Origin of the sequence: Protofrankia sp. Cr2 (assembly GCF_963555885.1) — a bacterium.
Classification (GTDB): Bacteria; Actinomycetota; Actinomycetes; order Frankiales; family Frankiaceae; genus Protofrankia.
In genome coordinates, this window is the sequence record NZ_CAUVXG010000024.1 from 12,518 (window position 1) to 60,831 (window position 48,314).

Consider the following 48,314-nt stretch of genomic DNA (forward strand, 5'->3'; position numbering starts at 1 on the left):
CCGCCATGCCGAGGAGTCCGGCGTGCTGCGTGATGCCCAGACCATGCGCCGTGACCTCGTCCACCTGCTGAGCTTTGCCCCGCGCCCGATCGGCGAATCGGTCGAACGGGCCACCCGGGCACTGGCCGGCGTCGGGGACGACCGCGGCCTGCGTCGTTCCCTGCTCGCCCAGCTGGCCCTGCTGTTCACCATGGCGGGGGACCTCGATGCCGCCAGGGACCACCTCAGCCGGGCTGAAGAGATCGTCTGGGACGTCCGGAGCCCCCGCGGAGACCCGCTCTACGGGGGCTTCGTCGTCGCCCGCGTCGCCCTGCTGACCGACGACCTCGACACCGCCGAGCACGAGCTGCGGCGCAGCTGCCGTCGGCTGGCCCGGATGGGCGAGCGCGCGCACCTGGCCACGCGTGCCGCGGCACTCGCCGACGTCCTGGTCAAGCTCGGACGCCTCGACGAGGCGGCCACCTACGTGTCCCGCTCCCGTGACGCCGCTGCCGGCGACCAGGTCCCCGCCCAGGCCGGCTGGTGCGGGGTACACGCGAAGGTACTGGCGATGCGTGGCCGTGAACGCGAGGTCGAGGCCGTCCGGTTCGCCGAGGCCGCATGCGACCTGGCCGGGCGAACCGACGACTGGGACGGACAGGCGCAGGCGTGGCTGGCCTACGCCGAGGTGCTCCACCGAACCGGCCAGGTCGACGCGGCCGGACCGAAGATCGATGCAGCCATCGCGTGCTACGAGAAGAAAGGCAACATCACCGGAGCCGCCCAGGCCCGCCGACTCTTCGAAGAGCTCTCCGTCCCGGCGTGATCCGGGGACCCGCAGCGCTACGGCGAGCGGACCCTACGGCGAGCGGAGCAGACCGGTGGCACGGGCCTCTTCCTGGAGGTAGTAGAGCTCCTCCGCCCACAGCCGGAAACGCTCCATGGCGTCGAGCTCACGGGCCAGCGCGTGGGCGAGGCGGGGGACTGCGAGGCGCTCGAGGGGGCCACGCAGCCATGGGCGGTCAGCGGCCTCCTCCTCGCTGGCCCGCTCATAGGCCGCCCGATACAGGACGATCTCGGCCTGCGAAATCTCGATCTGCTCGGCCAGCATCCGCATCCGCGCCCGCAGTTGAGCCTCGGTCGGGATGGCGCGCCGGCCGGGCCACGGACCTCGGTAGGGACCACGCAGCGGTGGGCCACCTGCCGTGCCACCTGCCGTGCCACCTGATCGGGCACCGCCGGAGCCCGCCGGTTGTGTGACGGCAGGCCTCGACATACCAGACATGGTGACAGGAGGCCAAGAGCGCCCGGCAATAGGGGCGTGGATCAAGGAGCGGGGCTGTGGTGCGTGCATCGCGAGGCGGCGGAGGGAGGCACCGGAGGTTGTGGGTGTCGACCGACGACAACGCGGCGGCACTCACCCCCCACGGACGAAGCCGTCGCCAGGACGTGAATTTCGCGCGACCGCGGGTAACAGGACTTCAGGTAACACAGAGAGATCACAAAGAGACTTTCCGTGTTTTCGGGCGAGGCTCGGAGGACGCGATGGCCGGATCCATAGCGATCGTGCTGGGATTCCCACTGGTACTCATGATCGGCATGTTGGCTATGCATCAGGTGGAACAAATGATCGATAAGGTACGCCGGCCTCGGCTCCGGCTGGTCCCGGATCTCGACGACGAGCCCCATGGTGACGTCAACGGTGGCGGACCGCCTGCGACCCGACTGCTACGTCTGATCGTGTCGCGTCAGTCCACGAGCGCCCGGCCATAGGGGCGAGTAGCCGGCCGGTCGGCCACCGGGGCGAGTAGCCGGCCGGTCGGCTTCAACGAGTGGAACCACCGGTGGTGGCGGACGCGGTCGCGCCCGACCATCGTGACCCAGCGTCGACCTGCAGGCGACCGGTCAGGCCGGTCGAACGCAGCAACGCCATGAACGCCGGGGACGCCCCGCGAACCCGCAGGCTCGAGTGAACGCCTCGCAGCAGCAACTCGGCCCGCAGCAGGGCCGCCATCCCGGCGATGTCGATCGCCCGTAGCCCAGCGACGTCCACGGTCACGTCCGTGCCGCCGCGTCCCAGTAGTTCATGGATCTCCTGGCGAAACCGCAGCCGGCCGCGGGTGTCGAGCTCGCCGTCAAGCACGATGACCACATCGCACCCGGAATGGGTCACCGACATCCGCAGACAACCAGCCTCGACCTGCATGTTTCCGCCCCCCGCTACTCCTGCCGACGCTCGTCGTGCCGCGCCGCCGACCCCTGGCCCCGCCCCCCGGCCGGTTGACACCGGGGCGACACCTCCTGGCTTGCGTTGTCCTGGCGATCCGGCGGGTCTCCCGGACCGGAATCGCCAACAGCGTGGTCTCTCCCCGAGTCACGAGATACGTACACCCGATGCAGCGATACTACCGAAGGTAACCAAGATTCCGACTTCCGTTGACGCAAAGTCACATCGGATTCAGGAATCATCATATAAACGAACTATATGGATATATCGACCAGACGTACCCTGGGGCCTGACCGGCGGCGCCCTGGGGCCTAACCGGCAGCGCGGAACCGGCGGATGAGATGGTTGGTCGAGCTGTCGTGAGTCAGCTCCACCGGCCCGTCGGCCGACAGTTCCGGGATGATCCGCTCCGCGAGTACCTTGCCGAGCTCCACGCCCCACTGGTCGAAGCTGTTGATGTTCCAGATCGCACCCTGAGTGAAGACCTTGTGCTCGTACAGGGCAACCAGCTGGCCGAGCCGGAAGGGAGTCAACCGGTCGGTGAGAATCGTGTTGGTGGGACGGTTACCCGGGAATGTCCGATGCGGAATGATTTGGGGGTCCACCTGGTCGGCGGCGAGCTGCTCGGCGGTCCGACCGAAGGCCAACGCTTCGGTCTGGGCGAAGAAGTTCGCCATCAGCAGGACGTGGTGGTCCGCACCACCTTGGCGCACGTCGTGGTTCGCCGTGACGAAACCGATGAAGTCGGCGGGAACCAATGCGGTTCCCTGGTGGATGAGCTGGAAGTAGGCATGCTGGCCGTTGGTACCGGGAGTACCCCACACAACCGGGCCGGTGGGGACGGGAACCGCTCGCCCGGCTCGATCCACCGACTTGCCGTTGCTCTCCATGTCCAACTGCTGAAGATAGGCGGGAAAGCGGCCGAGATAATGACTGTAGGGCAACACGGCATGGGTCTGCGCACCGAAGAAATCTCGATACCACAGGCCGAGCAGACCGAGCAGCACCGGCAGGTTCCGATCGAACGGAGCGGTGCGGAAATGGACGTCCATCGCGTGGAATCCGGCGAGCATGTCCCGGAAGTTCACCGGCCCGATCGCCAGCATCAGGGACAGGCCGATCGCCGAATCAAGCGAATAGCGCCCGCCCACCCAGTCCCAGAACTCGAACATGTTCGCGCTGTCGATACCGAACTCGGTCACCTTCTCCGTGTTCGTCGAGACCGCCACGAAATGAAATGGAACCGCGTCCGGACCGAGCGCGTCGACCACCCAGGCCCGCGCGGTGCGGGCGTTGGCAAGCGTCTCCAGGGTCGTGAAGGTCTTGGACGACACGACGAACAGCGTCTCGGCCGGGTCGAGATCGGCGGTCGCCTCCCAGATGTCGGTACCGTCGACATTCGAAACGAAACGAAACTGTATCGACCGGTCGGAGTAGTCCATCAATGCCTCGTATGCCATGGCCGGCCCGAGATCCGAACCTCCGATCCCGATGTTGACGACGGTCCGGATATGTTTTCCGGTAGTCCCGGTCCAGACGCCGGAGCGGACCTTGTCCGCGAACACCGACATTCGCTCGAGCACGTCGTGAACCTGGGGAACGACATTCACGCCGTCCACTTCGACGACGGCGTCCGCGGGCGCGCGCAGAGCGACATGGAGCACGGCGCGGCGCTCGGTCGTGTTGATCCGCTGCCCCGTGAACATCGCCTCGATCTGGGCGCGCAGTCGCACCCGCTCGGCAAGGGCCGTCAACAATTCCACCGTTCGGTGGGTGACCCTGTTCTTGGAATAGTCGAGGTAGAGGCCGTCGGCTTCCACAGCGAATGTCTCGCCCCGGTCCGGGTCGTCGGCGAACAGGCTGCGCAGATGGACGTCGGCGAGCTCGGCGAAGTGCTTGTCGAGCGCTGCCCATTCGGGCGTTCCCATGATGGGGGACGCGTGCTGGACAGCATCAATGGACGGCTCGATAGGCGACATGATCTTTCAGGACCTCCCAGTCCGATGGCCGCGGGCGCGTCGGCGACACACTCACGATCCTGCATGCCCCACGCCAGGTCCACGTCACCACATCACCGACCAGGTCACCGCGCGCGTCACCGGGTGAGTCACCGGGCGCGGCACCGGGCGGGCGGCGCCGCGCGGCACCGAATGACCGCCATCCTCGACACACAGTGACATAACAGAACGTGCTTATACGGATCCGGAAAGTCATCAATCCCGAATCATTATGATGTGTGTCACTGATCTGTCAGAGTCGCCCGGGACCACCGGGAGAGAGCCAGGCAGTCACGGTCGTACACTCACGATTGATTTGTGGCTGGAGGGCCAAAGGGCGCGCGACGATCGTCAGATCGCGCACCCGGAGGCCGTTGATTTGTGGCTGGAGGGCCAAAGGGCGCGCGACGATCGTCAGATCGCGCACCCGGAGGCCGCAGTCTCTGGAGCACAGAAAGATGATGTCGGTCGTCGGCCCGGCCACCGACGGGCGCGGATGCGGTGAATGTCATCCATACGGTGGCGAACGGAATCTGACCTTTGTTGATCGATCGCTCGCTGGTGCAGGCCGCGCTCCCCGGCTACCAGGTTGACGGTGAACTGGGCCGCGGTGGCTACGGGCTTGTGCTCGGCGGCCGCCATCGCTTGATGGGCCGGAATGTCGCGATCAAAATCCTGCTCGACACCACCGACGACGCGAACCTGCGCAGTCGCTTCCTTGCCGAGGCGCGGGTACTGGCCGAACTCGACCATCCGCATATCGTGCGTATCCACGACTACGTCGAGCATCAGGGCACCTGCCTGTTGGTCATGGAGCTGCTTCCCGGCGGCACACTGCGTCAGCGGTCGGCGGTCGGCCCGATGTCGCCCGAGGCCGTCTGCGCGTTAGGCCTCGCCGCGGCGGCCGCCCTGGATGCCGCGCACGCCCACAACGTGCTGCACCGCGACATCAAGCCCGACAACATGATGTTCGCCTCGGACGGGCTTCTCAAAGTCACCGACTTCGGCGTGGCGAAGATTTTCGAAGGCACCGAGACGACGGCGAGCGGTGTTCTCGGGACGCCTCGATACATGGCCCCCGAGCAGATCACCGGAGGTCGCCTGTACACCTCCACCGATCTCTACGCGCTCGGCGGGGTGCTCTACGAGCTACTGGCCCGTCGACCACTTTTCGGTCGGACCCTGTCCGTGGGCGCGCTGGTCAATCATCACCTCAACGTGACGCCACCGCCACTGGACGGCATATCCGCCGCCATCGGCGCGATAATCATGCAGACGCTGGCCAAGGACCCGACCGCCCGGTTCCCGAACGCGACCCAGTTCGCGCTCGAACTCGCCCAAGCCGCCGCGCACACGTTCAGCCCGAACTGGCTCGCCGAGTCCGGCATCAAGGTCCGCCTCGACGACGAGATACGGCACGCGGCGCAGCGGCCGCCGGTCCGGTCGAGCCCGCACCCGCCGGGCGGCCGGGTACCGGGCGCTCAGGAAACGGGCGGCCACGGAGCGGGCGGCCAGGACCCGTGGCCGGGCCGGTCCGGTCCCCGGCCGCCGCAGACGTCTGCGCCCGGCGATCCGCGCGGACAGCGCGTGCACGGCGACCCCTGGGTACCGCCGGCGGCGGTCACGCCGCCGACCCGGCTCGCCCCAGGCCAGTTCCCCGCGCCCCAGCCGGCTCCCGCGGCGGCCCGCCAGCCACAGCCACAGCCGGCGCAGGCCGGCTCCGGATGGTGGCAGGCGAATCCGTTCGTCCCACCGGCCGGTCGGAGTCCCTGGCCGCCTGGACAGCCTGATTCGCCCGGGCCGTCCGGGCCGTCAGGACCACAGCCGGCATCCGCCTACCCGCCGGCGTGGAAGCCATACCCTGCGCAATCGCCGCGGCCGTCCCGCCGGACCTGGCTCGTCGTGGGCGTCTCCTGCGCCGTGGTCCTCGCGTTGATCACCGGTGTCGCACTGATCACCGCCAGAAACCACCGCACCGATCCAGCCGCGCTGTCCGCGACGTACTCCCCCGGCGTGGCCTATGCCGGCCCGACGCTGACCGTGGCGGGGCTGGACGCCTATGACGTCACCATCGACAAGGCAGGCGCGCTCTACATCACCGACTGGACGAGCCACCAGGTCCACAAGATCAGCAAAGACGGGACCGTGGTCACCGTCGCAGGCACCGGGACCAGTGGCTCCACCCCGGACGGCGGACCCGCGAACCAGGCACAGTTACACAGCCCGGCCGTGACGCTCCTGGACGCAGCGGGGAACATCTACATCAGCGACTCGGGTGAGAACCACATCCGAAAGATCGATAAAAATGGGATCATCAGAACAATCGCGGGCACCGGGACGGCCGGTTTCGCCGGGGACGGCGGCCTGGCCACGTCGGCCCAGCTGAACGAACCGAACGGACTGGCCCTGGCCGCCGACGGCACCCTGTACGTCGCCGACTACAGCAACCAACGCATCCGGCGGATCAGCCCCGACGGCGTGATCACAACAGTGGCCGGCAACGGGACCAAAGGCTTCGCCGGGGACGGCGGCCCGGCCACAGCGGCCGAGTTCAACAACCCGAACGGGCTGGCGATCGCCGCCGACGGGACGCTGTACGTGGCGGATCTCGGCAACGAGCGCGTCCGGAAGATCGACCCGAACGGGACGATCAGCACCGTGGCCGGCAACGGCCGCTACGGCTACTCCGGGGACGGCGGCCCGGCGACCGCGGCGGAACTGCGCATCCCCAGCGTCGCGGTCGGCCCCGACGGCGTCCTCTACATCGCCGATTACGGCAACCAGCGCATCCGACGGGTCGGCGCCGACGGTGTGATCGTGACCGTGGCCGGCAACGGGACCGAAGGCTACGCAGGCGACGGCGGCCCGGCCACCCGGGCCCAGCTGTCCAGCCCGACCGGCACCGCCGTCGACGGCGCGGGCAACCTCTACATCGCCGACGACAAGAACGACCGGGTCCGCAGGGTCGACTCCAGAGGTGTCATCACGACCGTCGCCAGGGCCGGATAGCTCCCGAGAATCGAACAGAACAGGCGAAAGTACGACATGGCAGTCGATCAGAAGCGGGTTGCGACCGCGTTACCGGACTACGACGTCGGTGACGAACTCGGCCGTGGAGGCTTCGGCGCCGTGCTCGCCGGCCGCCACCGGCTGATCCGCCGGGATGTCGCGATCAAAGTCCTGCACGAGCACACAAGCGGGCTCGAGGACATCCGGGAACGCTTCGTGGCGGAGGCCCGGGTCCTGGCCGGACTCGACCATCCCCACGTCGTCCGCGTCTACGACTACGTGGAACGCGACGGCCTGTGCCTGCTGGTGATGGAGAAGCTGACCGGAGGCAGCCTGCGCCAACGGTTCGCATCCGGGTTGAGCCAACCAGCGGCCTGCGCCATCGGGTTGGCCGCCGCCACCGCTCTTGCCGCGGCGCACGCGAAAGGCGTGCTGCACCGGGATGTCAAGCCGGACAACCTGTTGTTCACCGACACCGGCCTGCTCAAAGTGACCGACTTCGGCATCGCCAAGATCCTCGAAGCCACGGCAACCACCACCACCGGGCTTGTCGGCACGCCCCGTTACATGGCGCCCGAACAGATCGCGGGCGACCGCCTCAGCCCCGCAACAGACCTGTACGCACTCGGTCTGGTTATCTACGAGCTCCTCGCGGGGCGGCCGCCGTTCGAGAAGTCCCTGACGGTCCCGGCGATCCTGCACCACCACCTCAACGTGCCGCCGGCACCGCTCGTCGAGGCACCGGCGGCGATCGCCGCCGTGATCGGGCGTGCCCTGGCGAAGAACCCCCTGGCGCGGCAGGCATCCGCGCAGGCGTTCGCCGTCGACCTCGCCGTGGCCGCGGCGGGAGCCTTCGGCCCGGGGTGGCTCGCCGCCGCCGAGGTGCCGACAACGCTGCCCGACGTCATCACCGCTGCGGCCCGCGACGGCGTGTCCGCGAACACCACCAACGCCGGCCCGTACACCGTCAGGACGGCGGCCGATCCGGTGCCGGTGCCGGTGCCGAATGCAGTGCTGACGACGAGGCTCGACGCAGGGCCGAATCCGACGCGGCATCCGACGCGGCGACAGCCCGGCCTACGCCGGCTGCTCGGAGTACGGCGCAACCGGATCGTGGCCGCCGCACTCGCCGCGGCGCTGGTAGCCACCGGTGCCGGGCTCGCGCTCGCGCTCACCGGTTCCGGCCCCGGGCCGGGCACCGCCGCATACGCGGGCGACGCCCTGGCCTACGAACTGCCGCTGGTATCGGGCTTCGCGATCGACCGGAACGGGAACATCATCGTCACGAACGCGACCCTCGGCCGGGTCGTCACCATCGACCCGGCCGGGCACGCCACCTGGCTGGCGGGGTCACCGACACAGTCCACGGTGACGACACCGGCAAGCAGAGCGCCGTCGACAACCGCGCCGCCCAACGGCACAGAGACGGCCGGCGTGACCCTGGCTCAGAAAGAGGTGATCGATCGTCCTGTCGCCGTGGCGGTCGACCCGGGCGGTTCGGTCTACGTCGTCTCCGCTGCCTCTGACGGTCAGGTTTTCAAAATCGGACGTGACGGCGCCATCACGGTGGTCGCGGGCACCGGTCCGAAGAAGGAAGGATTCACCGGTAACAGCAGGGGGAACGCGACCAGCGCGGAACTGTCCTCCCCGCAGGGTGTCGCGATCGACAAGAACGGCGACATCCTCATCACCGAGGGCACCCGCGTGCGTCGAGTCACAGCCGACGGCAAGATCGACACAATTGCCGGGACGGGCGGCCCCACCGGCAAGAGCGGAAGCTCCGGCGACGGTGGCCCGGCCATCCAGGCCCTGCTGACCCAGCCGACGGACATCGCCGTCGCCGGGGACGGCAGCATCTACATCCTCGACGCCGGCACTGGCACTGGCACTGGCACCGGCACAGTCAGGAAGATCGACCCAAGAGGGATCATCACCCGCGTCGCGGGTAGGGCACCGCAGACGGGAAACTCAGCGCCGTCCACGCCGCCGTCCACGCCGCCGTCCACGGCATCGGCCGCACCTTCGCCGCCGGCGATCGGCAGCATCGGCGACGGTTCCCCGGCCACGGATGTCGCGCTCGGCGGGCCTGCCGGGATCGCGCTGGCACCCAACGGCGACCTCTACATCGCCGACTACGGGACCAACGCCATCCGCCTGGTGAGTGCAGCCACCGGCCGCATCAGCACCGTCGCCGGGGCACGTGCCGCGACGGTCCTCGGCGACGGGGGCGACGCCCGCGAAGCCCGGGTCTACGGCCCGACCGGTGTGGCCGTAGACGGTACCGGCGCGGTCTACGTCACGCAGTACGACGGTCTGGTCCGACGAATCGCTACCGATGGATCTATTTCCACCGTACTGAAGCCAAACCGATGAAACAGCTGAATCGGTCATCGACGTCACCCGGCGGTCCGGACAGAATGCACCATCGGTAGCCACCTGGTTACTCAAACGAGTTGTCAGCGTGTCGGATCACCGTGAGTAGCGACAGGCTCCGGTCATCGTGGACGGCGCCTGTCCACCCCGTCTTCCCGCGAGGTCTGGCATGAAGAAACTCGCACCGATGTGCGCAATCGCATTTGTGATCTTCTACGTTGCGAACACACCCGCCGACGCGGCCGGTCTGGTCCAGTCGGCGGTCAGTCTGCTCGGAAGCATCGCGGACGGAATCTCACACTTCGTCACCGCTGTCGCATGAGGACGCCCGCGCACTCACGGACCGGCGAGCGGACGCGTCACCGCGACGATCGACGTCCAGTCCGACAGGTCCGATTCGACGACGCCCCAGCGGGCACCCTTCGCAGCGATCACCCGCCCGTCACCGACGTACATCCCGACGTGGCCGGGGGCCGCGGGCGTACCGTCCGCACCCGGGATGAACAGCAGGTCGCCGGGCTGCGGATCCACCCCTGCGACGATAGGCCCGGCCCGCATCTGGTCAACGGTGACCCGCGGCAGCGACACCCCGATCCGGGCGTAGGCCGCCTGGACCAGAGACGAACAGTCCCAGGCGTCCGGCCCGGTCGCACCCCACACATATGCCTTGCCGAGCTGGGAACGCATGAACGCCACCACCGGTGCGACGGCCGCGGCGGACACCGGGGCGCCGGTCGCGACGGAATCGCCGTAGACCTGGGCCCGCGCAAGGATGGTCCGCACGTAGTTGCGGGTCTCCGGATACGGCGGGAGGCCCGCGTAGGCCAGTACGGCGCCGGGCCCCGCGTTGTAGGCCGCGAGCATGTTCTCCTGCGCATCACCGGGAACCGACGCCACGGACGCGGCCACCGCGCAGTCGTAACGGGCCGCGGCCGGGATGGCATCGGCCGGATTCCACACATCCCCGTGGCCGTGCAGTGCCCACGTCCCGGGCATGAACTGGGCGATACCCATCGCACCGACGCCGGACTGGGCGCTCGGGTTGAAGCCGGACTCCTGGTGCAGCTGGGCGGCCAGCACAGCCGGGGTGACCTCACTGCAGCCGGCGTTGGCCGCCGCATCGATGATCATTGGCAGATACTCGGGTGGGATACCGTCCCCATTGGTGATGACCCGGCTCCGGCCGGAGCCGTTGGTGCCGATGAAGGGCCCGGCGATGATCACAACTACCGCCATGACCACGAAGACGAACGCGATGATGGTGCCCATGAGGCCCACACCGGTCCACAGCAGCCACTGCCGCCGATACACGCGACCCGCTCCCGAAGCCATGGTTTACCGGCCCGGCGCATCGCCGTAGGAGTTCGCGAGAGCCGCCGCAGCCACGAGCCAGGTGCCGTCGGTCTGGCGCAGCAGTGTGAGGAGCGGGTTGGACACCGTCTCCACCCGGTCGCCGGTGTGGTCGCTCACTGTCGTGCGCCGCACGTTGAGCAGCAGCACCACCCGACCGGTCGCCTTGGTGTCTATACCGCCCAGCGGGGATGTCGCCAGGACGACGACGGTGGACCGGGTGCCGGCCGCCTGCAGCTCGAGCCATGCCCTGGTCGGTCCCTGCGCGGAGTCGTCGCCGAGGCCCTGCCCACTGAGCTGGGCGAAGAAGTCCGGGGTCATGCAGTCGCGGGCACGCGGGAGGCCGGCGTTCGGCCCGCTGTCGACCCGCGCGTCAAAGGATTGCCAGCGCACGAAGCAGTCCGCGGCGACACTTGCAGGATCATGGGTGTCCAGCGGAGTGGAGGCCGGCGGTGAAGCGGTGGCGAGGGGAGGGCCGGGCGGCACGTTCGCGGCCGGCGGCGGCCCGGTCGTGGGCGGGCCTGCGCTCGCCCGAGCCGCGACGTCGCGGATCGCCGAGCAGGCGGGCCCGCCACCCCCCAGCAGCAGCAGCGCGATCACGATCACGATCATCCTGGACGCCCGCCGGGATGGCGGCGACTCGACGGACGAGCCAGGAGAGATCACTCCCTGCCGTCCAGCCAGTCCCGGACCCGGCCGCGGCGGACGCGCCACTGGTGCCCCACCTTGCGGGCCGGGATCTCCCGTTCGGACAGGAGCTTGAGCACCGTGCTCTCCGAGAGCCGCAACCACGCGACAAGCTCGTCGACCGTCAGTACGTCATCGTCCGCTGGATCTCTGCCTACCGCGAACGCCGCCACCGGGACGCCTTCCTGTGCCACGCGACGACCCCCTTCCCGAGCACATCGTCGCTGGCGCCGGAAGTTACACCCACGCAAGGCACCGTGACGAGCCCCGAAGGGGCCTTGTCATACTTGAACTGCTCGTGTTACATCGATCCGTTCAAAGCTCGAACCAACTAACCACAAGTAACGGCAATGGGCATCAACCAGCCGGAGACTACCACGGAGGTCGACAGCGCGTGACCGATGTATCGCAGGAACCGTACGGTGAGGACGGCGACGCACGTCCCGTCTCACTGATCGGTGCCCGCATACCCGCGCCGACCCCACGTCCGGCCTCGACAACCCGTGGCGCGGCCCCCACCGACCCGATCCCGACGCCCAGGTCGGCTGCCGGCAGCGGCCCCGGAACCGGCAGCGGCAGCGGTGCGGACCCGGCGGGGGGAGGACGGGCGGGCGGTCGCCTGCGCCGCCGGTTGCGCGGTGGCCCGAACGATGAGGACCGCGCCGCGGTCGACGACCCCCGCCAGGCCGAGACGTTCCTCCTGCATGACACGGCAGGCCTGCCGGCCACCGACAACCCCACGCCCGTGCTCCCCGATCAGGCCGCAGCAGTCGAACAGACCACAGCAGGCGAACAGGTTGCGGCAGTCGAACAGGTTGCGGCGCCGGAACCGGACCCGTCACCCCCACCGGCCGGCGACTCACACCCGGCCGGCGGTGGCCCGCCGGATTCCACCGACGGCCGGCCCAGCGTCGTGCGCCTGGATGGCAGAAGGCGCCGCAATCATGCTTCGTCCGCGGCTGCGCCGGCAGCGCGGACACAGCAGGTCGGACCGGCACAGCCCGTCGAGCCAGCACAGCCCGTTGAGCCGGCCGAGTCAGTACAGCCCGTTGAGTCCGCGGAGTCCGCGCGTCTACCCGCGGTGGTGCCCCGACACCCGAGCAGCCAGGAGCTGTGGCCCTGGCAGGAACCGTGGGATGACGTCGCAGCCTTGGAGCCGTGGGAGGAGATTCCCATTCGGGAATCGCTCGCCGACCGGGCCTCCGCACCGCTACGAGGCTCCTGGCGGGTGGCGGTCACTGCGCTGACCGGCGGTTCGGGGCGCACCACCGTGACGGCGATGATCGGCCTGACGCTCGCAGCTGTCCGCGCTGAACCCATAGTCGCTGTCGACCTCTCCGGTGATCTGGAACGCACCGCGGACACGACCGACGACGGCCTGGACACCGCGTTCGGAATCCCGCTTGCGGAGCGCGTCGGCGCATGCCCGTCAGCGACCGTCAGCGACCTCGTCGCGGACGCGATCTCCTATCGGGCCCGCCGGGGTGGAGCGGCACGACCGGTCGGTGAACTCCGCTGGCTGATCAATGGTGGCACCGACGACGCATACCCGAGCGGGGACAGCGCGGGTCTGGACGTCCTGCCCGCCTGCAGACCGAGCGAACCCGCTGTGGCGGCAGCCCCCCCAGCTGACCGGACACGGGCTGCCGCGCCTGCTCCGGCCGGTCAGACCGCAACGCACCCACCCGCGCTGGTGCCGGCCGGGGTACCCGGCCCGCTCACCCCCCAGGTACTCGCCTCGGCCTTCAGCACGCTGGAGCCGGTCTACCCGCTGGTGCTCGTCGACGCCCCGCTCGACTGGACGTCGCCGCTGGCGTCGCTCACGCTCGGCGGAGCCGGCGTCATCGTTCTGGTCGTGCCGGCACTCCCCGGCGATCTCGCCGAGGCGGCAGCCGCGTTGCGCGGCTCAGACGGTCCTCGGACGCGCCACGGCGGCCCGGCACCAACAGTGATCGTCGCCGCACTGTCGGTGCGGCGCGGCCGGTGGTCGCCTCAGACCCGGTCTGCTGCGGCCAAGCTGGCTCGGCGGGTGGACGCGATGGTTCGTATCCCCTATGACACGCGGCTGGATGACACTGTTACCGAGGCGCTGCGTACCCGTCCGGGAAACAGCGCCAAGCAAGGAGACAACGCTGGTCGAGGGCAGTGCAACGCCGTTCCGATTCCGTTCTCCCGACTGCGGTGGCGCAGCCGGCGGGCGTTTCTCCGACTGGCCGCAACCGTCGTTGACGCGTGCCGTGACCCGGATGACATCAGCGTGGACAACAATGAGACCGACGACACAGCTGCCGTGCACAGCCACGCTATACATGATCGCAGCTCAGTTCCGGGCGTATCATCCGACGATCTGCGCGCCGACCTGAACCCAGGAAGGGAACAGCAATGATCGTCCATACCGCGACCGCGCAGGTAACGGTCGTCCTCGCCCAGGTCCAGGTCAAGCCCGACGACTCCAAAGCGCCTGGGATCAACGCGCTCAAGGACCTCGTCAACGGCCTCGCCGCGTATGCCGTGATCGCAGCCGTCGCAGCCGTGCTTCTCGGCGGCATCGCCTGGGCACTCGGCGAGCGGATGGGCCTCGACCGCGCCTCGACGATCGGCAAGAGCGGTGTGCTCGCCGGCTTCGGGCTCGCCTTCCTCGTCGGCGCCGCGGCGGCCGTCGTCAACTTCTTCCTCGCGACCGGAGCGACCGCGTCGTCCGGCACCCCGGACCAGCCCAAGGCGTTGGACAGACCGGCTGTCGTCCGGACCCTCGACCCCGGGGACCACGACCAGACGCCCCCGCCGTGGCCGTTCTGACCCGTTCCTGCCATCCCGACCGGCCGATATTGGGATGATGGGTCGGCTGTCGTTGCCGAGCAGGCACGTCCAAGGCTGTCACACCGAGGGAGGGGACGTTGGTCAACGAGCCTGACTGGGCTCCGCGCAGTCTTGTCGCCCTCCTGGCGGTAACCGGCGTAGCAATGCTCGCCATCGGTATCCTCATCGGCCGCTACCTGCTTCCCGCGTCGAGCGCACCCGTTGCCCGGGCACCAGTCGAGCCGGTGGGAAGCGCCCAGCCGGATGCGGAGGCGTCCACCGCCGTCGTGCCAAGGCCCAGCGACGGCAGTACCAGCCGGCCCGGGACGAGCCCGCCTCAGACACCCGCCACCGCGACACCGGCCGGACGCCCACTGCCGGGTATGCCGACCCGCACCAACGAGTTCGGGATTCCGGTCGGCTACCCCCACACCGAAGCCGGCGCCATAAGCGCCTGCGGCAATTACGTCGCCGCCTACTCCTTCGCTCGTAATCGGGAACCGTCGCGCATACATGCAGTATTGACATCAATATCCGAAACGACAGTGGTAAGCAAGCTCGCAAATCGCATTATTGAAGTTGACAAAAAGAATTCAACCAGCTATGGTGCAACGTCGATTAACGATCCGAAAATCAGCTTCAACTCTCGTATTCTCGGATTCGAAGTTCAGCAGAAAACACTCGACACTGTAACCGTTTCAATTTGGTCTTCAGCCAGTTTTGGGGCTTACGAAAATACTGACGTAAATCTCCTTCCCCAAGCACGCTGGGGAACCGATATATGCGCAGTAACCTGGTTCAACAATGACTGGAAAATCACAGATGCTAACGATGGTCCAGGCGGTCCCGTCATAACCGAAAGGGCTGCCGAGGGATACCAGCGGTTCACATACGTGGGAGGCCCTGGATCATGAGTTCCCAGGTCGATGGCGTTAATGTAATTGCAATCAGTTTTGATCCGTTCACTCCTCTCAAAGATACCGTTTCAGACGGGACCGGGGGCTTTCTGGACTCGGTGGGTACAGCGTTCGCGAACATGGCAGCTGACCTGTCGGCATCCGTGTTCAGCTTCGCGGCGCAGAAGACCGCGATCGACCTGAACCAGGACTACGTCGTCAGGAACTACAACATCGTCTTCGGTGTGGCGATCCTGGTGGTCACCGGCCTGTTCATCTGTGCCTGTATTGTCGGCGCCGTGCGCGGGGACCCGCACATTCTCGGCCGCGCTCTCGCATCCACCGGCACCGCGATCATCGGCTCCTTCGTCGTGCTGGCTCTCCTGCAGATGCTGCTTTCCGCCAGCGACGGCATCTCCGAATCGTTCGGCGACGGCGCGCCGCTGGGCGCAAGCCTGGTGGCCCAGCTTCGAGCTCTCCCCCAACAGGGCAACTTCGCTCTCGACATGGTCCTGTCGCTGCTCGTCGCGCTGTTCTCGTTCGCGCTCTTCCTGGTTCTCTATATCCGCAAAGTAGCCATCATCGTGGTTGCGGTGTTCATCCCGCTGTATCTGGCCGGGCAGCCGGCGATGTCGACCCGCAACTGGATGAAGCGAGCTGTGGAAATCCTCGCCGCGCTCGTCTTCGCCAAGCCCGTCATCTATGCGATCTTCACCCTGGGCTCGAGCATTGCCAGCGACGCGACCGGATCAGCCATGGACCAGACACTGACGATTCTCAGCGGCATTGTGATTATGGCCGCCGCGGTCTTCTCACCGCTCGCCCTTCTCTATGTGATCGGGATGGCCGACGTTCAGATCATGCAGGCGATCGGCTCGGCGAGTAAGCGCGGCGCGGCAACGTTCGGCCACGGCGCGGGCGCGCTGCTCGGCTCGTCGTCGCGGGAGACCTTCCGGGGTATCGGCGGCCGGCTGCAGAGCCGACAACGGAGCGGGTCGGGGGTAGACGCGGGCCGGCCCGTCACCGGCGATCTCGCCCCGGTCAGCGCCGGTGGCACGGCCAGGGCGGGCAACCGCCGCGGGTCCTCAACCGGCCCGGCGACACGGGTCGGCACACCGACCGCCCGTGCCCGCCAGACCAGCGGTGCTCAGGCCGTCGGTGCTCAAGCCGCCGGTGGCCAGCCGGCCCAGACCGCGGCACGGGCCACCGGCGGTGGCTCCGCGCCGCGCGGCGGCACCTCCGCGCGCGTCCCCCGAGCGTCGATTCCCCGCGCCGTGCCACCCAAGGCCGCGGCATCGCCCAAAGTGACCACCCCGACGCCGCCGATTCACCCCACCCGTACCGGAAGAAGCTGAGTCGGGCGTGGTCGCCGAACGCACATACCGTTTCGGGCCGCTGGAACGCGGCGGGATCCTGCTGGGCATGCGCTGGCCGCAGCTCGGGCTGATGGTCGGGGTGATGCTGTGCATCCTCGGAGCGTTGCGGTCCCCGGTCATACTGGCTCCCGGGTGGCTCGCGCTGGCGGGCGCCCTGGGGTTCATCGCGTTCGTCCGTGTCGACGACCGTAACCTCGATCAGTGGGTGCCGATCCTTGTCGGTTTCACGATGCAGAAGGTGATGGGCGAGACGGTGTTCCGCGGGGCGTTGTTCCGGACCGGCGACGACGCCGACCACCTCTCCAAGACCGCGCTGCCAGGGCCGCTGTCATCCCTGGTGATGCTGTCGGTGCCGGTTGGCAACAGCCGTTACGTGGCGATCGTGAAGGACGTCAAACGAGGGACGTTCACCGCCGTCCTGCAGGTGCAGGGCAGCCAGTTCGCGTTGCTCGAGTCCGGAGACCAGCAGGCCAGGGTGGATGCCTGGGGCGAGCTGCTGGCCGGGCTGACCATCGGCGGCGGCCGGCTGTCACGGATCCAGTGGCTGGAGCGCACCCTGCCGGACTCCGGTGACCAGCTGCAACGGCACTGGCGGGTGCGAGGGAACCATGACAGCTCCTGGGCGGCGCAGGCGTACCAGGAAGTCATCGACGCCGCCGGTCCGGTGGCACGGCGGCACGAGACCTTTCTGTCCTTCCAACTGCGGACCCGTGACGTGCGCCGGGCGATCCAACGCGCCGGCGGTGGTGATCACGCGGCCTGCACGGTGCTGCTCGGCGAGCTGCGGACCATGGAGGCCGCGCTGGCCAGAGCATCGATCAACACTGTCGGCTGGCTGCCGCCGCGAGCCCTGGCCGCGGTGATCCGCACCACCTACGATCCGTATTCGATCGAGATGATCGACGCTCGCGGCGGTGCCGCGTCCGACCGGGCGGGTGGGCTCGCGGGCCTGCCGTCGGGTATCGATCCGGCGATCGCGGGCCCGGTCCGCGCGGTCGCCGCCTGGGACCACTACCGGACCGACTCCGGGTTCCACACCACATACTGGATCAACGGTTGGCCGCGGGTCCCGTCCCCGGCGGCATTCCTCGCGCCGCTGCTCATGGAGACGACCTGCCGGCGAACTGTGTCCCTCGTCGTCGAGCCGATGCCTGGCCGCAAGGCCGAGAAGACGGTCAACCGCCGCCGGATGGCGCACCTCGGGGAGCAGCAGATGCGGGACAAGGTCGGCAAGGTAACGACTCAACGTGACATGGCCGAGGCGTCCGAGGTGGAGCGCCGCGAGCAGGAACTCATCGCCGGGTTCGGTGCGTTCCGCTTCCACGGGTTCGTGACCGTTTCCGCGGACGACTTGGACGGTCTGGCTGAGGCATGTGGCGAGGCCGAGACCCTGGCGTCGCGCAGCCGCCTGGAGATGGTCCGGCTGGTCGGCGAGCAGGACCAGGGGTTCAGCGTTGCCGCGCTGCCGCTGGCCGTGGGGGTGTCATGACGGTCGACCGATCGCAGGGAGCCAGAACGGACCGGGAGACGCGCCGCGAGCGGAGGGAGCCGCAACGGGGCGAACGTGAGGCGGCGCGGGCCGAGCGGGCCGCCGCCGGAGCCGAACGCGCGGCGATCCGGCGGGCACGGACGGCGCTGCGCCGGGGTGAGCAACCGCCGCGCCTGGTCGGACCGCACGCCGGCCGGATCTTCCACAAGCTACGGCTGCCGTCCCACATGGAGACGACCGCGCAGATCGCCGGCATCTACCCGTTCGTTGTGGACGCCGGTCTCAGCGCCCCGGGCATGTACATCGGGCGCCATGTCTGGTCGGGCGACTCCTTCGTCTTCGACGTGTTCGAGCTCTACCGCCAGCAGGTCATCGAGAACCCGAACTTCGCGGTGTTCGGTTCGGTCGGCTCGCGCAAGTCCTCCCTGCTCAAAACCTTGATCTCGCGGGGAGCCGCGTTCGGTTACCAGGCTGCGGTCCCCTGCGACCCCAAGGGCGAATACACCCGGCTGGCACGCCGGCTCGGCTGCGAGCCGACCTACATCGGCCCGGGGCTGTCCACCCGGCTCAACCCGTTGGACGCCCCGCCCCGGCCGGCCGGGATGACCGACGCCGACTGGGCGCGGGAGCTCAAGCGGGCACGTTCGGCACTGCTCTCCTCGCTGATCGAGACCGCGAAGGGCGTGCCGCTCACCCCGTCCGAGCACACCGCCGTGGATCTCGCCCTCGACGTCGTGACCCGGCAAATCACCGGTGCGTCCACCGAACGGCAGGCTGTTCCGCTGTTGCCGCACGTCCTGGACGCGATGACGAACCCGACCGACGCCGACTGCTCGGGCCTGCCGGTGACCGCCACCGAGCTGCGGGACTCCTCCCGGGATGCGACGTTGACGCTGCGCCGGCTCACCCACGGCGCACTCGGCGGGCTCTTCGACGGCCCGACCACATCCCCGCTGGACTTCGATCGGCCGATCGCCGTGCTCAACCTCGAGCGGGTCCAGGGTTCCGACGAGATGATCGCTCTGATCATGACATGCGCACAGGCATGGATGGAAGCGGCGCTGATGCGCCAAGACGGCGTTCAACGCTATGTCGTCTATGACGAGTGCTGGCGGCTGATGCGCTTCGCAGGCCTGGTCCGACGGCTGTCCGCGCAGCAGAAGCTCGCCCGCCAGTGGGGCTGTGCGAACGCGATCGTCGCGCACCGGATCTCGGACCTGCTCTCGGCATCCCCGGATTCGGTCGAGGTGGCCAAGGGCCTGCTCGCCGAAACAGCGATCCGCATCCTGTACAAGCAGGCGTCCGATCAGATCCCGGACACCCAGCGGGCGTTGGACCTCACCGACGTCGCCTCGGACATGCTGCCGAGGCTTGATCCAGGATTCGCACTGTGGCTGATCGGCAACCGTGCGTTCTACGTCGAGCACGTCGTCGGCGATCTGGAGATCCCGGTGGTCCTCAACGGCTCGAAGATGCACGGCGAGATCGACAACGTCAATCTCTTTCCCGAGGATGTCGACCCGGAGCTGCTGGCCGACTATGACCACCCGGACCTGGTCGACGATGACGACCAGGACGTCGACCCCGCATATACCGGTGACGGTCCGGAAGCAGACCAGCGTGCCCAGTACCTGGATGAGCACCAAGTCAGCGGCTACGGCCCGCCGCACCGGTACGGACCGGACGGGTTCACCGTCGACACCCCGTCTTCAGATGAGGACGGATTCACCCCAGGGGGCGTCATGGACACCTTCCCCTATGGGCCGCTTTCCCGGGAGATCTAGCCGGCCAAAGGCCGTGCGAACATGGTTCTCTTCGCACGGCCGGAGGCCCAAAAACCGGACACAAAGCCAAAGGCCGTGCGAACATGGTTCTCTTCGCACGGCCGGAGGCCCAAAAACCGGGCACAAGGCCAAAGGCCGTGCGACCAGATTCTTAACGCGGGGAGTTCTGCTCGCCGGGATCTGTTGACCAGGGTTGTTGCTGCTGTTGCCAGCCTGCCTGCGGGGTCTGCCAGCCGCCTGGGGGAAGCTGCTGCTGTTGCTGCGCGGGCGGGTATGCGTTCGGATCCTGCCAGCCGCCCTGCGGCGGGTACCCGGCCGGTGGGTATCCACCCGGCGGGATGTACCCGGCCTGATTGACGTTCACCTGTACCGGAGTGCCGCTATTGCTCACTGCGAGGGCGATGGCGACAACCCATCCCACGAGGGTCCAGCCGAGGAAAAGATTGATCACAAGTACGGACGCGACCTGCCGCTTGCGTACCACAGCGATAATTGTCGGAATGAAATAAAACGCGGTACTACCAATGATCAGGAGCAGTATCGCGATTCCAGCGACGGCGCCGGAACCACCGTCAGCAGCAGCGACGTCCATGGTTTCCCCTGTGTTCATGATCGTAAAAGTTAACCCGTATGTTTTGGGTCACTGTAGCAGCGTTCGGTCAAAAAAGCACCGATACTCGTGCACACACAGACACAGACACCGCTACCCGCCATCGGGCTCCCACGGTTTCGCCAGGATGATCATTTCGGGTTGATCGACGGCATCTCCCGCCGCCAGACTCGGCGGAACAACCTGCGCGTCGATGGTCGGTGGCACCCTTTGTTGCTGCGGCGCCGGCGGTACGGCCTGGCGAGGGGTGGATGCGACCCTCGGTAGGAGAATGATGCCGGGGTTGCAGTCACCAAGGGCGGCTCGACGATCACCCAGTGATGAGTCGACCAGAACGAACGCGGTCGGTGGGAGCCGCTGGATCTGTGTGGGCTCGACGCTGAACTCGTAGACCCGCTGCATGACTGCACCGTCCTGGCGGGAATCGGTGGTCGACAGACTTTCAGTATTCTGCCAGAACTCCGACAGTGCGACCGTGACCGACCGGTTCCAGCTGCTCGGCCGTCCACCCTTCCCTCGTGAACCACTTCTGCCCTCGGTTTCGGAGACGGTGACACTCCCTCCCTCGCTGGTTGAGGTCCCAGTGGTGAGGCTGCTGCCGACCTGCCGAGTCACCTGCGAGATGACGAACGTGTGCCCGCGGCCGACGAACTCTGCGGCGGTCTCGGCTTCCTTCGCGTTTCCGAGCTGCATGATGAGCGTAGCGCTGTCGCCGGCACCGATGAGGCGCTCGGTGCCGTCCGCGAGATGTTCGAAAAGGTTGACGAGGCGAATACCGGCATTGGCCGCATGTCTGGCCATGTTTTCCAGCGCCGGCAGTCCCATCCGGTCCCCGCCCGCGACTACCAGGAGGTCCCCGGAGGCATCGCCACGATGGCGCCGGAGCTGATGCAGGACTACGTGGAACAACACCCGGTCGGCGAGTTCCTTACGAACGGTAGAAGTATCACTACTCGAAGTGGCAATGACCCGGAGCCCGTGCACCGGCCACCACGGCTGCGGTGTGGCGACCGCCGCCGTCTCCTCCCGGCCGGCGAGCCGCTCCAGACACGCCCGCAGGTAGTGGATTTCATTCTGAATCCGCTCGCCTCCGCCCAGCGCGTCCATCCGGCTGGCGATGGCGGCCTCTTCTTCGGGTGACAGGACATCGCTACCGTCCGCGTGGTCGCGACCCTGCAGCACTCGCAGGCCCGCGGCGAGACGGGTGAACGTCAGCGGCCGTTCCAGCCGGGTGGCGACGGTCGCGAGAATCTCAGCGTCAAGCACCCGAAGTGTCGGATCATCACCACCCCGGCGGGCAGTGTCAACGGCATCCGCGAGGAGCTCCGCGACATCCTCTTGATCGATATCATGCAGAAGCCCAAGCCTGCCGATATCGCCAGGAAGATCGACCCCGGTAACCGGACAATCGGCTACGGCGGCGAGCTGGGCGATCCCGCCTCCGATCCCACGCTCGCTGAAGTCGAGCAGGAGGATGCCGCCGCCGGCCGACAGAACCGAGGCCCCGACGGTCGCCAGCAGACTCGCCCATCCGTCCCGGGTGCCACCGAAGACGTCGATCCGGCTCGCGGTCGGCCGAGGCGCGAGCGGGTGGAACAGCGGCGCCGCCTCCCGCCGGGCGTGATCGGCCGCCTCATGGCTTTCCACCGCCGCCCGCCAACCGGCGGTAGCCGACTGGTACCTTTCCCACTCGGCATCACGATGAGCCTGCCAACCGGCCCTTTCCCGGGCGATTTTCTGCTTGAGGCGGACGATCTGGAAAACAAGAAATCCGATCCACGCACCGGCGACTGTAACATAAAAAATGTTGTCTGTATCTGGGTTTCGAACGAAAAAATACCACAAACTCCACAATAGGAGAAAACCAGGAATAATAAGGTTCTTAGGAAGTTTACGCATGCGGTTCGCGAGATCGTCTTCATAACTTCTGGTATCCGGCGGCGATGGCTCATTCCAGACCGGCGGCCGGTCATGGAGAGGATGCAGATTCACGCCGGGGTCGACGTACTCCCAACCCCACCGTTCCTCCGGGACGAACAGTCGTCGGGCGAGTTCAGAACCGGGCATCTGGCTTCACGGGTTACGGCCCCACCCTTCGATGACTACGATCGCGACATCCATATTGACCTTGTTCTGTCAAGGTCATGATGGTAGTCAAGGTACCACCCAAAAGATCATCTATAGGCTGGTGGGCGGGTCGCGACGGCGGCTGCGACGGCTGCGGTCACGCCGAGCAGGATGCAGCACACGCCCGCGGCCGTGACCGGCACATGGCGGCTCAAGGTGGCCGCCGAGAGCCAGGCGCCGAGGCCGAAGACGGCCCCGAGGGCAGCCGCCGCGACCATCGCGGACCGCGGGTGGTCACCGCTGCGCAGCAGTCGACGGGTCGATTCCAGGTAGGCGAGCGCGAACAGTGCTGCCAGCACCCCGCCTGCACCCATGGCGCTCGCCAGGGGTGTCTGCTGCGGCTCGATCGTCACATCCTGGACGCTCGTCCCTCCGTTCGGCCGGTTGAGCGTCACCTGCCCGCGGACGGCCCCTCCCGCCAGCCAGCGGGTGAGCGGTGGAGCGGTGACCGGCACCTGCCAGAGCTTCCCGGCCGATACCAAGACCGGCTCGCCGGTGGCGGTGCCCAGCGGGATGCCGGCCACCGACAGTTTCAGGCTCACCCTCAGCGTTCCGGACTCCACCGCCGTGCCGCGGATGTCCACCGGCTCGGCCAGGTCGATCCGCGCGGCCGCCGGCGGCGTCGTTCCGGCAACCGTGACGCCGGCGGCGGCGGGATCCGTGCCGACCGCTGGCCGCGACGACGGCCACAGCACCGCGACCAGGACAACCAGCGCGGCCGCTACCCCGGCGACCCCGGCCAGCCGGCGAGGGGGAAGCCCGGCCGGGTCCGCGTGATGACCCCGTTCACGGGCGGGTCCACGTCCACGTCCGGGTCCGGGTCCTGTGCCCCGACCTGCCAGTTCGGGTACGGGCACGAGGGACGCGTAGTCCAGGTCGCCGATACCCGGTGACGGCTGCTCGTCCAGCCGACTCGGAATGATCGTTACCAGTCGTGTGGACAGCGCGGACTCGTCGCGCCGCACCGACCCGGAAGCCGACGACGACACCAGGGCCGCCCGAACCGCCGGGGAGATGTCACGCACCGGCAGACCTGTCCGTTCCAGCCAGCCGGGGCCGAAAGCCCTGGACGCGGCCGCGACGCCTTCGGCCAGGCGTTCGGCCGTGGCCGGTCTGCGGTCGGGGTCACGGGCCAATCCGCCAAGGAGCAGCCGCGCCAGCGCGTCCGGTACCCCGGCCCCCGGCGGTGGCGGATCGGCGGCCGCCTGTCTGCCCCGGAACTGCTGGAACCCACCGTCGGTGGGGTAGGGCAGCCTGCCGGCGAGCAGGTGGTACAGCATCGCCGCAGCCGAGTAGACGTCCGTGCGCACATCCAGATGATCACCACGAGCCTGCTCCGGCGACATGTACCCGGGCGTACCGGCAATCACGAACCGGCCGTCCCGAGAGGCCAGCGTGGTCTCCCCGCCGATCACCCGGGCCAGCCCGAAATCAGTCACCTTCACCACGCCACGGCCGTCGAACATGGCGTTGCCAGGTTTTATGTCACGGTGCAGCAGTCCGTGGTCGTGAGCGGCCTGGACCGCGGAGAGAACAGCCAGCATAGCCGCGCAGGACTGTTCCATGGTGAGGCCGGTGCGGCGGAAACGTTGCGAGAGTGTCCCACCGGAAAGATACTCCAGCACGAGGGCACAGACCTGTTCCGGTACGCCCAGCTCGCCGGCGGCTACTTCTTCGTCGGCGTATTCGTGCACCGTGACGATATGGGGGTGGTTCAGTCGGGCCAGTGCGCGTCCTTCTTCGCCGAACCGGAAGCGCATCTGGGGATCAACCGCTATCCGGTTCGGTAGATGCTTGACGGCGACATCCCGGTCGAGACGCGGATCCCGCGCCGCATACACGACGCCGAATCCACCACGACCGAGTTCAGCCCCGAATGTGTACCGCGGCAGAGCGGCTACCAATGCCTGCGGAGGCAGCGCGAGATCGGCGGTCACGAAGGCTCACCATAATGCACACCCGGCTCGTGATCCCAGACTCGATCGGTAGTCCGGGAACGATCGTCAGGGAACCACTGGTCCGGGTCGGCCGGCCCGGTCGGGGATGCCGGTGAGGTCGGCGATTCCGGGAAGATCGGGAAGCGAGCCGGCGAGGGAGTGAGATAGCCCAGCAGGAACCCGATTCCAGCGGCGCCCGCGATGAAACTCAGGTCGGACGAGGCCGACGGCGGGGTGATCCGCAGCGCCGACAGGCTCACGACCGCCACGAAGCCGATCCCGCATCCCGCCGGAGCGAACCGCACGGCCCGCCGCCAGCGGTCCCGCGGGAGGCGATGGCGTGCGAGCGCGAGCAGCGCCGTGGCCCACAGGAAGATCGTCGCCAACAGCAGGCCCAGTCCGAACATGCCGTAGGTCGAAACCAGGGAACCGTGGACGTCTGCGATACCGCTGGCCGAAGCCACGACTGCGCGCGTCGTGTCCCGCAGGGCGACCTCCATCGACAACAGCCCGATTGCCTGTCCGCGCAGCTCAGCCATGTCGACGTCGACTTCCCAGGTAACCGAGGCGCCCGCGGGAACATCCATCTTGACGGCGGTGTCGAAGACGAAGAAAGTGAGCCCCAGCGTCGACCCGCTTACCCGGATTGACCGTATCTGTGCCAACTCATTCCGATTGTTACGAACTGCGACGACGACATGGGTGGGTTGGCCGGGGTCGAGCACGATTCGCCGCCCGGAAACCGATACGTTGTTGACGGCGGCATCCAGCACGACAGCCCCGGCACCGGCTGCGCTGTTGGCCGCACCGCGGGTATCCACCGCACGGGCTGGGCCCGTTAACGGAACTACTACGAATACCGCCGCGATCATCAGGACGGCGAACGGTACCGCAACACGCCGCGTCATCTTCACGACAATGGCCACGGTCGCCCCCTGGTAATCCACTGTTTGTAGTGCCGCTGATGTTACTGTCACATCTCACGAACGAGACGGCAGTCTGACGCACTGTCCGGTGCGCGACAGACCGTCACTCTTTTCGCGGGGCGGGGGCGCCATGCGATTTTCGGCGATAGCCACTGAGCGACGTCTTCGACACGGCAGGATGGCACTCGCCTTCGTCCTTCCCGGTCTGCTCCTGCTGGGCATCCTGGGGACGCAGGCCGGGGACGCGACGACACCGGTCCGCACGTCCGCTGTTGCGGCGACGATGTACGGTGCGCTCGGCTCCACGTTCGGCAATGTTGTGATTACTCCAAGAGCTGATACCCCGGAAAGCACTCCCAGTCCCTGTCCGACCTGGACGTCAGACGGCTGCCTGTGCCCGGACGGTTCCGTGGTCCCGGGTGGACAGGATTGCCCTCCGCAACCATGTCCCGAAGGACAAACCCGGGACGCCAAGGGCACGTGCCAGCCGACAGCCGTCACCTGCTGGGACGAATCAACCGCACCCACCCAGGAACAGTGCCCACCCAAACCGGTCACCTGCTCGGACGGATCAACTGCCCCGGCAAAGGACCAGTGCCCGCCACAGCCGTGCCCCAGCGGACAGACCCGGGACGCGAACGGCACCTGCCACCCGATAATCGTCACCTGCTCGGACGGATCAACCGCCCCGGCAAAGGACCAGTGCCCGCCACAGCCGTGCCCCAGCGGACAGACCCGGGACGCGAACGGCACCTGCCACCCGATAATCGTCACCTGCTCGGACGGATCAACCGCACCATCCACCAACAAATGCCCCCCGCAACGGGTGACCTGTGCCGACCGTACTACGGTGTCCGCCGGGCAGCCGTGTCCGACGCCGACGCCCGGTGCCACCTGCCCGGGCGGAGCCCTGCCGGACAGCGCGGGCCGCTGTCCGCAACTGTCGGTGCCCTGCCCTGGCGGCCTGCTCGTGCCCGCCGGACAGCGCTGCCCACAGCCGCCGACGCCCTGCCCGACGAAGTCGGTACGAACCGCGTCGGGCAGGTGCACACCGACCACTCCGGGATCGACGCCCACGCCTACCCCACGCAGCCCGATACCCGGCGAGCTGCTGCTGGACCATCCGATTCTCTCCGCCGGGGACACGCTGATCGCCACCGGCGCGGGATGCGGGTCGGGCGCACCGGTTGTCATCACGTCGGACGATAACAAGATCATCGGACAGACGACGGCGGACAGCCGTGGTCGTTTTTCCACGGTCGTACAGTTCGCGACCTACCGGGCCGGGCACCGCACGATCACCGCGAGTTGCGGGGCGGTTCTGCGGTCCGGCGTGGACATGGTGCTGACCAGCTCGAACGGGGGTACGTCCAACACGTTCGTGCTGCTGCTTTTCTTCCTGCTGGCAGGTTCCCTGGTCATCCGCCGCCAGATCGGTGACGGCAGTCGGTTGCCGATGGCGCGAAAGCACGAAAGACGGGAACGACGGCGCGGGTAAGGGATGGCGGTGGCCGTGTACCACCGCTACCCACGCCGCCGCTCCCGCATCAGCCCCGACACCGGAAGGCCGCATTGAGGGCCGACCACGGCGCGATCATGGTTCTTCCGCGCCGCCGGAGGCCCACGTCCCCAGGGCACTCATGGGGACCGGGCACCATCGGTGTCGGTTCACCCGGCGGCCGGGACACCGTCAGCCGGCCGCCGGGGAGCTGGGAACATAGCTCAAGGTGTTCAAATGGTTTCAGCCGCCGTTCAGGCCCCTGCGGTAAGCCAGGCGCGTGTCACGGACCGGCGTGACAGCTGCCCCAGCGACTGCTCCGGCAGGCTGAGATCGTCGGAATCAGCCCGCTCGTCACAGAGCACCGACGTGTTCTGGATCCTTCCCCAGATGATACTCCGACATTCGTCGGTTCCCACGACGAGCGACGTCCTGGTATGCGGGTCGAACACTTCGACGTGTCCGTCGAAGCCGGGAGCGAGAATCCTGTAATGACTCCACAGATGTGCCGTGTAGGTGTCGGCGAACTTTCCCAGAAGTTCTCCGTCGGCGTCCAGCACAAGTATTCTCTTACCCATTTCCACACCCTTCGACCGCGCTTCACAAATAGGGGGTGACTGGCCTGAACCAAAGCCTACGGCGCGCCCGCTATCCCGTCTATTCCCAATTTCTCTTCATTGCCGTGAATGATATTTCGGCGACATCGGAAGGAATTCTCACGGCACTGGAAAGGCGACCGTTTCAGCTGTGCTTCAGCGGTTGCACCCAGCACCCGCGAACGCATTGACGCCGCAACTGTCCACGTGGGATGTGGTCCGGCAGCGGTATCCCGGCTCAGGCCCAACACGCCGCCGTGGGTATACCGTCCCCGCCGGGAACAGGGCCATGGCCCGCTCAACATCCAAAAGTCTGTCCGGTCGCCGACGATATCAGGGGATCATCGGTCCGCTGGGCAGCCACGCGGCGCACGGCTTTGCGGTGACCGACACCCCGTCCAAGAAAGATCCAGAAGAGATTCCACGAGCGACATCAGCGCCGCACGTCAACGCCGCAGCAGACCCCGCAACCGGGACATGGTCGGCCAGGTCGGTTCCGGGCCGTTCACCGGATAGGCCGGAAACACCCGCTCGACGGCGTCCACCAGCACGGCGACGTCCAGCGGCCGCAGCAGGACACCAGCCGTGAGAATGTAATCAGCGACCCCCGTCGCCGGCAGCAACACCACATCGTCGAGCACCGCGAGCCCGTGCGGCGGCGCGGCGCGCGCAAACGCGATCACCGGCGCCACGGAGACCTGCAAACCCGCCGGCAGCTCGGCGGCCAGCTGATCGGTGATTTCTTCACCCATCCAGGCGACCAGTTCGAGCCTGGGATGCAACGGCACCTTGCCCGCCCAGAGCCCGGCCCGGTTCTGCCGCAGTGGCCCGCGATGCGCGTCCGTCTCGACCACCCACGCACCGGACGGTCCGATGACCAGATGGTCGATGTTGCTTGCGGAACCGGGAAGAGCACGATCGTGCAGGACGGTGTACCCGGCACGGGCGAGGCGCTCGAGCGCGCGTGCGGCATGCCGTTCGGCTTCGGCGTCCTCCCGCCACGACTCGATTTCCGGTGGAGATCGAAAGAAGCGGCTTGCCGCGACAACGAGCACGACGATGACAGAACCGAAGGCCAGCTGCAGTATCAGCGATGTGGACAGGCTCAACAGAACGCCGAACACGCTGACCCCGGTCGCGGCTACGCCGGCGACGACGCCGGTGACCACGGTCGCTCGGGTTACCCTGTCCTTACGTTCGACCACGTAGAGCTGCTGGCAGCGCCGATACTCCGCCATCGCCGACCGACCTGGCCACTGTCCCTGTGACACCCGATGTTGCTGCGACACCCGAGCCATCATCACCTTCCGGCCGACCACTCTCCGGCTGACCAGGTCGCGGCCGAACCGGCCCGCATGGCGCACAATCCCTCACCTCCGCCGTGGACAGGCCGGCCACCCGCCGGGCGGCCACCGCGATAGCGAGTCGGCGACGCGGCGACCACCATCCCATACAAATCACACCGGCCGACCCACGTCCCGGATATCTCCACCGGGCTCCCACGCGAACCGCGACTCCGATACAGACCGTTGCTAGAAGGCCGACCATGTGTCACACGGGCCAGGACATACGGCGCAGGAAACACCAGGGACCCAAAACTTCGGGCCGCCGCTGCCACATCGGGGTACGACGTAACGGCACCCCACGATCCGCACGGCACCTGCACCCCACGATCCCGCACCGACCCGCACCGACCCGCGGCCAGCGACGCTGGCCGGTCCGGACCTGGAGGGTTCATGACACGGACACGGACACAGTCAGGTAAGCCGAAAGACGACCACTGTGGCACCGATGACGAGATCCGGTCAGCAGCAGACGTCCATCGCTACGCACACCTGACCTGCCTGACGGAGCAACCGCGGGGAACCGTCGGCGTCGAGACCGAGTGGTTCGTCGTCGACACGGAATCGGTGTCCCGCCCGGTGGCCCCCACCCGGACGATGGCGGCCCTCACCGGTGTCGTTTCCGGCAGCCCACCCGATCTGCGCGACGGCCCGTCCGCCGGGGCGACCGGCAGCCCACCCGATCTGCGCGACGGCCCGTCCGCCGGGGCGACCGGCAGCCCAGGGCATGCGACCCTGCCAGGCGGAACCCGGATCACCTTCGAACCCGGTGGCCAGCTTGAGCTGTCGGCACCGCCGCTGCCGCTTTCGGATGCGCTGGCGCGGACGGCCGCCGACCTCGCCGGGGTCCGTTCCATGCTCGCGGATGCCGGCCTCGCGCTTGTCGGGATGGGCACGGACCCGCTGCGACCACCGCGCCGCCATCTCACCGCGTCCCGCTACGAAGCCATGGAGCGTTACTTCCGGGCCGGTGGCGGGTCAGCGGGGGTGACGATGATGTGCTCGACCGCATCCATCCAAGTCAACCTGAATGCGGGTACCACGGCACAGTGGGCCGGACGCTTCGAGTTGGCCCATGCCCTGGGCCCCGCTCTCGTGGCGATGTTCGCGGCCTCCCCGGTGCTGGCAGGGACTGCCACCGGCTTTTGTTCGACCCGGCAGGCGGTGTGGGCGGAGATCGATCCGACCCGGACCCGGCCGGTGGCGACCGCTGGCCGGTCCGACCCGGCAACCGCATGGGCGGACTATCTGCTGGCCGCGAGGATCATGCTGGTTCGGGATCCGCATGGCGGGTTCCGCCAACCCCCGACCACGATGACGTTCGGCGACTGGGTGGCGGGCGAGGGTCCGCTGCCGCGGCCACCGACCACCACGGACCTGAGTTACCACGCGACCACCGTGTTTCCACCGGTGCGCCCGCGTGGCTGGTTGGAGCTGCGCTACCTCGACGCGGTCCCGGCCGGGAACTGGCCGATGGTGGTCGCGGTGACCACCGCGCTGCTCGACGACCCACGTGCCGCTGACATCGCGGCCGATGCGTGCGTGCCCGTCGCCGACGAGTGGGTCACCGCGGCCCTCGTGGGGCTGAGCGACACCGCCCTGCACCAGGCCGCCAGGGTGTGCGCGGGCGCGGCCCGAGACGCTCTGGGCCGGATGGACGCTGACGCCTCCCTGCTCGCGGCCGTCGACGCGTATTTCGACAGCTATGTCGAGCCGGGCCGCTGCCCCGCCGATGATCTCACCGACCGGCTGGCCGACGTCGGGCCGGAGGGCCTCCTGCGTGCCGAGATCGACGCGGTCGGCGGGGACGGCGGGGACGGCGGAGGTGGCGCGAGGGGCCGATATCGGAGCGTGACAGCACAGGTGTCCGCTCCCGACAGCGCCGGTGTGGTCGCGCTGTGACGGCGAGCGACGGCGCGCAACCGGGCGACATCGGCCGGGCGCTCGCGGACAGCCGGGCGCGGAGTCTGGCCTACACCGACCTTGACGACGCCGACCTGCGGCGACAGCATTCACCGCTGATGTCGCCGCTGGTCTGGGACCTCGCCCACGTCGGTAACTACGAGGAGCTGTGGCTGCTGCGAGCGGCCGCGGGCAGGGCGCCGCTGCGGCCGGACATCGACCAGCTCTACGACGCGTTCCGCCATCCCCGGGCGGACCGGCCCGCCCTACCCCTGCTCAGCCCGGCGCAGACCCGCTCCTACCTGGCCGAGGTCCGCGGCCATGTCCTGGACGCCCTGGAGCGGCTCACCCCGGACGCACTGCACACGCCGCCGCGGCCACCGGCCGGATCGCCGACCGGGCCAACCGGGCCGACCGGGCTGCTGGCGGACGGCTTCGTCTACGGACTGGTGCTCCAGCACGAGCACCAGCACGACGAGACGATGCTGGCCACCCACCAGCTCCGGTCGGGTCCCGCAGTCATCGGCGACACCGGTGAGGCCCGTGTCCCACCGGCCGGGCGGCGGCAACCCGCGACAGAGGTGCTGGTGCCGGCCGGTGAGTTCACGATGGGCACCGATGGCGACACACCAGGCCACGCCTGGGCCTACGACAACGAGCGACCCGCGCACCGCGTGTACGTCCCGGCGTTCTTCATCGACACGTTGCCGGTGTCCAACGCGGCGCAGGTGGCCTTCATCGAGGCCGGTGGCTATGACGACGAACGCCTGTGGTCGCCGTCGGGCTGGGCGTGGCGATGCGAGGCCGGCCTGCGGGCACCGCAGTTCTGGCGCCGCGAGGCGGGAAGCTGGGTACGGCGCCGTTTCGGCCGCGACGAACCTGTCCCGATGGACGAGCCCGTGCAGCATGTCTGCTGGTACGAGGCACAGGCGCACGCCCGCTGGGCCCGGCGGCGGCTGCCCACAGAGGCCGAGTGGGAGAAGGCGTGCGCGCACGATCCCGTCACCGGGCGTTCGCGACGTTTTCCCTGGGGGGACAGCGACCCGACGCCGGAGCGGGCCAACCTTGACCATGTCACGTCCCGTCCGGGCTCACGTGGGGCGTACCCAGCCGGAGCCAGTGCGTACGGCGTCGAACAGATGATCGGTGACGTGTGGGAGTGGACAGCCAGCGACTTCTCGGGTTATCCGGGTTTTCGTGCATTCCCGTACCGCGAGTACAGCGAGGTGTTCTTTGCGGGCACCTCCCCGAACGTCTACAAGGTGCTGCGCGGCGGGTCCTGGGCCACGCACCACAGCGCCGTCCGATCGACCTTCCGCAACTGGGACCATCCGATCCGCCGTCAGATCTTTGCCGGCTTCCGGCTCGCGCGCGACGCCGAGATGGGAGGCTGAGGCTGGTGTGTCGTCATATGGCCTGGCTCGGGACGCCGCGGACGCTGTCCGCACTCCTGCATGATCCGCCGCACAGTCTGCTGCGCCAAGCGTGGATGCCACGACGGATGCTGCACGGCCGGATCAACGCGGACGGCTTCGGCGTCGGCTGGTACGTCCCCGCGCTGCGGACCGAGCCGGCGCGCTACCGGCGGGCGGTCCCGATCTGGACGGATGCCTCGTTCGCCTCACTCGCCGGCGCGGTCCAGTCCGGTTGCGTGCTGGGAGCAGTGCGCAACGCCACTGTCGGCATGCCGATCGAGGAGACGGCGACCGCGCCCTACGCGTACGGCCGGTATCTGCTCAGCCACAACGGACGGGTGGACGTCGACGTGGTGATGCGCATGCTCGATTGCCACCGGGGCGCCCCGGTTCCCGACTCGCGCTGCGACTCGGCTCTGTTGGCCGCCGTGGTCTGGCAGCGGTTGAGCGCAGGCGCGAGCCTCGCCGACGCCGTGGCGGACGTGGTCGTCGCCGCGGGTCGGACCGACGGTGCGGCCCGACTGAACCTGCTGGCAACCGACGGCAGCCGGATCGTCGCCACGACCTGGGGTGAAACCCTCTCATACCGGGTATCCACCGATGGTGACGCCATCGGAGTGCACGTAGCCAGTGAGCCCAGCGATGAGTCGGACGGATGGATTGACCTTGATGATCATAAATTGCTGACCGCCGACACACGTGATGTAACCATTAGTAGTTTGATCTAGAATTCGGTTACTCTCGGTCGCATAAGCGCTCCCGGAGGTTGCAGCCATGACAGCGTCCAGTACCGATCTCACCGATGTGGGCTCCGCGATCGATGACGATTCCCGGGTCGGTCCCGGCACCGGTATGGGGACCGACCCGCGGATCGTCGTCGATCGGCACCTGAGCGCAGCCGACCGCGCCGCGGCACTCGCGACCGACGTCAGGGCGGGGCTCACGGCGGATCCGAAGGAACTGCCACCCAAGTGGTTCTACGACGCCACGGGAAGCATGCTCTTCGACGCCATCACCCGATTGCCCGAGTACTACCCGACCCGGACCGAACGGGCCATCCTGACCAGCTGCGTCCATGAGATCGCCGCGATGTCACAGGCGGACACCCTCATCGAGCTCGGCTCCGGAACGTCGGCGAAAACCCGCCTGCTGCTCGACGCGCTGCGCAACAGCGGCCACCTGCGCAGGTTCGTGCCCTTCGACGTGGACGAGACCGTGCTCTCCCGGGCGGCCACCGCCATCCGCAGCGAGTACCCCGGGGTGACCATCCACGCGCTCGTGGGTGATTTCGAGTGCCACCTCGACCTGCTGCCCGGTGCCGACCGGCTGCCCGGTGCCAGCCGTCGCCTGGTCGCCTTTCTCGGCGGGACGATCGGCAACCTCGCCCCGGCCCGACGGCACGAGTTCCTGACCAGCCTGCGCGCCCAGCTCCACGAGGGCGACGCGCTGCTTCTCGGCACCGACCTGGTCAAGGATCCCGACCGGCTGGTCGCCGCCTATGACGACAGCGCCGGTGTCACGGCGGCGTTCAACCGCAATGTCCTGTCGGTCATCAACCACGAGCTCGGCGCGGACTTCGACCCGCGTGGGTTCGCGCATGTGGCCTGTTGGGATGCGGAGAACTCCTGGATCGAGATGCGGCTGCGGTCCGTGCGCGGCCAGCAGGTCCGGATCAGCGCGCTCGACCTGTCGGTGTCCTTCGCCGCGGACGAGCAGATGCGTACCGAGATCAGCGCCAAGTTCACCAGGGACGGGCTCACCGCCGAGTTCGCGGCCGCGGGTCTGGCCATGGTCCGCTGGTGGACCGACCCGGGCGACGACTTCGCACTCTCGCTCTGCGTCCCGGCCTGACCGGTGCAAGGGCGCGCGGTCATAGCTCTATCTGCGCGCCCTGCACCCGCCGGCCCCGGTTCCCTATGGAGCGACCAGCGAGACGTCGCGAACCGCGCCGGTCGATGCGGAGGTCGCCATCGCCGCGTAGGCCCGCAGCGCGGCCGACACCGGACGCACTCGGTCCGCCGGCCGAAAGCCGCCGGACGCGGCCAGTGCGGCTTCGCGCGCGGCCAGCTCCGCCGCGTCCACCATCAGGTCCAGCCGGCGGGACGGAATGTCGATCTCGATGATGTCGCCGTCCCGAACCAACGCGATCGCACCGCCGTGCGCGGCCTCGGGTGACACGTGCCCGATGGACAACCCCGCGGACCCGCCGGAGAACCGCCCATCGGTGACCAGCGCACACGCAGGCCCGAGCCCACGCGCCTTCAGGAACGTGGTCGGGTACAGCATCTCCTGCATGCCCGGACCGCCCCGCGGGCCCTCGTAGCGGATGACCAGCACATCACCCGGGTGGACCCGCCCGGACAGGATCGCGTCCACCGCGTCGTCCTGGCTTTCCAGTACCAGCGCGGGGCCGCGGAAGGTCAGCCGCCCGGCCTCCACGCCGGCGGTCTTGAGCACGGCGCCGTCCGGGGCGAGCGTTCCGCGCAGCACCGCGAGGCCACCGTCCGCCGAGTAGGCGTGCGCGACGTCGCGGATGCAACCCGATGCCGCATCGGTGTCCAGTGACTCCCACCGGTTGACCGAGGAGAAGGGCTCGATCGTGCGCACTCCGCCCGGTGCCGCGTGGAAGAGTTCCACCGCTTGTCCAGCCGCGTCCGGCCGGCGGACATCCCAGTGGGAGAGGAACTCCGCAAGGCTTGCCGAGTGGACGGTGTGGACGCCGCGGTGCAGCAGTCCGGCCCGGTCAAGCTCCCCGAGGATGGCCGGAATGCCGCCGGCCCGGTGGACGTCCTCCATGTGGTAGTCCGAGCTCGGCGCCACCTTGCACAGGCACGGCACCGTCCGGGAGATCTCGTCGATGTCGTCGAGGGTGATGTCGACGCCGGCCTCGACCGCGGCGGCCAGCAGATGCAGGACGGTGTTGGTCGAACCACCCATGGCCACGTCCACGGCGAAGGCGTTGGCGAACGCCGCCCGGGTCGCGATCGACCGCGGCAGCACCGCGTCGTCGTCCTTGTCGTACCAGCGCTTCGCGAGGTCCACAACGGTCCGTCCGGCCTGGACGAACAGGTCGCGACGAGCGGCGGAGGTGGCGAGAGTGGACCCGTTGCCGGGCAGCGCGAGCCCGAGCGCCTCGGTCAGGCAGTTCATCGAGTTGGCGGTGAACATGCCCGAGCACGACCCGCAGGTCGGGCAGGCCGAGCGTTCCACCGCGTCCAGTTCGGCGTCGTCGACCGCGGTGTCCACCGATGCCGCGATTGCGGAGATGAGGTCCAGACCGGACCGGACGACGCCACCGGACACGACAGCCTGACCGGACTCCATCGCGCCGCCGGACACGAACACGGTCGGGATGTTCAGCCGCAAGGCCGCCAGCAGCATCCCTGGCGTGATCTTGTCGCAGTTCGAGATGCAGACGAGCGCATCGGCACAGTGGGCGTTGACCATGTACTCGACACTGTCCGCGATGATCTCCCGGGACGGCAGCGAGTAGAGCATTCCGCCGTGGCCCATCGCGATGCCGTCGTCCACCGCGATCGTGTGGAACTCCCGCCCCACTCCGCCGGCCTCCGCGATCGCGTCCGACACGATGCGGCCGAGGTCACGCAGGTGCACATGGCCGGGGACGAACTCGGTGAAGCTGTTCGCGATGGCCACGATCGGCTTGCCGAAGTCGCTGTCCGTCATGCCGGTGGCACGCCATAGGGCTCGCGCGCCGGCCATGTTACGACCGTGGGTGGTAGTACGGGAACGCAAAGCAGGCATCGGGCAGTCCTCATGGCGATCGATCGACGCGGACGTGGACCGCGCCTGGGTCGGGCACGCTCACAGAGACCTGCCCGTTCACGCCCAGCGTAACGCCCGCCCAAACAGTGTCCGCGCACCAGGACCGGCCGTCAGGACCGGCCACCAACACCGGCCACCAGCACCGGCCGCTGGGACCGACCGTCGCGGGTGTCCCTACCGGCCACCGCGGCGGCGCAACCACTCCCGCCGGACCAGCCACACGACAGCGAAGGAGATGACAGTGCCCAGCAGCGGAACCACCTCATGGCTGCGGGCGCCGGTCACGAAGTGGACCTGGCCGTCGGGCTCCACGGTTTTGGTACTCGTCTGCGTCCCCAGCACGAGGAGGAACAGACTCAGGACGGCGATGACCGCATATCCGGTACAGAACAGGGTGTAGACGCCGACGCGGCGGCGGGGCACGGCCCCGCGGGACAGGATGGTGGGGACCATCCACCCCAGGAACCCGAAGAAGGTCGCGAACAGCGGCGCGAAGAAGAAATAGTTGACGAAGGTGCTCACGGCAGGTCGGTCACGTGCTCCACGGTGGGCGGCTGGGCGAAGAAGGTGCCCAGCGCCGCGCGCCAGCGGACGAAGCGGTCGGACTCCCGGAAGTTCACCAGGTGCGCGTCGAGGTTCTCCCACTCGACCAGCAGGACGAACCTCGACGGTGACTCCACCCCGCGGGTCATCCGCACCGATCGGAAACCAGGGCAGGTGGTGACCTCACCGACGACCGAGCGGTAGGCGTCGACGAACCCCTGCTCCTGGCCGGGTGTGATGTCGAAGCGCGCGATCTCCAGCACGGGCAGGCCGCGCGAGCCGTCAGCGGGAGCGGGGCCAGGGGCCGGGGCGGTCATGGGCACAAGTCTGGCACGTCCGGTCGACAGCCCACGTTCGGTCGACAGCCGCCGACACCTACACCGGACGCTGTATGGGGGTACCATACAGCCATGGCTCCGAACCGTTCGTTTCGTACGGTTGATGACGCGGCGGCCATCGCGGCGGCCATGATAAGTAACAAATACCCACTACTGAGCGTCTGGCGGCACGCTGTGCTCCAGCTGCTCGACGATTACACCAGCGTTCTGCGGCACAGCGGAACTGAAGCCGCCGCAGCCATATGGGCGGCACCTCCCCGCCCCAGCGGCGATCAGCGGGTGGACGGCGCGTTGGCCGCTCTGGCCGAGCATCTTGCTCGGCGTGATGCCTGGCGGCCACCCGGGTGGGTCCATGATCCCCGGCGCGAGGCCGAACCGTGGTGGTTCGTCACAGCGTTGCGGGGAATGCAGCCTCGTGCGCTCGTCGAGTCGCCGTTGTCCTTCCGGAAACGGGGAGTGTTCATCACGGACGGAGCGCTTGATCGGGCATGAGCGTCGGACTGGGCCGCGACGAAATCATCACCCTGCTGGACGAACTGAATGACGAGCTTCGCCGCCGTGACGTCCATGCCGACGTCTTCCTGGTCGGAGGCGCAGCACTCGCGCTCGCCTACGACGTGGGCCGGTCAACCCGGGACCTCGACGCCGTCTTCGTCCCGACAAACGTTGTCCGCCAGGCCGCAGAGGCCGTCGCCCAGCGGCGGGACCTGGCGAAGGACTGGCTGAACGACGCGGTGAAGGGCTTCCTGCCAGGACCCGACCCGGACGTCAGGCGGTACTACGACGGCGGCGCTCTTACGGTCGATGTCGCATCACCACGTTACCTGCTTGCCATGAAACTCCTCGCGTCCCGAGTCGAGACCGATGCCGACGACATCGCATTCCTCTACCGGCAGGTGGGCTTCACCACCGTCGACCAAGGGCTCGACCTGCTGGAGAACATGTACCGGGGACGGCCGGTGGACCAGAAGGTCCAGTACCTCCTCACCGAGATCGTCGAAACACTCGCCGACGAACGCTCGACCGGTCAGGAATCGCAATCCCACATCGCCGCCGCGTTGGCCACGGCTCGGCAGCACGCGACAGACACCGAAGCGGCGCGCCAGCGGATGCTTACAAGTGCCCGCGCCCGCCGTGCGGCCATTCTGGATGCGCACCGTGCCGGCATGTCCATCCGACAGATCGCCGCAGAGCTTGGCTGCAGCCCAGCCGTCGTTCAGGATGCGGTCCGCACCGCGCGGGTCGAGGCGAGCGATCGGACCTCCGGGACTGCCACTCCATAGTCAGAGCGCCCGGCAATAGGGGTATCGATCAAGAAATAGGGCTGGATCGCCCGGGAGCCTTGACCTGGGTCAGCTGGCCATGTCGACGAAACGAGAGTAGTGGCCCTGGAAGGCGACGGTGACGGTGCCGGTCGGGCCGTTACGGTGTTTGGCGACGATCAGGTCGGCCTCGCCGGCACGAGCTGACTCCTTCTCCACCGCATCCTCCCGGTACAGCAGGATCACCGCGTCCGCATCCTGCTCGAGCGATCCTGATTCGCGAAGGTCGGAGATCTGTGGGCGCTTGTCCGCACGCTGTTCCGAGGCACGGTTCAGCTGGGAGATCGCCACCACCGGGACATCCAGCTCCTTGGCGAGCAGTTTCAGTGAACGCGATATCTCGCTGACCTCCTGCTGGCGGCTTTCCGTCCGTTTCGGCGACGACATGAGCTGCAGGTAATCGAGAACAATCATCCGGAGGTCGTTGCGCTGTTTGAGCCGCCGGGCCTTCGCCCGAATCTCCATCATGGTCAGGTGCGGGCTGTCGTCGATGAACAGGGGAGCGTCCGCGACCTCGCCCATCCGGCGGGCAAGACGGGCCCAGTCGTCGTCGGTGAGCCGCCCGGTGCGGATGCTCTGCAGGGACACCCGGGCCTCCGCCGACAACAGCCGCATGGTGATCTCCATTCGGCTCATCTCCAGCGAGAAGATCACCGATGTCATCCCGTTACGGATGGACGCAGCCCGAGCAAGATCCAAACCGAGCGTGCTTTTGCCGACGGCGGGCCTGGCCGCAATGATCCACAACTGGCCGCCGTGCAGCCCGTTGGTCAGCTCGTCCAGATCATTGAAGCCGGTGGGGACCCCGGTCAGTGACCCGTTGTGCCCCTGGATGGCTTCGATCTCCTCCAGGGCGGGGTTGAGCAACTCGCCGAGCGGGGCGTAGTCCTCACTCGAGCGACGGTCGGTGACCTCGTAGACGGCCGCCTGGGCACGGTCGACGACCTCGTCCACGTCCTGCGCGGGGCCGAAGGCGAGCTGGACGATGCGGGTACCGGCCTCCGCCAGGCGGCGCAGGACGGCCTTCTCCGCCACGATGCGGGCGTAGTAGCCGGCGTTCGCCGCCGTCGGCACGCTTGAGATGAGGGTGTGCAGGTACGCCGGCCCGCCCACCCGCTCGAGCAGCTCCCGTCTGCCGAGCTCAGCGGCGACACTGATGACGTCAGCCGGTTCCCCACGGCCGTACAGGTCGCCGATGACGCCGTAGACAGTGCCGTGCGCGGGACGGTAGAAGTCGACCGCGGCGAGTACCTCCACCACGTCGGCGATCGCGTCCTTCGACAGCAGCATGCCGCCCAGCGCACTCTGCTCAGCCGCAAGATCATGTGGCGGGGTGCGGTCGAACTCGACCGGCCCGCCTGAACCACCCCGGGCGCGGTCAATGTCGGTCAGTGTCATGACCACCCCCTGTAGCGCCGCTTGTGGCAACCGCTTGTCGTGACCGCTTGTCGTGACCGCAGTTTCGACACACACCCGACTATCGAACATATGTTCGACCATCAGGTCGACGTTGTCAATGTCCGACCGAGCACCCCCACCCGGGCGGCCGTCCCCTCCCGATCAGCCGTCCCCTACCAACGGCGCCGACTGTACGGCGAGGTGACCTGAAGTCTCAAAAAGTTATCCACAGATACTGTGGATAACTGCTGTGGATAAGACCGAACGCCCTGGGGACAGCATCAGGACAAGTCTCTCGAAGCTGTGGATAGCCGATCGGAAGATGCATCGTCCACGCCGATTTCGCGGTGTGGCAGGCACCGCAGCCATCCACCGCCTGTGGACAAAAGAAATCCGTGGATCCGGTCACCGCTGCCCCCGTACAGCCAGCGACTCACGCTGTGCGCGGATCCGGATGTGGGCGAAAAAACGAAGAGTGACCGCGGCGTCGCATCAACCTGCCGGTCCATCGACCGGCAGGCAACACCGCGGTCACCCATACCGCCATACGGCCCCATACCGCCGGAGTGTTCAGACCTTCCCAGGTGGAACCACTCCGGCGGACATTCTTACGTGGCCGTCCTCACGTGGCCGTCCTCAGGCGGAGACCACGTCCAGGCTGACGGTCGCGACGACGTCGGTGTGCAGGTGCACCGAGACCGTGTGGGCACCCAGTGACTTGATCGGCTTCGGTAGTTCCACCCGCCTGCGGTCCAGATCGGGACCGCCGGCCGCGGCGACCGCCGCCACCACGTCCGCCGCTGTCACGGAGCCGAACAGCCGACCTTCCTTACCCGCCCGGCTCACCAGCTGGACGGACAGCCTGGAAAGCTGGCCGGCGATCTCCTTTGCATGCCCGAGGTCTCGGACCGCCCGAGCCGACCGTGCCCGGCGGATCTGGGCGATCTGCTTCTCGGCACCCCGGGTCGCCACGATCGCGTACCGACGCGGGATGAGGTAGTTGCGGCCATACCCGCCGGCGACCTCGACCGTGTCACCGGGGCTACCGAGGCCGGGTACCTCCTGAGTGAGGATCAGCTTCATCGCCAGTCTCCTCAGCGAGCCGTCGAAGTGTAAGGCAGCAGCGCCATCTCGCGGCTGTTCTTCACCGCGATCGCCACATCACGCTGATGCTGACTGCAGTTTCCGGTGACCCGCCGGGCGCGGATCTTACCGCGATCGGAGATGAACTTCCGCAGCAGCGAGGTGTCCTTGTAGTCGATGTAGTCGCTCTTGTCCTTGCAGAACGCGCAAACCTTCTTCTTCGGTTTGCGCACGGCCGCCTTGGCCATCGTGCACTCCTATATGTCTGTGGGTTCGACCGCAGGCCCGTTCAATTCGCGCATCCGCAGGCCACGCGGGCCGCTGGTGGTCCGCTGGTGGTCCGCTGGCGGACCACTAGAACGGGGGTTCCTCGGAGTAGGCGCCGGCCGGCGCGGACCACGGGTCCTCGACGGCACCGCCGCCGTATCCCGATCCGCCGCCGGCGGGAGCGGGAGCGGGAGCACCGTAGCCGCCAGCCCCGCCGGCAGGACCCCCGGGCGCAGGCGGCCCGCCGTACCCACCGGGCGCAGCCCCGGCACTCGGTCCGCCATAACCGCCGCCGCCGCCGGCGCCACGAGCCGCCTTGACGACCTTCGCGGTGGCGTACTTCAGTGACGGGCCGATCTCCTCGACGTCCAGCTCGACCGAGATGCGCTCGTTACCCTCGCGGTCGGTCCACTTCCGCTGCTTGAGCCGACCTTGCACGATGACCCGGGCGCCCTTCTGGAGCGATTCGGCAACGTGCTCCGCGGCCTGCCGCCAGATGGAACAACGCAGGAACAGCGCGTCCCCGTCCTTCCACTCGTTGGTGGTCCGGTCGAGGGTCCGCGGCGTCGAGGCCACGGTGAAGCTGGCAACCGCGGCACCGTTGGGGGTGAACCGAAGCTCGGGGTCGTTCGTCAGGTTTCCGACCACCGTGATGACTGTTTCGCCGGCCATGAAGCCGCTCCCTTCAGGCCGCGATCTTGCGTCGGGGCTTCTTCTTCTCGGGAAGCCGGATCACCTTGGTACGGATCACCGATTCATTGAGGACGAGCTGGCGGTCGAGTTCGGCGACCACATCCGGCTCGGAATGCAGGTCGATGACGGCATAGATACCCTCGACGCTCTTGCGGATCTCGTAGGCGAGCCGGCGGCGGCCCCAGACTTCGACCTTCTCGACAACGCCGCCGCTGGCGCGGACACCGGTCAGATACTGGTCAAGGGACGGCGCGACCGTGCGCTCTTCAAGATCCGGTTCGAGGATGACCATCAGTTCGTAATGCCGTGGCAAGGGTGAACCCACCTCCTGTGGACTCGGGCGGCCACGGAGGATTCCGTGGCAGGAGGGACAGTGCCGCGTGTCAGAGCGCCCGCACGCGCACCGCGCGCGGGCCAACGAACGGCAACCTGGCAAACACTACTCGATCCACGTCAACCAGCTGGCCCGCGACCCGGGGCGTCCGAACCCGTGGCGGCCGAACCGGTGGCTCAGTCGACCCACTGGCCCTGGGTGAAGGCGACGACAAAGGCGGCCATGACGGGCGCGCAGAGCCAGACGTAAGCCGGCCGCACCCAGGGACACCGGGTCGCTACCCGGGCGAGCAGCAGGTACATCGGAAAGGCGACCAGAATTGTCCGAATCCCCGAGGCGTAGTAGTTCGAGCTGCTCATCAGCAGCGTCGCAGCGCCGACGAAGGCAGCCTCACCCAAACGCGCCGACCACACCAGCGCCACGGTCAGCACGACGCCGATGACCACGGCTGCCATCTCACCACGCCAGAACCAGGTCCACGCCGAGGACTGCGATGCGTCGAAGGCTCCGTGCCAGGTCGCCCGCCATCCCACCCACGGCCAGTCGATCTCCCGGTGCCAGCCGACCCGCATCGCCTCGGCGTAGGAGTCCCACCGGCCGGTACGGACCCGTAGGTAGGTGACGAAGGCGAGCACGGGCAACGGGGGCAGCGCGAGCGCGAGTCCCGGCGTCGCGAACACCGGTAGCCCCGCGCGCCGCCGGCTGACGACATACTGCACCGCCAGCGCGAAGCAGAAGGGGATTCCGGTGACCCTGGTCGAGGCTGCACCGGCGCCGAGCAGGCCGGCGAGCCACCAGTGCTGGCGGCGTGCGGCAAGCCAGGATGTGGTGGCGAAACCGAGAAAGATCGCCTCCGAGTATCCCGCGCAGAGGAATACCGCATAGGGGAACAGCAGCAGCGCGAGGACCGCGAAGTCCGCGGCACGGCGGTCCTGGTCACCCGGACCAGCCCAGAGTCCGATACCGCCGGCGGCCCGTCCGGTCCCGCCGGAAGCCCGTCCGGTCCCGGCGGACACCGGTCCGGTCCCGGCGGACACCGGTCCGATGGAAGCCACCACCGGTCCGGTCGAGGTTGACGCTCCTGCGACCGCAGTGTCATCGATTTGCAGCTGCCAGATGGCCGCCACCGCCACGGCCCCCGCGACGAACGAGACGGCCATCCCCGCAACCGTCCAGTCACCGATGAACAGGTGAGCGACACGCATCGCGATCGGGTACCCCGGAAAGTCCACCTCGGTGTGGTCGGCGTACATCGGGGACTCGTATCCGTACCGCGCGACCTTGGTGAACAGTCCGACGTCCCAGCGGTTCCACAGCGTCGACACGCCCGGCAGATCAGCACTCGGTTGACCGGACAGTGCCCGGGATGTGGCCAATGACAACACGATGACCGTGACCCGGCTGACGAACCAGATCGGCAGGGTCGCCCGGACTGCTCGCGGAATCCTGTTCAGCCACGTCCGGACGGTGCCGGGCGCACCGGTGCCGGGCACACCGGACCCGAGCAGCGCGACCGGGCCGGACTCCGGTTCGGCTCGACCGGTCCGGTCGGGACGGGGATCTTCCGATGGCACGGTCATGGACCAGCCCCGACAGCTGCCGCCCACCCGCCCGGATCGGCCTGCGTGCAGTCCCGGTCCGTCGCGGTCGCGGTGTCCGCCGTGGCGCGCACGGCCCGGCGACTGCGCCGGTCCGCCGCCCCGTCGAGCACGCCACCAGCCGGATCGTCCGCTCCGGTGCGGCGGACGACGTCCAGTTCGGGCCGCAGGATCTCGCGAATGACCAGCGAGGCGAACACACACAAGGTGAGGTCGCGGATGACGACGGCGCTCACGAACCAGCCACGGTCGATTCCGGACGCTCCGTTGGTGTCGTTGTAGACGAAGTGCAGGAACCGGGTCAACAGCACATATGCCTCAGTCGCCTGCCAGGCCAGGAACGCCGGCCACCGTGGCCGGGCCAACGCGGCGAGCGGTACCAGCCACAGCGTGTACTGCGGCGAGAAGACCTTGTTCGTCACCAGGAACACGGCGATCGTGAGGAACAACAGCTGGGGCAGGCGCGGACGCCGGGGCGCGAACCATGCCAGCGCGGCTATGCCGAGAAGAAGTATCCCCAGTACGACCATCGAGATGATGTTGAGTTTGCCGGTGGGGATGCCGTGCTCGCGGACATCGGTCAGTACCACGGGGACGGCGACTGCGACCAGCAGCCACCCGGTGCATGCCACCAGCACGATCGCCCATCGCCAGGCCGGCCAGCGCGATGTCGCCGCGATTGCCGCGGCGGCCAGCGCGATCCCGACCACCGCCATGGTGACCAGGTGGACGGTGCCGAACATGCGGGTCGAAAAGGAGCTGGCCAGCCAGGTCGTGGCGAAGGCCAGGGAGTCCCAGTCCGGACCGCGCTCGGAGTTGAGGTCGACGAAGCGCAGCATCGCGTTCGTCCCGTCGCCCCAGTGGCCCCCGAGCTTGCCGAACCAGTCGCCACCGGCCCACAGCGTCGTCCAGATGCTGTCGCCGACCCGTTCATCCCCCTTGAAGTACCCGGCGACCAGCCAGAGGGGTACCCAGACCGCCACGGCGGTCACCACTGTCGCCACGAGCGTGCGGATGAAGGGCCGGATCCTGCCCGCACGCAGGGTGAGCACGGCCAGCGGCAGCAGGAACAGCAGCGGGTAGAACTTCGTCGCCGCGCCGAGCCCGATCAGGATGCCGGCGAGCGTGGGCGCTCGGCGTGACCAGGCGAGCAGGCCGCCAGCGGCGAATGCCACCGCCAGGATGTCCCAGTTGGTCATGAGATGGAGCACCAGAACGGGCGCGAGCGCGACCAGCGCGGCGTCGAAGGCTCTGGCCCGGCCCGCGGTCAGGGCCGTGGCGAACACCGCGACACAGGCCGCCACCAGGAACAACAGAGCCGTGACGTCATAGAAGGTGGCTGTTCGATGGTCGATGGTGTAGCTGGCCACAACCTGCCGGCCGTCGTCGTCGCGGTACACCGGCTGCGACGGCGAGGCGAATCCGGCGACGGAGGACGCGAGCGCCATGGCCGCGCCGATCAGCGGCGGGTACTCGGTGGGGTAGTCGAGGAAGGGCCGCTTGCCGTTGGCCAGGCCCTCCTGGCCGTACAGGGCGACCACGTCGGAGTAGCACATGCGCGTGTACTGGTACTCGTGCGACCAGTTGCGGGTGTCGCGGCACGGTGCCTTCTGGGCGTAGGCCAGCAGGCAGATCAGGACGGTGAAGGCCATCAGGACCCGCAGCGGCGTCCACCAGCTCCGGTTGACACCGATGCGGGCGTGTGCCCCGGGCGGACCACCGATGAGCATGCTCGCACCGGCAACCACCGGGTCCTCGCCCGACGGGCTCACCCGGCGCACAGGTGCCGTGAAACCGGGCACCTCAGGGTCCGTCCCAGGATGTGTCTCCCGGTAGCCATCAGCCATGGGGCATTCTCACCTGACCAGCATGGGGCACCGGAACAGCACGCCTTCCACACGGGGTGCGTCTCGCGCTGACACGGGGTGCGTCTCGCGCTGACACGTCATGGGCTCACGGGGTAGGCCCGGCCTGGAACGGAAGAAGGTTACCATTGCCATTACCGTTAGTAGGCGATGGTCTGGGTTTCGGTGTCGCCGTCGGTACCACTTGTCCGGGTGGGGTGGTCGTGCCGGCGGTGGGTGAGCTTTCCGGAGTCGGTCGCGACTGCGTGGGCATCGGCAGCACTACTGACGGCACCGGCGCGGGCAGCGCCGGGACGCTCGGCTCGGGGGTCGGCGACGGTGACGCGTTCGTAACCGTCCCGACGTACTTCGGCGCGGCAAAGGGCTGCGGCGCCACCCCGGTCAGGGCGCCGTCCATGAATGCCTTCCAGACCTTGGCGGGATAACCGCCGCCGTAGACACCGCTCATGGCCCCGGGGATACCGGTCAGCGCGGTGTTCTTGTTCACGCCACCGTCCCCCCGGAACATGTTAACGCAGGCCGCCATCTGTGGGACATAACCGCAGAACCAGGCGGTCCGGAAATTGTCGGTGGTACCGGTCTTGCCAGCCGCCGGACGGCCGTCGGCCAACTGCGCGGCCTTGCCGGTACCGTCCTTGATGACCGACTGCAGGGCATAGGTCACGTCCGCGGTCACGCTCGCCGACAGGGCGTTCGTCGATCTCGTCGGACCCTCGTAGATGACCTTTCCTTTGCCATCGACGACCCGGTCGACGAGGTGCGGGGTGGTCGCCTTGCCCCCGTTCGCGAAGGCGCTGTAGACCGCGACCATGTTCTTGGCGCTGATGCCGTCCCGGCCCAGGGTCACCCCCGCGTCGTCGGTGAGCGCGACGTCCTTGGAGACGCCGAGGGCGCGCGCTGTGGAGAGCACGTTGTCGATCCCGGCGGTGATACCCAGCGGCACGAACACGGTGTTGATGGACTCCGCGGTCGCCTTGATCAAGTTTGGATAGCCGAAGTTGCCGTGTTCCTCGTCGTTGTGAACGACGTACGTTCCAGTGCCGTCGGCGGCCTTTCCGGGAATCTTCAGCACGTCCGGGGCTTCATAGGTCGAGTTCAGACTCGCGCCGTGCGTCAGGGCGGTCGCCAGTGTGATCGGCTTGAAGGTCGACCCGGGCGGCACCTCGGCCTCGGAGACGTTGTCCTGCCAGAAGGTCTGGCCGTTCGCACCCTTGCCGTAGATCGAACCGCCGTACCAGGCGAGTACCCGCCCGGTGCCCGGTTCGACCGCGACCAGCCCCGTTCGCAGGTCGGGCACGGCCGCATAGGGCTTCTGGAGCACGTTGGTGACGGCCAGGTAGGCAGCCGTCTGGCGGCCCTGGTCAATGCTGGTCTGGATGCGCAGACCCTGGAGGTTGATCTGCTGCTCGGTGATACCGGCGGCGATCAGTTCACCCTTGACCTGATCACGAATGTAGGCGGCCTGTGGCGATGACACCGCCAGGCCGTTGGACTTGTCCCATTCCTTGGTCACCGGTGGCTTCGCGTCGGGACCGGCGCGGGACGCGCCCAACCATCCCTTAGCGACCATCGTGTCGACCACTTCGTGCCAGCGGCGCTCGGCGGCGACCGGGGTCGCCCGCGGGTCGAGCGCGTTCGGGGAGCGGATAAGCCCGGCGATGACCGCGCCCTCCTCGGCCGTGAGCTCCTTGGCGGGTTTGCCGAAGTAGGTCTTGGCCGCGGCCTCGATGCCGTAGCATCCACGGCCGAAGTAGATCGTGTTCAGGTAGAATTCCAGCACATCATCCTTGGAGTACTGCTGATCAATCTTGATCGCCATGGCGATCTCTTTGAACTTCCGGGAGAAGGTCCGCTCCTGGCTCAGATAGGCGTTCTTGGCGTACTGCTGAGTGATGGTGGAACCGCCCTGGGCGATCTCGCCACCACGGAGGTTCACCCAGACCGCTCGGACGATTCCCTTCGGGGAAATGCCGGGCTCGCTGTAGAAGTTCTTGTTCTCGGCGGCCAGCACCGCGTGCTGGGCGTCCACCGACACCTGGGACAGGGGGACGTTCGTCCGGTTGACCGTTCCGATCTTAGCGATCTCAGTCCGGCCGTCGGCGTAGGTGACCACCGACGTCTGTTCGGCGGCGTTCACCGTCGGCGGCAGCGGCACCTTTGTGAAGGCCAGGACGACCGCCACCAGGGCTGCGACCATCAGCACACTGAACAACAGCCCGAGCATGACCAGCCGGCGCAACCACCGTGGACGGTTTCGCCAGAACATCGGACCGTGCTTCCCCTGACCCTTCCGGACCGTCGACGCGGCCGCGCGGCGGCCCGCATGGCGGCCCGAGGGGTCGCCTACCTGATCGGGGGCGTCACCCGCAGCCTCGGCGGGCACGTCATCGGGACGAGGGCGGCGCACGTAGGTGGTGGAGTCGCCGGTGCGCTCGCGGACTCCGATGCGTTCCATCGCGGCGCGGTCCGTCGTGTCGTACAGGTTGTCGACCGTCCCATCCACCGCTCCGACCCGTCCGTCGGGACCACGAGCGGGTGCGCCCGAACCACCGGTACGGGGATGGTCCCGGCGGACCGGCGCACGCCGCACGTGCGTACGTGCGTTGTCATCGTCGCGCGGGTGCACGTCCCGATCGTAGGGTGGCCTCACTGACAGTCCCGTCCGTTGCGGCAGGGGGTACGGACCCCGCATGGTCGGTGGCTGCCGGGAGACGCTACGCCGCCCCACCTTGGCGCATCCACACCGCCTCCGGCAAAACCGGGGCTA

At 68.0% G+C, this 48,314-nt stretch carries 40 protein-coding genes and 1 pseudogene; 18 read left to right on the forward strand and 23 right to left on the reverse strand.

From position 1 onward, the window contains the following. Positions 1–805 (forward strand): annotated as a pseudogene (locus U9978_RS13000) (guanylate cyclase); the annotation flags it as partial. A gap of 33 nt (positions 806–838) precedes the next feature. Here U9978_RS13000 and U9978_RS13005 read toward each other — a convergent pair. Further along, positions 839–1,255 carry a hypothetical protein gene (locus U9978_RS13005; protein ID WP_322761360.1) on the reverse strand — a complete coding sequence of 139 codons (417 nt, stop codon included), beginning with the start codon at positions 1,253–1,255 and terminating at the stop codon, positions 839–841. Positions 1,256–1,524: 269 nt separating this feature from the next. Here U9978_RS13005 and U9978_RS13010 point away from each other — a divergent pair, with 269 nt between their 5' ends. Beyond that, on the forward strand, positions 1,525–1,752 hold the full coding sequence (locus tag U9978_RS13010; protein ID WP_322761361.1) for a hypothetical protein: 228 nt from the start codon (positions 1,525–1,527) through the stop codon (positions 1,750–1,752). Positions 1,753–1,804: 52 nt separating this feature from the next. Here U9978_RS13010 and U9978_RS13015 read toward each other — a convergent pair whose 3' ends face one another. Both U9978_RS13015 and pgi read right to left on the reverse strand, forming a co-directional pair. After that, positions 1,805–2,185, reverse strand: coding sequence for an STAS domain-containing protein (locus U9978_RS13015; protein WP_322761362.1), 381 nt, complete (start codon positions 2,183–2,185; stop codon positions 1,805–1,807). A 332-nt stretch (positions 2,186–2,517) separates the two neighbouring features. Beyond that, positions 2,518–4,185 (reverse strand): glucose-6-phosphate isomerase, encoded by a 1,668-nt coding sequence (gene pgi / locus U9978_RS13020; protein ID WP_322761363.1) that lies wholly within the window; start codon positions 4,183–4,185, stop codon positions 2,518–2,520. A 558-nt stretch (positions 4,186–4,743) separates the two neighbouring features. On the opposite strand from pgi, the gene U9978_RS13025 reads away from it, so the two are divergent. The 3 genes from U9978_RS13025 (at position 4,744) to U9978_RS13035 (ending at position 9,907) form a co-directional block, all read left to right on the forward strand. Further along, a complete protein-coding gene (locus U9978_RS13025) occupies positions 4,744–7,212 on the forward strand; it encodes a protein kinase domain-containing protein (protein ID WP_322761364.1) in 2,469 nt (822 codons plus the stop codon). Between the two features lie 36 nt (positions 7,213–7,248). Further along, positions 7,249–9,585 carry a serine/threonine-protein kinase gene (locus U9978_RS13030; protein ID WP_322761365.1) on the forward strand — a complete coding sequence of 779 codons (2,337 nt, stop codon included), beginning with the start codon at positions 7,249–7,251 and terminating at the stop codon, positions 9,583–9,585. A gap of 169 nt (positions 9,586–9,754) precedes the next feature. Beyond that, positions 9,755–9,907 (forward strand): hypothetical protein, encoded by a 153-nt coding sequence (locus U9978_RS13035; protein WP_322761366.1) that lies wholly within the window; start codon positions 9,755–9,757, stop codon positions 9,905–9,907. 14 nt (positions 9,908–9,921) lie between these two features. On the opposite strand, the gene U9978_RS13040 is transcribed toward U9978_RS13035, so the two are convergent. Genes U9978_RS13040 through U9978_RS13050 form a run of 3 tightly spaced genes read right to left on the reverse strand, consistent with a single transcriptional unit; the run spans position 9,922 to position 11,816 of the window. Beyond that, a complete protein-coding gene (locus U9978_RS13040; RefSeq protein WP_322761367.1) occupies positions 9,922–10,917 on the reverse strand; it encodes a bifunctional lytic transglycosylase/C40 family peptidase in 996 nt (331 codons plus the stop codon). A 3-nt stretch (positions 10,918–10,920) separates the two neighbouring features. Continuing rightward, entirely contained in the window at positions 10,921–11,547 is a 627-nt protein-coding gene (locus U9978_RS13045) for a hypothetical protein (protein WP_322761368.1), read from the reverse strand. A 50-nt stretch (positions 11,548–11,597) separates the two neighbouring features. Further along, the gene (locus U9978_RS13050) at positions 11,598–11,816 is read right to left on the reverse strand and encodes a helix-turn-helix domain-containing protein (RefSeq protein WP_322761369.1); all 219 of its coding nucleotides are present in this window, start codon (positions 11,814–11,816) and stop codon (positions 11,598–11,600) included. A 200-nt stretch (positions 11,817–12,016) separates the two neighbouring features. Between U9978_RS13050 and U9978_RS13055 the strand changes: the two genes are divergently transcribed. From U9978_RS13055 to U9978_RS13080, 6 genes are all read left to right on the forward strand, one after another. Beyond that, complete coding sequence (locus U9978_RS13055; protein WP_322761370.1) at positions 12,017–14,008, forward strand: hypothetical protein; 1,992 nt, start codon at positions 12,017–12,019, stop codon at positions 14,006–14,008. Next, positions 14,005–14,421, forward strand: a complete 417-nt coding sequence (locus U9978_RS13060; RefSeq protein WP_322761371.1) for a DUF6112 family protein — start codon at positions 14,005–14,007, stop codon at positions 14,419–14,421. The genes U9978_RS13055 and U9978_RS13060 overlap by 4 nt, the downstream gene beginning before the upstream one ends. A gap of 98 nt (positions 14,422–14,519) precedes the next feature. Continuing rightward, complete coding sequence (locus U9978_RS13065; protein WP_322761372.1) at positions 14,520–15,335, forward strand: hypothetical protein; 816 nt, start codon at positions 14,520–14,522, stop codon at positions 15,333–15,335. 122 nt (positions 15,336–15,457) lie between these two features. Continuing rightward, positions 15,458–16,672 (forward strand): hypothetical protein, encoded by a 1,215-nt coding sequence (locus U9978_RS13070; RefSeq protein WP_322761373.1) that lies wholly within the window; start codon positions 15,458–15,460, stop codon positions 16,670–16,672. Positions 16,673–16,679: 7 nt separating this feature from the next. Beyond that, positions 16,680–18,182 carry an SCO6880 family protein gene (locus U9978_RS13075; protein WP_322761374.1) on the forward strand — a complete coding sequence of 501 codons (1,503 nt, stop codon included), beginning with the start codon at positions 16,680–16,682 and terminating at the stop codon, positions 18,180–18,182. Then, a complete protein-coding gene (locus tag U9978_RS13080; protein ID WP_416210952.1) occupies positions 18,065–19,966 on the forward strand; it encodes a conjugal transfer protein TraC in 1,902 nt (633 codons plus the stop codon). The genes U9978_RS13075 and U9978_RS13080 overlap by 118 nt, the downstream gene beginning before the upstream one ends. Before the next feature lie 151 nt (positions 19,967–20,117). Here the strand turns inward: U9978_RS13080 and U9978_RS13085 are convergent, their stop codons facing one another. The 4 genes from U9978_RS13085 to U9978_RS13100 all read right to left on the reverse strand — a co-directional run bounded on the left by U9978_RS13085 (position 20,118) and on the right by U9978_RS13100 (position 25,548). Then, a complete protein-coding gene (locus U9978_RS13085) occupies positions 20,118–20,576 on the reverse strand; it encodes a superinfection immunity protein (RefSeq protein WP_322761376.1) in 459 nt (152 codons plus the stop codon). A gap of 93 nt (positions 20,577–20,669) precedes the next feature. After that, the gene (locus U9978_RS13090) at positions 20,670–22,643 is read right to left on the reverse strand and encodes a hypothetical protein (protein WP_322761377.1); all 1,974 of its coding nucleotides are present in this window, start codon (positions 22,641–22,643) and stop codon (positions 20,670–20,672) included. Positions 22,644–22,750: 107 nt separating this feature from the next. Further along, a complete protein-coding gene (locus tag U9978_RS13095; RefSeq protein WP_322761378.1) occupies positions 22,751–24,640 on the reverse strand; it encodes a serine/threonine-protein kinase in 1,890 nt (629 codons plus the stop codon). Next, positions 24,637–25,548, reverse strand: a complete 912-nt coding sequence (locus U9978_RS13100; protein ID WP_322761379.1) for a hypothetical protein — start codon at positions 25,546–25,548, stop codon at positions 24,637–24,639. Before U9978_RS13100 ends, U9978_RS13095 begins: the two co-directional genes overlap by 4 nt. 868 nt (positions 25,549–26,416) lie before the next feature. Here U9978_RS13100 and U9978_RS13105 point away from each other — a divergent pair. Then, complete coding sequence (locus U9978_RS13105; protein WP_322761380.1) at positions 26,417–27,064, forward strand: hypothetical protein; 648 nt, start codon at positions 26,417–26,419, stop codon at positions 27,062–27,064. A gap of 254 nt (positions 27,065–27,318) precedes the next feature. Here U9978_RS13105 and U9978_RS13110 read toward each other — a convergent pair whose 3' ends face one another. Together U9978_RS13110 and U9978_RS13115 are read right to left on the reverse strand one after the other, a co-directional pair. Then, positions 27,319–27,642: a hypothetical protein gene (locus U9978_RS13110; protein ID WP_322761381.1), complete on the reverse strand. Its 324-nt coding sequence runs from the start codon at positions 27,640–27,642 to the stop codon at positions 27,319–27,321. A 464-nt stretch (positions 27,643–28,106) separates the two neighbouring features. Continuing rightward, positions 28,107–28,898 (reverse strand): nuclease-related domain-containing protein, encoded by a 792-nt coding sequence (locus tag U9978_RS13115; protein ID WP_322761382.1) that lies wholly within the window; start codon positions 28,896–28,898, stop codon positions 28,107–28,109. A gap of 498 nt (positions 28,899–29,396) precedes the next feature. On the opposite strand from U9978_RS13115, the gene egtA reads away from it, so the two are divergent. From egtA to egtD, 4 genes are read left to right on the forward strand one after another with little or no spacing between them, the layout of a single operon-like run. Next, positions 29,397–30,905 carry an ergothioneine biosynthesis glutamate--cysteine ligase EgtA gene (gene egtA, locus U9978_RS13120; protein WP_322761383.1) on the forward strand — a complete coding sequence of 503 codons (1,509 nt, stop codon included), beginning with the start codon at positions 29,397–29,399 and terminating at the stop codon, positions 30,903–30,905. After that, positions 30,902–32,299 carry an ergothioneine biosynthesis protein EgtB gene (egtB, locus tag U9978_RS13125; protein WP_322761384.1) on the forward strand — a complete coding sequence of 466 codons (1,398 nt, stop codon included), beginning with the start codon at positions 30,902–30,904 and terminating at the stop codon, positions 32,297–32,299. The genes egtA and egtB overlap by 4 nt, the downstream gene beginning before the upstream one ends. 5 nt (positions 32,300–32,304) lie before the next feature. After that, positions 32,305–33,048 (forward strand): ergothioneine biosynthesis protein EgtC, encoded by a 744-nt coding sequence (egtC, locus tag U9978_RS13130; protein ID WP_322761385.1) that lies wholly within the window; start codon positions 32,305–32,307, stop codon positions 33,046–33,048. 46 nt (positions 33,049–33,094) lie between these two features. Next, positions 33,095–34,171 (forward strand): L-histidine N(alpha)-methyltransferase, encoded by a 1,077-nt coding sequence (gene egtD / locus U9978_RS13135; protein ID WP_416210953.1) that lies wholly within the window; start codon positions 33,095–33,097, stop codon positions 34,169–34,171. 63 nt (positions 34,172–34,234) lie between these two features. On the opposite strand, the gene ilvD is transcribed toward egtD, so the two are convergent. The 3 genes from ilvD to U9978_RS13150 form a co-directional block, all read right to left on the reverse strand. Beyond that, positions 34,235–36,085 (reverse strand): dihydroxy-acid dehydratase, encoded by a 1,851-nt coding sequence (ilvD, locus tag U9978_RS13140; RefSeq protein ID WP_322761386.1) that lies wholly within the window; start codon positions 36,083–36,085, stop codon positions 34,235–34,237. Positions 36,086–36,280: 195 nt separating this feature from the next. Further along, on the reverse strand, positions 36,281–36,628 hold the full coding sequence (locus tag U9978_RS13145; RefSeq protein WP_322761387.1) for a hypothetical protein: 348 nt from the start codon (positions 36,626–36,628) through the stop codon (positions 36,281–36,283). Beyond that, positions 36,625–36,966, reverse strand: coding sequence for an antibiotic biosynthesis monooxygenase (locus U9978_RS13150; protein WP_322761410.1), 342 nt, complete (start codon positions 36,964–36,966; stop codon positions 36,625–36,627). Before U9978_RS13150 ends, U9978_RS13145 begins: the two co-directional genes overlap by 4 nt. Positions 36,967–37,059: 93 nt before the next feature. Here U9978_RS13150 and U9978_RS13155 point away from each other — a divergent pair, with 93 nt between their 5' ends. Continuing rightward, positions 37,060–37,479: a hypothetical protein gene (locus U9978_RS13155; protein WP_322761388.1), complete on the forward strand. Its 420-nt coding sequence runs from the start codon at positions 37,060–37,062 to the stop codon at positions 37,477–37,479. After that, positions 37,476–38,270 carry a helix-turn-helix domain-containing protein gene (locus tag U9978_RS13160; RefSeq protein ID WP_322761389.1) on the forward strand — a complete coding sequence of 265 codons (795 nt, stop codon included), beginning with the start codon at positions 37,476–37,478 and terminating at the stop codon, positions 38,268–38,270. Before U9978_RS13155 ends, U9978_RS13160 begins: the two co-directional genes overlap by 4 nt. Before the next feature lie 69 nt (positions 38,271–38,339). Here U9978_RS13160 and dnaB read toward each other — a convergent pair whose 3' ends face one another. The 8 genes from dnaB to U9978_RS13200 all read right to left on the reverse strand — a co-directional run bounded on the left by dnaB (position 38,340) and on the right by U9978_RS13200 (position 48,197). Further along, positions 38,340–39,707 carry a replicative DNA helicase gene (gene dnaB, locus U9978_RS13165; RefSeq protein WP_322761390.1) on the reverse strand — a complete coding sequence of 456 codons (1,368 nt, stop codon included), beginning with the start codon at positions 39,705–39,707 and terminating at the stop codon, positions 38,340–38,342. A gap of 636 nt (positions 39,708–40,343) precedes the next feature. Next, positions 40,344–40,790: a 50S ribosomal protein L9 gene (rplI, locus tag U9978_RS13170; RefSeq protein WP_322761391.1), complete on the reverse strand. Its 447-nt coding sequence runs from the start codon at positions 40,788–40,790 to the stop codon at positions 40,344–40,346. A gap of 11 nt (positions 40,791–40,801) precedes the next feature. Further along, on the reverse strand, positions 40,802–41,038 hold the full coding sequence (gene rpsR / locus U9978_RS13175) for a 30S ribosomal protein S18 (RefSeq protein ID WP_131749434.1): 237 nt from the start codon (positions 41,036–41,038) through the stop codon (positions 40,802–40,804). A gap of 106 nt (positions 41,039–41,144) precedes the next feature. Further along, complete coding sequence (locus U9978_RS13180; protein ID WP_322761392.1) at positions 41,145–41,729, reverse strand: single-stranded DNA-binding protein; 585 nt, start codon at positions 41,727–41,729, stop codon at positions 41,145–41,147. 13 nt (positions 41,730–41,742) lie between these two features. After that, the gene (gene rpsF / locus U9978_RS13185) at positions 41,743–42,063 is read right to left on the reverse strand and encodes a 30S ribosomal protein S6 (RefSeq protein WP_322751390.1); all 321 of its coding nucleotides are present in this window, start codon (positions 42,061–42,063) and stop codon (positions 41,743–41,745) included. A 197-nt stretch (positions 42,064–42,260) separates the two neighbouring features. After that, positions 42,261–43,664, reverse strand: a complete 1,404-nt coding sequence (locus tag U9978_RS13190; protein WP_322761393.1) for a hypothetical protein — start codon at positions 43,662–43,664, stop codon at positions 42,261–42,263. Then, complete coding sequence (locus tag U9978_RS13195) at positions 43,661–45,529, reverse strand: glycosyltransferase family 87 protein (protein WP_322761394.1); 1,869 nt, start codon at positions 45,527–45,529, stop codon at positions 43,661–43,663. The genes U9978_RS13190 and U9978_RS13195 overlap by 4 nt, the downstream gene beginning before the upstream one ends. A gap of 106 nt (positions 45,530–45,635) precedes the next feature. Further along, a complete protein-coding gene (locus tag U9978_RS13200) occupies positions 45,636–48,197 on the reverse strand; it encodes a transglycosylase domain-containing protein (RefSeq protein ID WP_322761395.1) in 2,562 nt (853 codons plus the stop codon). Positions 48,198–48,314 lie beyond the last annotated feature (117 nt).

Coding starts and splice junctions, on each gene's coding strand:
- rplI (WP_322761391.1), bottom strand. CDS start 40,790: ATGAAGCTGATCCTCACTCAGGAGGTACCCGGCCTCGGTAGCCCCGGT.
- rpsR (WP_131749434.1), bottom strand. CDS start 41,038: ATGGCCAAGGCGGCCGTGCGCAAACCGAAGAAGAAGGTTTGCGCGTTC.
- U9978_RS13045 (WP_322761368.1), bottom strand. CDS start 11,547: ATGATCGTGATCGTGATCGCGCTGCTGCTGCTGGGGGGTGGCGGGCCC.
- U9978_RS13090 (WP_322761377.1), bottom strand. CDS start 22,643: ATGCCCGGTTCTGAACTCGCCCGACGACTGTTCGTCCCGGAGGAACGG.
- egtA (WP_322761383.1), top strand. CDS start 29,397: ATGACACGGACACGGACACAGTCAGGTAAGCCGAAAGACGACCACTGT.
- U9978_RS13085 (WP_322761376.1), bottom strand. CDS start 20,576: ATGAACACAGGGGAAACCATGGACGTCGCTGCTGCTGACGGTGGTTCC.
- U9978_RS13040 (WP_322761367.1), bottom strand. CDS start 10,917: ATGGCTTCGGGAGCGGGTCGCGTGTATCGGCGGCAGTGGCTGCTGTGG.
- dnaB (WP_322761390.1), bottom strand. CDS start 39,707: ATGACACTGACCGACATTGACCGCGCCCGGGGTGGTTCAGGCGGGCCG.
- U9978_RS13115 (WP_322761382.1), bottom strand. CDS start 28,898: ATGGCGGAGTATCGGCGCTGCCAGCAGCTCTACGTGGTCGAACGTAAG.
- egtD (WP_416210953.1), top strand. CDS start 33,095: ATGACAGCGTCCAGTACCGATCTCACCGATGTGGGCTCCGCGATCGAT.
- U9978_RS13100 (WP_322761379.1), bottom strand. CDS start 25,548: ATGACGCGGCGTGTTGCGGTACCGTTCGCCGTCCTGATGATCGCGGCG.
- U9978_RS13190 (WP_322761393.1), bottom strand. CDS start 43,664: ATGACCGTGCCATCGGAAGATCCCCGTCCCGACCGGACCGGTCGAGCC.
- U9978_RS13015 (WP_322761362.1), bottom strand. CDS start 2,185: ATGCAGGTCGAGGCTGGTTGTCTGCGGATGTCGGTGACCCATTCCGGG.
- U9978_RS13195 (WP_322761394.1), bottom strand. CDS start 45,529: ATGGCTGATGGCTACCGGGAGACACATCCTGGGACGGACCCTGAGGTG.
- U9978_RS13010 (WP_322761361.1), top strand. CDS start 1,525: ATGGCCGGATCCATAGCGATCGTGCTGGGATTCCCACTGGTACTCATG.
- U9978_RS13080 (WP_416210952.1), top strand. CDS start 18,065: ATGTGGCGAGGCCGAGACCCTGGCGTCGCGCAGCCGCCTGGAGATGGT.
- U9978_RS13030 (WP_322761365.1), top strand. CDS start 7,249: ATGGCAGTCGATCAGAAGCGGGTTGCGACCGCGTTACCGGACTACGAC.
- pgi (WP_322761363.1), bottom strand. CDS start 4,185: ATGTCGCCTATCGAGCCGTCCATTGATGCTGTCCAGCACGCGTCCCCC.
- U9978_RS13005 (WP_322761360.1), bottom strand. CDS start 1,255: ATGTCGAGGCCTGCCGTCACACAACCGGCGGGCTCCGGCGGTGCCCGA.
- U9978_RS13150 (WP_322761410.1), bottom strand. CDS start 36,966: ATGACCGCCCCGGCCCCTGGCCCCGCTCCCGCTGACGGCTCGCGCGGC.
- U9978_RS13155 (WP_322761388.1), top strand. CDS start 37,060: ATGGCTCCGAACCGTTCGTTTCGTACGGTTGATGACGCGGCGGCCATC.
- U9978_RS13160 (WP_322761389.1), top strand. CDS start 37,476: ATGAGCGTCGGACTGGGCCGCGACGAAATCATCACCCTGCTGGACGAA.
- U9978_RS13060 (WP_322761371.1), top strand. CDS start 14,005: ATGATCGTCCATACCGCGACCGCGCAGGTAACGGTCGTCCTCGCCCAG.
- U9978_RS13070 (WP_322761373.1), top strand. CDS start 15,458: ATGGCAGCTGACCTGTCGGCATCCGTGTTCAGCTTCGCGGCGCAGAAG.
- ilvD (WP_322761386.1), bottom strand. CDS start 36,085: ATGCCTGCTTTGCGTTCCCGTACTACCACCCACGGTCGTAACATGGCC.
- U9978_RS13110 (WP_322761381.1), bottom strand. CDS start 27,642: ATGGGTAAGAGAATACTTGTGCTGGACGCCGACGGAGAACTTCTGGGA.
- U9978_RS13035 (WP_322761366.1), top strand. CDS start 9,755: ATGAAGAAACTCGCACCGATGTGCGCAATCGCATTTGTGATCTTCTAC.
- U9978_RS13180 (WP_322761392.1), bottom strand. CDS start 41,729: ATGGCCGGCGAAACAGTCATCACGGTGGTCGGAAACCTGACGAACGAC.